Source organism: Demequina sp. NBRC 110056 (genome assembly GCF_002090155.1).
In the GTDB taxonomy this organism is placed as follows: domain Bacteria; phylum Actinomycetota; class Actinomycetes; order Actinomycetales; family Demequinaceae; genus Demequina.
In genome coordinates, this window is the sequence record NZ_BBRM01000005.1 from 57,266 (window position 1) to 111,185 (window position 53,920).

The window sequence follows — 53,920 nt, forward strand, 5'->3', positions numbered from 1 at the left end:
TGGTCGCGCCCTCGCTGGGCTCCTTCGGCACGCGCGCCTGGCTCCAGGACTAGCCCGACCGCCGTGGCGCCCCTACGGCGCCGTGATGAAGATGTCGAGCAGCTCCGGGTGGTGAGCGTGCACGAGCACCGCGAAGACCACGGCATCGAACAGCAGGTGCACCGCGACGACGTACGGCAGCGACTTGAAACGCGAGAAGATCCACGCCTGCACCAGCGCGAACGGGATCGTGAGCAGCGGACCCCACTCGCGGTAGCCCAGCTCCCACAGGAAGCTCACGAAGACCGTCGCCTGCAAGACGTTGGCTAGCCACATCGGGAAGTGCCGCATGAGCAGGGCGAACACGGTGCAGATGAAGAACAGCTCGTCCCAGATTCCCACCGCGTTGACGCCCACGAACAGGCGGGCGATGTCGCCGTCACCGTCGAGTGTGGGCCAGTTCTGATACGCACCCGAGCCGATGAAGTAGAACGGCAGGATCAAGTAACCCGCGACGATCACGACGCCCAGGTAGATCCACTGCGCGCGCGACCACCTCTTGCCCGTGAACATCGGGAAGCGCACCGCGCCGTGCCCAAGCCAGTACTTGGCCAGCGCCCAGGGCACCAGCACCGCCAGGGACAGCGCGACGGTGAAGCGCAGCATGCCTCCGTCCGACAGGTCGGCCTTCAACGAGATCGCGGAGATGATGAGCTGGCCGACCGCGATGAGGGTCAGGTCCTTCGCGAGCGCACGATCGACCGCGAACGCGAGGGCGACGCCAGCGAGCAGCGGCAGGTAGCCCCAGGGCCGCACGTGCACGGCGAACAGCAGCACCGCGGCGCCGCACACGAGGGCCGCGGCGAGGATGCGCGCGACGGTGTGGGCGTCCGGTCGCAGCGCCGGCGGGTGGTTCGAAGCACGCCGCGCCGATGCGCTCTGGGCTGTCGCTCCGCTGGCACCGGTCATGGGGTTGAGTCTGTCACGACCGCCGTCGGCGGACTCTCGTCCTCCAGGGCGCGCCGCGCGGGCGAAGCGCGCAGAAGACACTCCTCCAGGAGTGGTGTGGGGCGAGTGCCGGCAGACGCGACGAGGGCCCGGGAGCAGTCGCTCCCGGGCCCTCGTGGGACGTGTGGGGTCAGGAGACCGGGCGCGCCGCCTCGATCTCGACCTTGGGCTCGGTCTTGGCCGGCAGGGTCTTGGGACGCCACGACGCGCGAGTCTGCTCGAACGCGGTGATGTCCTCCTCGTTCTGGAGGGTCAGGCCGATGTCATCGAGGCCCTCCATGAGGCGCCAGCGCACGTAGTCGTCGATCTCGAACGGCACGGTGAGCTCGCCGCACGTGACGGTCCGGTCCTCGAGCGAGACGGTGATCTGCTTGCCGGGCTCGGTCTCGATGAGCTTCCACAGCAGCTCGATGTTCTCCTGGCTGACCACGGCGGCGAGCAGGCCCTGCTTGCCGGAGTTGCCGCGGAAGATGTCCGCGAAGCGGCTCGCGATGACGACCTTGAACCCGTAGTCCTTGAGCGCCCAGACGGCGTGCTCACGCGACGAGCCAGTGCCGAAGTCGGGGCCGGCGACGAGGACGGAGCCGGCCGAGTAGGCCGGCTGGTTGAGGATGAACGACTCGTCGCCGCGCCAAGCGGCGAACAGGGCGTCGTCGAAGCCCGTCTTGGTGACCCGCTTGAGGTAGACGGCGGGGATGATCTGGTCGGTGTCGACGTTCGAGCGACGCAGCGGGACGCCGATGCCGGTGTGGGTGGTGAACTTCTCCATGGCTTGGCTCCTTACGCGGGAGCGCCGACGAGCACGTCGGCACCCTCAAGGTCGGCGGGGCTCGACAGGGTGCCGCGCACCGCGGTGGCGGCGGCGACGAGCGGCGACACCAGGTGGGTGCGGCCGCCCTTGCCCTGACGTCCCTCGAAGTTGCGGTTCGACGTCGACGCGCTGCGCTCCTGCGGGGCGAGCTGGTCGGGGTTCATGCCCAGGCACATCGAGCAGCCGGCGTTGCGCCACTCGGCGCCGAAGTCCTTGAAGATCTGGTCGATCCCCTCAGCCTCGGCCTGCAGGCGCACGCGGGCCGAGCCGGGGACGACCAGCATGCGCAGTCCGTCGGCCTTGGTGCGGCCCTGGATGATCTCCGCGGCGGCGCGCAGGTCCTCGATGCGGCCGTTGGTGCACGACCCCAGGAAGACGGTGTCGATGCGGATCTCGCGCAGCGGGGTGCCGGGCTCGAGCCCCATGTACTTCAGCGCGTTGACGGCTGCCTCGCGCTGGTCCGCGTCCGCGATCTCGTCCGGGTTGGGCACGGCGGCCGACAGCGGCAGGCCCTGGCCGGGGTTGGTGCCCCAGGTCACGAAAGGCTCGAGGTCCGCAGCGGCGAGGTTGACCTCGGCGTCGAACACGGCGTCCTCGTCGGTGACGAGCGTCTTCCAGTACTCGACCGCGTCGTCCCAGTCGGCGCCCTCGGGGGCGTGCGGGCGGCCTTCGACGTAGTCGAAGGTGGTCTGGTCAGGGGCGATGAGGCCCGCGCGAGCGCCCGCCTCGATCGACATGTTGCAGATGGTCATCCGCGCCTCCATCGAGAGGTTGCGGATCGCATCGCCGCGGTACTCGAGCACGTAGCCCTGGCCGCCGCCGGTGCCGATCTTCGCGATGACCGCGAGGATGATGTCCTTGGCGCTGGTGCCCTCCGGCAGCTCGCCGTCGACGTTGATCGCCATGGTCTTGAACGGCTTGAGCGGCAGCGTCTGGGTCGCGAGCACGTGCTCGACCTCGGAGGTGCCGATGCCGAACGCGAGGGCGCCGAACGCGCCGTGCGTCGAGGTGTGCGAGTCGCCGCAGACGACGGTCATGCCGGGCATGGTGAGCCCCAGCTGCGGTCCGACGACGTGCACGACGCCCTGGTCCGCGTCGCCCAGCGAGTGGATGCGCACGCCGAACTCCTTGGCGTTGGCGCGCAGGGTGTCGATCTGGGTGCGCGACGTGGTGTCCGCGATCGGCAGGTCGATGTCGAGGGTCGGGGTGTTGTGGTCCTCGGTCGCGATCGTGAGGTCGGGGCGGCGCACGGGACGCCCGGCGAGCCGGAGGCCCTCGAACGCCTGCGGGCTCGTGACCTCGTGGCACATGTGCAGATCGATGTAGATGAGGTCGGGCGCGCCGTCCTCACCCTTGCGGACCAGATGGCTGGCCCACAGCTTCTCCGCGAGCGTGGTTCCCATGGCTACCTCCGAAATGCTTGTCGTCTCATAATTTGAGACGCTAGTATCGCTCTATGGACAATCATAGCGGCGTCGGGGTCATTGACAAGACGGCAGCCATCCTCGGCGCGCTCGAGAAGGGCCCGGCCACGTTGGCCGAGCTCGTCTCCACCACCCATCTTGCGCGCCCCACCGTGCACCGGCTAGCGCTCGCCCTCGAGCACCACCATCTCGTAGGCCGCGACACCACCGGGGCGTTCGTCCTCGGGCGGCGGTTCTCCGAGCTCGCCGCCACCGTCGGAGAGGACCGCCTCGTGTCCGCCGCGCTGCCCGTGCTGACCACGCTGCGCGACCGCACGGGCGAATCCAGCCAGCTCTACCGCCCGCACGGCGACCAGCGCATCTGCATCGCCTCCGTCGACCGACCGGTGGGCCTTCGCGACTCCATCCCCGTCGGCACGACGATGACGATGGCGGCGGGCTCGGCGGCGAAGGTGCTGCTCGCCTGGGAGGACCCCGAGCGCATGCACGGCGCCCTGGTCCACGCGAACTTCACCGCGGCCGACCTCGCCCAGGTCCGGGAGCGCGGCTACGCCGAGTCCGCCGGGGAGCGGGAGGCGGGCGTCAGCTCCGTGTCGGCACCTGTGTGGGGCACCGCGGGCACCGTGATCGCCGCGGTGTCGATCTCAGGGCCGATCGAGCGCCTGACGTCCTCCCCCGCGACCGCGCACTCGGCCGCGGTCATCGACGCCGCTCGTCAGCTCAGCGACGTGCTGCGGCGCACTGAACACTGACGCCACCGAACACTGACACCACCGCGCACAGACACCACCGCGCGCGTCCGCCAGCGCCGGGACTGCGCCGGCGGACGCGCGCCGCCGCACGGAGCGAGCGCGCGCATCGGCTCGGGGCCGGAAGGCGCCCTAGAAGCCCACCATCAGGAACAGCAGCATGCCGGCAACGAAGAACCACCCGATCGTCGCGGTCATCGCGGCGGCCGGCGCGCCGGGAGACCCACGGCGGGCCCGAACCATCGCGACGATGTCGACGACGAGCACGATGAGCGCCGCCGCGTAGCCGAGCACGATGATGTCGGCGAGGCCGAGGGCCCCCGACTGGAGTCCGCCGGGCCCGGGCTGGATCGCCGTCGCTATCCAACTGAACGCCACGGCACCCACCACGAACGCGATCAGCGACCACAAGGGCGCACGGGTGGACCGTGTGGCGACACCGGCGGCGCCAGAGCTCTCTGTCATGAGAGCACTCTGGCGCACGCATGCCCATGGGCGCAACGCCCCGCCGTCTGACGGAACCGCAGGTGTCTTGATCGCTAGGCGGGCGGCGGCTCGCCTGTGAGCGCGAGCGATCGCAGGAACGCCGCGAACTCCGGCTTGCCCTCGGAGGTGAGATGGAGACCGTCCTCGAGCCAGGCGTCGTGCCCGGCGACGTACGCCTTCCAGTCGGCGAAGACCACGTTCGGGTAGTCGTCCGCGACGGCGCGCATGGTCTCGTTCGACGGCTGGACGTAGGCGAAGCGAGCCGTCGAATCGACGAGCACGACGCGGGCACGATCGGCGAGGCTGTCGAGCGTCTCGCGCAGGGCGGACTCCTTCACAGGCCCGGCCGTGCCCATGTGCATGATCACGACGGGGCGCAGGCTTCCGGCCTCGTGGGCGCGGAGGACAGCTCCCATGATGTTGCCAGGCGACCGGTTGATCGCCGCGTCGACCGTCGACCCGGCGATGTCCGCCTTCAGCACGTCCGCCGCCCACAAGGACACCGAGTCCCCGTAGATCGCGACGTCCTCCGTCGTCACCTCCGGCGCGGGCTCCTCAGCGGCCGCCGCGTCGACCTCCTGGGACGCTCCGTCGGACTCGCCGTTCGAGGCCTCGGGGTCCAGCTCGGCAGCCTCGGGCGCGACCGGCTCCGCCGTGATCGCCACGGTCGAGCCGAGCGCGCTGTCGGACGCCTTCGGCACGCCGATCGAGAATGACAGCCCGACGATCAGAGCGAAGGCCGCGGCACCGCCGAGCGCGCCGTAGAACGGGCGCCGGTGAGCGGCGATGCCTTCATCGCGCAGTCGCGCCCAACCGCGGCCGATCGCTCCGGAGCGCACGGGCTGCTCGACCCAACGGTACGACGCTGCGGCGACGGCGAGCACGAGTCCGATGCGAGAGACCTCGACCCACCAGCCGTGCCACGGGATGTCGAGTCCCGGCCGCGTGACGAGGAAGATCGGCCAATGCCACAGGTAGATGCCGTAGGAGCGCTCGCCGACCCAGCGCAGCGGCGCCCAGTCCAGCATCGCGCCGAAGGGAGAGGCCGGGTGCGTCGCCAGCACGATCACGACCGCCACTAGCGCGGCCACCACCAGGAACCCGCCACGGTAGATCCACGGGCTGTACTCGCTCGCGGCGACCATGACCCACACCAGCAGGGACAGCATGGTGAGCCCGCTCACGAGCAGGGCGACGCGAGCACCGCCGGGGACTCGCTCCGACGCACGCCCCGGGCGCCACAACGCCGCGAGCACGGCGCCCATGAGCACGGACATGGCGTGCGTGTCGGTCCCGAAGTACACGCGCGTGGGGTCGGCGTCCAGCGGGTACCCGTTTGCGATGGACATCACCGCCATCTCGGCGGTCGATGCCACCGCGAGAGTCCCGGCCACCACCAGCAGCGTCATGCGTACCGAGCTGCGACGGGCGCGCGCGAATCCCCAGATGAGCGCGACGACCGCGGGCCACACGAGGTAGAACTGCTCCTCCACTGCGAGCGACCAGAGGTGCGCGAGCATGTTGCCACGACCGATGAGCTCGAAGTAGGACTCGTCTTGAGCGATGTACCACCAGTTCGACACGTACAGCAGGGCGGCCGCGACGTTGCCGCGGAAGCCCTCGATCGCGTCGCGCGCGACCGTGGCGACGAGCAGCGCGGTGCCGGCGAGCGTCACGAGCAGCGCGGGCATCAGGCGACGCGCACGCCGCAGGTAGAACTGGCCGAAGCTGATCGAGCCTCGACGGGATCGCTCCGCCATGAGCAGGGTCGTGATCAGGAAGCCCGACACGACGAAGAACACGTCGACGCCAAGGAAGCCGCCCGGCAGGGCGCCCGTCCCGAGGTGGTAGACGACCACCGCAGCGACGGCGATCGCGCGCAGGCCGTCGAGGCCCCGGATGCGGCGAGGGGTGGAGCGATAGTCGTCATCGGGGCCGCGTCGATGACGCAGCACGGGTGCGGCGGCGACGGCCATGAGCCCTCCCCTTCCCCGAGCGATGACGGGGCCAGGCTAGAGCGTGCGGGGCGCGACGTGCGGGAGCCCACGCCTGGAGCTCGGCACCTCCGCTCACGGCCCTACTCGGCGAGCAGCAGCACGATCAGCACTCCCGCGAGCACGAGCCACACGATCGACGTCGTGAGCGCGATGGCGGGTGCAGCGCCCGAGCCCGCCCGGCCCCGCGCGAGCGCGACGAGCACGACCGCGAGCGCGACGCCCGCGGTGCCGAGCCCCAGCACCAGGACGGTGACGAGCCCCAGCGTGCCCGAGCCGCCGCTGGGCGCGAGCACCGGCGCAAGCCAGACGAACACGGCCGCTCCGGCCACGAGCAGGACGAGCGCCCACAGCGGAGCCCGCGACGGGCGCTCCGCCGGCATCACGGGCTGCTCGCCAGCGCTCATAGGTCAACTCTGGCCCACCGTGCCAGGGACGGCAACGGATCGGGACCTAGGTCCCTTCAGCCAAGCGGCGCGGGAGGTGTAGACCGGGAGACATGGACGCCGTCGTCGTGTACGAGTCGCTCTGGGGCAACACCGCCGCCATCGCCCGCGCGATCGCGGCCGGGCTCGGGCCGCAGACGCCCGTCCTGACGACCGATGAGGCCACGCCCGACAGGCTCGCGCACGCCAGACTCCTCGTGGCGGGCGCGCCGGTGCACGCCATGGGCCTGCCCTCCGACACGACCCGCGCATCGGCGACCGCCAAGGTCTACGGCGCACACCCTGGCCTTCACGCAGACGTCAGTCACCCCGCGATGCGGGCGTGGCTCGACACCCTTCCTCCCGCCGAGCGGCTGTGCGCCGCCTTCGAGACCGGCATCCGCGGCCCTCTCGGGAGAGGCGCCGCCCGCGCCATCGTCGCCCGACTGACAGCCCTGGGCCACGAGGCGATCGACGAGCCGCAGACCTTCACCGTCGCGCTCGTCACCGGTTCCTCGGAGCCGGCAGCGCTGCTGCTCGGCGGGCAGGAGCAGAAGGCGCGGGCGTGGGGCGCTCACCTCGCTGCCGCGTCACAAGCACGCCTTCCCGCCCCCTAGCTCAGCGAGCGCGCACCGGTGCGGCCTCGAGCTCGGCGGCCGCGCGCCGCACCGAGCGATACACGCCGGTGCCGGGCTCACCGGCGAGCGCGAGCACGACCAGCAGGACGTCGCCGCCCACGCTGCGGGTGATGACCTGTCGCTCGCGGCCGTAGATGACCGATCCCTGCGAGTCGTCCACGCCGAGCGCGGCGGCGGCCAGGTCGACGATGCCCGCGAGGGCCGCGGCGGAGGCGGCGGCGCGTTCGCGATCCTCGAGCACCGCGTCGTCGACGATCGGCACGCCGTCGGCACCGGCGATGATCACGCGCAGCACGCCAGGATGCTCCCGCAGCCCGCGCGCCACGATCTCGCAACGATCTCGAGCGATCACACCGCGACCCGGGTGGTGCCCGACAGGACTCGGAGCCTCTCGGCCTGCACCCTCACTGCCGCAGCGACGGCCGCCTCGTCCACCCCGTCGGGCCCCGGGTCGACGACCGCCGCGAGCAGGTGCGCCGCGTCCACGGGCGCGACGACGAGCAGCCCGTGCTCTCCGCGGACGGTCGCTGACTCGGCGGCGCCCATGCCGAACCCGCGCGTGACCGTCGCGGCGAGCCCGACGAGGGCGGCAGTCAGCGCCGCGCCGCCGTCGCGCGCGGCGAGGGAGACATCGTCATAGAGAGCGATGCCGTCGGTGCGCGCGATGATGACGCGAGTGATCTGAGGCACCGCCCGCTTGAGCTGGGCGCCCGCCAGCAGTCCGTGCTTGGGGACGATCATCGGTCCTCCTCCGTCACTGCCGGCGCAGGCGCCGGGGATGCTGCGGCACGACTGTGAGCTCGCTCGACGAGTGCCGCGAGCACCGCGCGCGCCTGATCTCCATCGCGGGGATCGACCGCGTGCAGGGCTGACACCGCGACGCCGAGGAAGCCGGCGATCTCGGTCGCGGCTTGCGCATCGCGATCCCACCGGTTGACCGCGACCACGAAAGGCGCGGCCGGATCGATCGCCGCGAACCGGCGCAGGATTCCCTTCGCCTGAGCGAGGGACTGCAGACGGCTCGCGTCGACGAGCACGACGTACCCCGCCATGCCTTGCGCGAGCAGGGGCCACATGAAGCTGAAGCGCTCCTGGCCGGGCGTCCCGAACAGCGTCACCACACGCTCGCTCCCAGCGGCGCCGACCCTCGTCGTGCCATGATCCATGGCCACGGTGGTCTGCTCCTTGAGGCGCGAGGTGCCGTCCGACACTGATCGCTCAGCGCCCACGGCGTCGGGGCACGCGCTTCTCACGAAGGTCGTCTTGCCGGCGCCGAACGGGCCGGCGACGACGACCTTCACGACCGCGTGCGCCACGCCGAGCTCGGCGACGGCCCCGGAGCCGGCCGGGGCCGCTGCCGCCTCCATCAGATCTCGAGCGCCTTCTCGATCCCCTGCAGCTGGCGGCGGGCCATCGCGAGGTTGGAGCGCGAGCGGTCCAGCGCGACGTAGATGAACAGGCCGTGCCCGTTCGGCGCCGTCACGAGGCGGATGAGGTGGATCTGCGCGCCCAGGGTGATGAGGATGTCCTCGATGGAGTCGTCGAGACCCAGCGAGTCCATGACGCGCAGCTTCGCCCGGACCACCTCGGTGTTGCCGGCGGCGGCGAGCTCGAGGTCGATGCCGTTGCCGGCGGTCGCCAGCGTCATGCCGCTGTCGTAGTCGACGAGTGCGGCGCCGATCGCGCCGTCGATGGTCATCACGCTGTTCATGGACTCGACAGGGTTTGCCATTGGTGTTTCCTCCCAGGATTGCGGGCGCGCTTCGCCCGCGATGATGTTCGCTTGCGAACGCGGAGTGGATTGCCCCGGGCTCGCTGCCGCGCCAGATTCGTCACTGAGCGCGGGAGCCCGCTCTGACTGGAGAGCAGGACGGCGTAACGTTACGAGGTGCGACGCAGGGCGTCCAGGGGTCTGGAGTGTGGCGTTCATCACGGAATGCGTCGCAGGGTGGCGGCGTTGAGCGCCGTCGCGCGCCCGTTATACGCGTATTGTCCTAAATGCGCGGGGCATTCACCCTGAATTGTCGGAATCTGCGCACCGCATCGGCGGCAATCGCTCAGGATCGCTCGAAATGCTACCAATGTTGGGAATGCACGTCGCATGCCGTCGGCAGCCGCTCTCCACGTAGGGTTCGAGAGTGCCGCACTCCTCTCGCCCCATCGTGATCTTCGACGGCGACTGCGGCCTGTGCAACGGCTTCGTCGCGTGGCTGATCCGCCACGACCCCGGGGCGCGCTTTCTCATCGCAGGCAGCGCCGGAGAGGTCGGGCAGGCGACGCTCGACGCGATGGGACTCGACCGCGCCGTGGCGGAGTCGACCCTCGTGGTCGCCACCGCCGACGGCCCCTTGGCGAGGTCCGATGCGGTCGCCGGGGTCCTCGGCGAGCTGGGGTGGCCGTGGCGCGCCGGAGCGGCGATGCGGGCGGTTCCGCGCGCGGCGCGCGACCGGGTCTACGACGCGATCGCGCGGCGCAGGCCGCGCCGGCCGGCGGAGGACCCGGCGTGCGGAACGCCGCCGCCCGAGCTGGTCAGGGCCTGGCGCGCGCAGCTCGCCAGCGTCGAGGACGTCGCGGCCCTGACCGCCCTCGGAAACGAAAGAACTCCCCACCGCAAGCGGTGAGGAGTCGTTCCGTAGCCCCGACGGGATTCGAACCCGCGCTACCGCCTTGAGAGGGCGGCGTGCTAGGCCGCTACACAACGGGGCCCTAGCCTCCAGCCACCCTCCGGGGTGTCTGGCGCGAGATAAGACTCTACAGCATCCACGGCCCTCGACGCCAATCCGTGCACTGCTCCCCCGTCGCACGATCCCCTTGCCGTCGCGCAACGCATTATGTAAACTTGAGCGCGTGCGACTCAACTCCGAGTTGCACACCAGATCTACCAGGAGGCTCACATGACCGCCACGCCGCAGGCTCCTGACACGCAGGAGCAGCAGTCCGCCCTCGAGCAGTTCGGCCAGGACTTCACCGCCCTCGCCGAAACCGGCTCCCTCGACCCCGTCATTGGACGCGACGAGGAGATCCGCCGTGTCATGCAGGTCCTGACGCGACGCACCAAGAACAACGCCGTCCTCATCGGCGAGCCCGGCGTGGGCAAGACCGCCATCGTCGAAGGCCTCGCCCAACGCATCGTCGCCGGCGACGTCCCCTCCTCCCTCAAGGACCGCCGCGTCATCGAGATCGCCATGAGCTCCGTCGTGGCGGGCGCCGCGTTCCGCGGCCAGTTCGAGGAGCGCCTCAAGGCGATCCTGGCCGAGGTCGAGGCCGCAGAGGGCCGCATCATCCTCTTCGTCGACGAGCTCCACACCATCGTGGGCGCCGGCAAGGCCGACGGCTCCGTCGACGCGGGCAACATCCTCAAGCCCATGCTCGCGCGCGGCAAGCTGCGCATGATCGGGGCGACGACCCTGAACGAGTACCGCGAGCATGTCGAGTCCGACAGCGCCCTGGAGCGCCGGTTCCAGCCGGTCTACGTGGGCGAGCCCTCCATCGAGGACACGATCGCCATCCTGCGCGGCCTCCAGGAGAAGTACGAGGTCCACCACGGCGTCAAGATCACCGACGAGGCGATCGTGGCGTCGGCGCGGCTGTCCGACCGCTACATCGCGGACAGGTTCCTGCCCGACAAGGCCGTCGACCTGATCGACGAGGCCACCAGCGCGCTCAAGATGCAGCTCGACTCCATGCCGATCGAGCTCGACCGCGCCCGCCGTCGCATCATGCAGCTCGAGATCGAGCGCACCCAGGTGGCGAAGGACAAGGCCGCGCGTGAGCGCCGCGAGCAGATCGACGCGGACATCGCGCGCCTCAAGACGGACTCCGAGTCGCTGAACATGCACTGGGCGCGCGAGAAGGACCTCATCATCCGCGTCAGCGGCGCGACCGAACGCCTCGAGGCGCTGCGCGGCGAGCTCGAGCGTGCTGAGCGCTACGGGGAGCTCGAGCGCGCAGGCCGCATCCGCTACGGCGACATCCCCGCGGCGGAGGACGAGATGGCCGCCGCGCGAGCCGAGCTCGACGCGATCCCTCCCGCCGAGCGCATGCTGCGCGAGGAGGTCACCGGCGAGGACATCGCAGGTGTGGTCGCGAAGTGGACCGGCGTGCCGGTGGAGAAGCTGCTGACGGACGAGTCCGCCAAGCTGGGCCACCTCGAGGACCGGCTCCACGAGCGCGTCGTCGGCCAGCACCGCGCCATCGCGTCGGTGTCGGATGCGATCCGCCGCGCCCGCGCGGGCATCGCGGACGAGCACCGCCCCATCGGCTCGTTCCTGTTCCTCGGCCCGACGGGCGTCGGCAAGACCGAGCTCGCCCGCGCGCTGGCGGAGCAGCTGTTCGACGACGAGCGCGCGATGGTGCGAATCGACATGTCCGAGTACATGGAGTCGCACGCCGTCGCACGCCTCATCGGCGCTCCCCCGGGCTACGTCGGCTACGACCAGGGAGGCCAGCTCACGGAGGCCGTGCGTCGGCGCCCCTACTCGATCGTCCTCTTCGACGAGGTCGAGAAGGCCCACCCGGACGTATGGAACGTGCTGCTGCAGGTGCTCGAGGACGGCCGCCTCACCGATGGCCGAGGCCGCACGGTGAACTTCACCAACACGATCCTCATCATGACGTCGAACCTGGGCTCCGACCTGGTGCTCGCGTGGGACGGGGAGGATCGCGACACGCTCGAGGCGGGCCTGCACGGTGTGCTCAAGCAGGCGTTCCGGCCCGAGTTCCTCAACCGGCTCGACGACGTGGTGATCTTCGACCGGATCGATGCGTCCGCGATGAAGGGCATCGTCGATTCCGAGATCGCGAGGACGGCCGCGCGCCTCGCCGCACAGAAGGACATCGCGCTCACCGTCACGCCCAAGTTGCGCGAGGCGCTGGCGCGCGACGGCTTCGACCCCGCCTTCGGCGCCCGGCCCCTCAAGCGCCTCATCCAGACGCGTCTGCTCAACGCACTGGCGAAGGCGATCGTCGACGGATCGCTCGGCGAGGGCGATTGCGTCACGGCCGGCTGGGACGGCGAACACCTGTCGTTGTCGACCGACGACGAGTCCTAGGCCCGCTCGGTCACACCCCGCCCGCCCGACAGTTTCGAACATCTCAACGGCGGCTCGCCGCGCCGAGCGCCCTCCAACGCGCCACGCGCCGGCGTGTCGGAACGGCGACGTTCGGAACTGTCGGGGCGGGTTGCGGGGCCGGAACCGGCGGAGGGCCGATGCGGTCGCCGGGGAGGGCCGATGCGCGGGCTGGGAAAGCGAAAAGACCCGCCGGAGCGGGTCTTTCGCTGTTGGCTGGCCTACCTGGACTCGAACCAAGACTAAAGGAACCAGAAACCTTCGTGCTGCCAATTACACCATAGGCCAACGGGCCGGAGCAGAACCCCGACCGGCGCACTACTCTACCGTGCTCGCGGCCTCCCGCAAAACCAGCCCCGGTCCCGCGCACGGGCCGTTCGCGATGGCCGTCGCTGCCTGCTGCGCGACCGCCTCGGCGTCAGACGTGGCGGGCCACGCCGCGACCTGCACCGTCACGTCGCCGCACACCACGGGGCCGGCGAGGGCGACCTGTGAGGCCTCCAACGGCGCCGCGCCCTCGGCGCGTGCCCGCACCACCAGCACGCCGCCGTCGGCGGTCAGGCCCGCGAGATCGACGCGCCCCGGCCCCCGCACCGGAGCGTCCGGCACCCAGGTGAGCGCCGTGCCGACCGCTGCGGACAGGTCGGCGGCCGCGCCCTCCCACACGCCCGCCGCGTCGTCACCGTCCACCACGACCGCCGCCTGCTTGGCGAGCGCATCGGCCGTGCCCACGAGCGCTGCCGCTCGGGCCCACGCCACGGGGTGGTCCGCGAGCCACAGCTCGGACGCGAGGTAGCGCTGGAAGCCCTCGTCCGCGCGTGCCGCTCGCACCGCCCACGCGACGTCGCCCTCGTCCTCGATGTAGAGCAGGTGATGCGGCGGCGCGCAGCCATCCTGCTCGGCCTTGGAGGTGAGCACCCGGTCCCACTCGGCCCCCGTGGCCTCGGTCATGCCGGCGCGCGTGTGCAGGTTGAGCAGCGTCGGCGACGCCAGCGGGTCAGCAGGCGCGGCCGCCTCGACGCCGAGCTCCGCGGCGACCGCGTCGCGATGCTGGCGGTCCTCGCGCGGATCCGGGGCATAGGAGAAGCCCCGCGCTGCCATGCACTCGGCCACCGCCTGCTGCGCGAGCCAGGTGTGGTGCATGATCTGCACGCGCTGCTCGCCGCTGAGCACCGGCCCGCTGAATTGACCGATCTCGCTCGGCCGGGCATCGGTCTCGTCGGCGGACCGTGACGCGTCCACGGCGAGCAGCGCCGCGGCGAGGACGCCCACCGCCAGCGCCCAGCGCCACGGCAGCGATCTCCACCTCGGCGGTCGCGGGCGCCATCGCGCGTGCGCAGGTCGCGACGAGCGCTCGCCGACGTCGTCGACGTCGATCGTCTCGAGCTCGGCCATCGCGCTCCCTCAGGAGGCGCGCTCCGGGCGCGCCCTCTCTCGCACGCTACGCCTCAGCCCGAGCGGGGGCCAGCGAGTGGCGGCGCCGAATGGGTCAAGCCAGGTCGAGCAGCGCTCCGACCACCTCGTGCAGCGACTCGACGCGCACCACCCGCGGGTCCAGCTGTCCGGACTCCGCGTCCCAGCCGCGCCGCGTCCCCGGTCGGTCGATCCAGACCCCGGTGAGGCCCGCATCGGCGGCCCCGACGGCGTCCAGGTCGGGCTCGTCCCCCACGTACGCCACCTCGGAAGGGTCGAGGTTCAATCGGCGGCATCCCTCGACGAACACCCGCGGATCGGGCTTGCCGAAGCCGAAGGTGTCGACCCCCACGAACATCTCGACCCGCTCCAGCCCGCAGGTGGCCAGCTTGAGCTCCTGGTACGCGAGGTCGACGTTCGAGACCGAGCCGAAGACCAGCCCCGCGCCGTCGAGCGCATCGAGCAACGGCAGGGCATCGTCGAACGCACGCCATCCCTCGCGGAAGTGGCGCTCGAAGCCGGCGTCCCAGATGTCGTACGCCGCGTCGTCCATGGCTGGGCCGCCGAACGCCGCGTGAAGCTCGTTCGCGCGCCGCTGGCGCTGCTCGCGGTGCGTCATCTCGCCGCGCGTGTGGGCCCGGTACCAGCCGGAGCGGTCCTCACGCCAGAACCTCACCACGTCGTCGGGATCGAGCCCGTCGCGCAGGTACTCGTCCGCGACCCGCAGCAGCGCATGCCGGAACGCGCCGCGGGTGTCGACGAGGGTGTCGTCGACGTCCAGCAGCACTCCCCTGATCACGCGGTCACCTCGCGGGAGCGCCCACGCGCGGGCTGGGTGCGCACGCGACCGGGGTTAGAGGGTGGCCCGGAGGCGCTTGAGGCGCGCGATCGCGTGCTCGCGGCCCAGGATGTCCATGGACTCGAACAGCGGCGGCGACACGAGCCGTCCGGTGACCGCGACGCGCAGCGGCCCGTAGGCGAAGCGCGGCTTGATGCCCATCTGGTCGACGAGCACCGCCTGCAGCACCTGCTGCTGCGCCTCGGGCGAGAAGTCCTCGATGCCCTGCAGCGCGTGGATGGCGGCGTCGAGCACCTCGGCGGCGTTGTCCGGCAGCTTCGCGAGCGCGGCCTCCTCGTAGGGCAGCTCCTCGTCGCCCACGAACAGGAAGCCGAGCATGCCCGGCGCCTCGCCCAGCAGGTTCATGCGCGTCTGCACGAGCGGCGCGGCTTCGGCCAGCACCTGCTCCTCGTGCGGCGTGAGCTCGCGGGTGTCGGGCGTCGACAGGTGGCCGCTCGCGTGGAGGTACGGCACCATGCGGTTCACGAACTCGCCCACGGGCAGGGCGCGCAGGTGGTCCGCGTTGATCGCCTCGGCCTTCTTGAGGTCGAAGCGCGCGGGGTTGGGGTTCACGTCGGAGACGTCGAACGCAGCGACGAGCTCCTCGGGGGTGAACACGTCGCGGTCGGGGCCGATGGACCAGCCCAGCAGCGACAGGTAGTTCAGCAGGCCCTCACGGATGAAGCCGCGCTCGCGGTGGAGGAACAGGTTCGACTCGGGCGCGCGCTTGGACAGCTTCTTGTTGCCCTCGCCGGTGACCATCGGCAGGTGGCCGAACTCCGGCACCCGCTCGGCGATGCCGAGCTCGACCATCGCGCGATACAGCGCGATCTGCCGCGGCGTCGACGACAGCAGGTCCTCGCCGCGCAGCACGTGGGTGATGCGCATGAGCGCGTCGTCGACCGGGTTGACGAGCGTGTACAGCGGGATGCCGTTGCCGCGCACGATGACGAAGTCGGGGATCGATCCGGCCGGGAAGGTGACCTCGCCGCGGACGAGGTCCGTGAACGTGATGTCCTCGTCGGGCATCCGCACGCGGATGACGGGCTGGCGGCCCTCGGCGCGGAACGCGGCCTTCTGCTCCTCGGTGAGGTCGCGGTCGAAGCCGTCGTAGCCGAGCTTGGGGTCGCGGCCGGCAGCCTTGTGGCGGGCCTCGACCTCCTCGGGCGACGAGAAGGACTCGTAGGCGTAGCCGCCCTCGAGGAGCCTGCGCGCGACGTCCATGTGCAGCTCGTGGCGCTCCGACTGACGATACGGCGCGTACGGGCCGCCAACCTCGGGGCCCTCGTCCCAGTCGAGGCCCAGCCACCGCAGGGCGTCGAGCAGCTGCTCGTAGGACTCCTGCGAGTCGCGCTCGGCGTCGGTGTCCTCGATGCGGAACACGAAGGTGCCGCCGTGGTGGCGGGCGTGCGCCCAGTTGAACAGCGCCGTGCGGATGAGGCCCACGTGAGGCGTTCCGGTGGGCGAGGGACAGAAGCGCACCCGGACGGCGGGGGCGGAAGTCTCGGTCACAGTGTCAGGGTCTCCTGGAGGTACGGAGGGCCGATGCGTCGGCCGGGTGGGTGGGGCTGCGGTGCGTCAGCGTCGGATCACCGGGTTGCGCAAGGTGCCCAACCCTTCGATCTCGATCTCGACGATGTCCGCGTGGTTGAGCCGGGTGACGCCCGAGGGGGTGCCGGTGAGGATGACGTCGCCGGGCAGCAGGGTCGTCACCTCGGACGCCATCGCCACGGCCTCGGTCACGTCACGGATCATGTCGCGGGTGTTGCCTGATTGCGCGACCTCGCCGTTGATGCGCGACGTGATCTGAGCGTCGTCGGCGGCCAGGTCGGTCTCGATCCACGGCCCGAGCGGCAGCGAGGTGTCGAAGGCCTTCGCGCGGAACCACTGGTCCTCGGCGCGCTGCAGGTCGCGCGCCGTCACGTCGTTGGCGCACGTGTAGCCATAGATGTACTGCTCGGCGTGCTCGGGCGCGACGTCCTTGCACAGGCGGCCGATGACGACGGCGAGCTCCGCCTCGAGCTGCACGTCGTCCGAGTAGGACGGCAGCACGATGGGGTCGTCGGGGCCGATGACGGCGGTGTTGGGCTTGAGGAAGATGATGGGCACCTCGGACGCGGGTCCGCGGTGCGGGATCTCCTTGGCGTGGGCCTCGTAGTTCTTGCCCAGGCAGATGGCCTTCGAGCGCGGGATCACCGGCGCCAGCAGCCGGACGTCGTCCGTGAGCGGGATCCGCTCGCCGGTCACCTCCCCCGGCGTGTACATCGGATCGCCGGTGAGCACCACCAGCTCCTCCTGGCCTGGCTCCCCGTCGACGACCGCATACCGCGGCTCGTCACCGGTCGTGAATCTCGCGATGCGCATGGCCTCCAGCCTAGTCGGGACTTCCTCGCCGCGAGCACGTCTGCCTACGATGCGAGGCATGACGCCCACCACGGCCGACGCGCTCATCGCCGACGCCGACGAGCAGCTCGCCGCGCTGCTCCACCACGCCGACGCGTTGCCGGACCACGCGGTGGCTCCCGAGTGGACCGGCGAGCGCGTCGCGGACGTGCTTGTCCACCTGCACGGGTGGCACGAGCTGCTACTGTCCTGGATCGCCGACGAGGCGGCGGGCGTCGAGCCCGCGTTCCCCGCGCCGGGCTACACATGGGACCGCCTCGCCGAGCTGAACGCGGACATCCTGAGTCAGCACGCGCATCGGCCGTATGCCGAGGTGCGGGCGCTCCTGACAGCCAGCCACGCCCGCGCGGTCGCAGCCGTCCGCGACCTCGACGACGGCACGCTGTTCGACGCGTCCGCGCACGCGTGGGCTGGGGAGCAGTCGCTCGGCGACGTCGCGCACGAGTGCCTGGGAGCGCACTACCGGTGGGGCGAGTCCGTGCTTGCCGCGTGCGCGGCGCCATGACCCCGGTGGACCCGCCCGCCCCGGCACGCGCCGCCGCGCCGACGCGCATCGACGGACTCGACGTCGCCCGCGCGGTGGCAGTGCTCGGCATGGTCGCGGCACACGTGGGCGACGACGGCACCCGCGGGCCCGAGACGGACGGCTGGGGCTGGCTGTGGGTGTCCCACGGCTTCCCGTCCGCGCTGTTCGCGGTGCTCGCGGGCGTGTCGATGTCGCTCATGCTCACGCGGCGCAGCACCGTGCCGATCGCTGACGTCACCGCGCATCACCTGCGGGCGACCCGGATCCGCATCGCGACGCGCGGGGCGATCCTCATCCCGCTGGGTCTCGTGCTCGCGGCGCTCGAGACGCGCATCTACGTCGTGCTCACCGGGCTCGGCGTGATGTTCCTGCTCGCGCTGCCGCTGCTCGCGGTGCGCACCCGCTGGCTGCTGTCCATCGCTGCCGTGCTCGTGGTCGGCGGCGGCTGGGTCGCGAGCGTGCTCGACGACGCGACCGATGGCGACATCCTGGGCATGACGCCCTTCGACGCGCTGTGGGCGCACCGCTACCCGGCGCTCGTGTGGATGGCGTACATCCTCGTGGGACTCGCGCTGGGCCGGCTGCGCCTGAGGGCCGATGCGGTCGCGGGCTCGCTCGTCGCCGGCGGGGCCGCCCTGGCGGTCGCGGTGACGCTCGCCGCCGACGCCCTCGGCGACGGGTCGTGGTGGTGGTCGCTCGAACCCCACGGCTACGCGCCCGCGGAAGTCGCCCGCAACATGGGCGTCGCGTGCCTGGTCCTGGGGGCGTGCCTGTGGCTCGCGCGCGTGGCGCCACGACTGCTGTGGCCGCTGCGCGCGGCGGGGTCGATGGCCCTCACGCTCTACGTGCTGCAGATCCTCGTGATCTGGGCCGCGGGCGACGCGATCGTGCTCCGCCCGTCGAACGTCTCCTTGGTGGCGCTGCTGCTGGGGCTCGTGGCCTTCGCGTGCGTGTGGCGCGCCACGCTCGGCCAGGGGCCGCTCGAGCGCGTCATGTCGAACGTTGCCGCGGCGGCCGCCGACACGTGGGCGCCGCGCGCACCCTCCCCTCGCTAGCGAACCGATGCCGTGCGGGACAATGGGCGCATGCCCTCCGCCTCCGCGACCCTGACCGCGCTCACGCGCGACGCGTGGCAGTCGCTCGAGGCCGCGCACCTCGAGCGCGCCGATGCGCTCACCTCGGGCCACCGGGCGCGTTCCTCGCGCGGCGAGCGCCACGCGATCGAGGACTTCCTGTTCGAGTACTACAACGCGAAGCCGCGACACCTGCGTCGCTGGCACCCGGGGGCTGGTGTCGGGCTGGTCGACGCCCGCGAGCGAAGCACGCAGCGCTGGCACGGCGAGCGCGACGGTGTGACTGCGCTCGATGTCGAGGCGTTTCGCGCCGCGCGCGGCGACACCGTGGACTACGTGCGGCGGCTGCTCGCGGCGACCGCGGGCCGGCGACCGCTTCTCGGGTGCTTCGGGATGCACGAGTGGGCGATGGTCTACCGCTCCGACGACGCCGAACGCCGGCACGGGCTCCCGCTGCGCCTCGGCGGCGCGGGGACCGACGCCGCGGTCGAGGCGAACCCGCTGGTGTGCACGCACTTCGACGCGTTCCGGTTCTTCACGGCCGACGCGGTCCCGCGCAACGCGCACGCCCTCACCCGCGACGGTCAGGTCGGCATGGACCAGCCCGGCTGCCTGCACGCGACGATGGACCTGTACAAGTGGTGCCTCAAGCTCGGGCCCGCCGTGCCAGGAGACCTCCTGCTGGACTGCTTCGAGCTCGCGCTGGACGTGCGCCGCGTCGACATGCAGGCCTCCCCCTACGACGTGTCGTCCTATGGCCTCGCCGCGATCCCCGTGGAGACGCCCGAGGGCAAGTCCGAGTACGCGGCCCGCCAGCGCGCCTTCACCCGCCGCGCCGCGCCGCTGCGCGAGCGGCTGATCGAGGTGTGCGACGCGGTCCTCGCCTGACGCGAGCGACCCGCCCTCCCCTGGGTTCGTGTCGACCGCGCCCACATGCGCGCTTCGCGATCCTCCAGCGTGTGACTGAGGGATCAGCGGCTCAGGAATCGCCAGATCTGGGGAGGAGCGCTCAGGGCATCAGCTCGGCCGCGACGGTCTGCGCCGCCGCTGCACGCTCGTCGGCGGTGCCGCCCAGGTCGCTGTCGGGCTTGTTGGCGATCAGCACGACCATCACCGCCATCCGCACGCGGAGCTTGTCCTCGAGCGACGCGTCGGCCGGCAGCGCCGCGTTCCACAGTCGCTGCTTGATCTGATGCACCAGCTCGGTGGTGGCGCCCAGGTTCGACAGCGCGGCCTCGTTCTGCTGCACGCACTGCATCACGCCGCCGCCGGCGCCGCGAGTCACCACGGCCAACCGCGCCATCATCTCGAGGCGACGCTCGCGCGTCGACGGGCCGTCCTCCATCCACGCGACGAGGTCGTCGACCTCCGACGAGACCTTGCGCAGGAGGGAGTCGAGGATCTCCTCCTTGGTCTTGAAGTGGTAATACAGCGCCGCCTTCGTGACGCCCAGCTCCTCGGCGATCTCGCGCAGCGACGTCTGGTCGTAGCCGAAGTCGGTGAAGCGCTCGAGCGCCACGGCCTGGATGCGCTGCCGAGTGTCCCCTCGTCGCTTGGTGGTGGCCTCCGCCATCGCGGGTCTCTCCTTCGTGGATCCAGAAAACTTCGGCAAACTAACTTGACGACCGGCTAGTTGAGGGCTAGCGTCACGCTCGTAACTTACCGGACGGCTAGGAAGTTCCGCAACGACCTTCCCCGCCCTTCCGGCGCCGGCCGAGCCGGCACCCCGCCCACGTCGGGCATCCCCGGACAGCGCCGCCCGCAACGGCCTCGCGCCGTCGCGGGCTCACCACCGAAAGGTCCCCCATGGACTCCACTCCCGATCCCCGCCGCTGGTGGGGCCTGGCCGCGATCGGCCTCGCGCAGCTGATGGTCGTGCTCGACATGACCATCGTCAATATCGCGCTCCCCACGGCGCAGGCGGACCTCGGCATCTCGGATGCCGACCGCCAGTGGGTCATCACCGCGTACACGCTCGCGTTCGGCGGCCTGCTGCTGCTCGGCGGCCGCCTCGGCGACGTCATGGGACGCAAGCGCACGCTCATGATCGGCCTCGGCGGCTTTGCGGTGGCCTCCGCGCTCGGAGGCTTCGCACAGAGCTTCGAGATGCTCATCACCGCTCGTGCGCTCCAGGGCGTTTTCGCGGCCCTGCTCGCCCCCGCGGCGCTGTCGATGCTCAACGTCACCTTCACCGAGGCCAAGGAGCGTGCCCGCGCCCTGGGCGTCTACGGCGCGATCGCCGGCGGCGGCGCCGCGATCGGGCTCATCCTGGGCGGCGCGCTGACCCAGTACGTCGACTGGCGCTGGACCCTCATGGTCAACGTGCCCATCGCCATCGTCGCGATCATCGGCGCCGCGCTGTTCCTCCACGACCCGCGCTCCGGCGGCGTCCGCGTCCGGCTCGACATCCCCGGCGCGCTGCTCGCGACGGGCGGCCTGCTTGCCATCGTGTTCGGCCTGAGCGAGGCCGAGCAGGACGGCTGGACCTCGGGCATCGTGCTGGGCTCACTCGCCGCTGGCGTCGCCCTCATGGTCGCGTTCGTCCTCGTCGAGCGGCGCACGCCTCACGCCCTGCTGCCGCTGCACCTCATGCGCGACCGCAACCGCGCCGGAGCTCTCGCGGCCGTGGGCCTGAGCCAGATCGGCATGTTCGGCGTCTTCCTGTTCCTCACGTACTACATGCAGGGCATCCAGGGCTTCTCGCCGCTGATGACCGGAGTGGCGTTCCTGCCCATGGTGGTCGGCATGATGACGGGCGCGGTCGCGCTGTCGGCGCGCCTGCTCCCCCGCGTCGGCCCGCGACGCCTGATGATCCCGGGCCTGCTCACCGCGGCAGGCGCGCTGGCCTACCTCACGCAGATCGACGTCGGCTCGTCGTACTGGGTGCACGTGTTCCCCGGACTCATCTTCCTGGGCCTGGGCATGGGCCTGACGTTCATGCCGTCGATGGCGACCGCGACCGGCGGCGTGCGCGGCACGGACGCTGGCGTGGTGTCCGCCACCCTCAACACGACGCAGCAGGTGGGCGGGTCGATCGGCATCGCCCTGCTCAACACCATCGCCGCCACAGCGACCACGAATTGGTTCACCTCCAACGGCGGGGCGTCCGCCGACCCCGCGCTCGCCGCCGTGCACGGCTTCACCACGGCCATGTGGGTGTCCGTGGGCGCCGTCCTGCTCGCGGCGCTGCTCGCCGCGATCCTGGTCACGGCCCGTCCGAGCGCCGAAGCCCCGGCGCTCGCCGCTGGGGACGCGACCGACGCGGAGCTGGCCGACGCGGAGCTCGCCGGCGCGCCCCTGTCGGGCGCCGAGGTGCCCGTGGCCGTGCGCAGCGCCGATGCGGTGGCCGCCGACAGTACGTCCGGCGAGGGTCGCTCGCGGTGACGCGCCGATAGCCCTCGCCCGTCGCGGGAGCGGGCACGCTGGGAAGCGTCCCCTCGCCCCGACCCGTGCAGCGCCCCTGGACTCCGGTCCGGGGGCGCTGTCGCGTCCGGACGGGGAACGTCAGGTCGGCAGCTGGATCCAGACGGTCTTCTCGCGGGTCCACTGGTGGAACGCGGCGAGCGACTTCTCCGCGCCCCCGAAGCCCGACTGCTTCCAACCGCCGAACGGGACGGTGAGGTCGCCCTCGCTGTACGCGCCCACCGACACCACCCCGGCCTCGATCGCGCGGGCCATGACGAGCGCATCGGCCATGTTGAGCGTCCAGACCGTGGCCTGGAGGCCGTAGTCGACGGCGTTCGCCATCGCGATCGCCTCGTCGCGGGTCGCGAAGGTCTGGACCGTCGTGACCGGCCCGAAGACCTCCGTGGTCAGGATCGGGTCGTCGGCGTCGAGGTTGGTGAGGATGGTCGGCGCGATGTAGCGGCCACCATCGAGGACGCGCACCTCGGCTCCGCCCGCGACCGCGCGCGCTCCGCGCTCGATCGAGGCACCGATCGCCGCGAGGATGCGGTCCGCCGCCGCGTCGTTGACGACGGGGCCGACCTGCGTCGTCGGGTCGCGCGGGTCCCCGACGACGAGCGCCTGCGCGGCGGCGGCCAGGCGTGCGACGACCTCGTCGAGGATCGACTCGTGCACGAGGACCCGCGAGCCCGCGGTGCAGTTCTGGCCAGCGGTGAGGAAGGCCGCCTCGACGATGCCGTCGATCAGCGCGTCGCCGTAACCGAGCGCGTCGGCCATCACGACCTGCGGGCTCTTGCCGCCCATCTCGAGGCTGACGCGCTTGAAGTTCGAGGCCGCCGCGGCGGTGAGGATCGAGCGCCCCGTCGCCGTCGAGCCCGTGAACGACAGCGCGCCGATCAGCGGGTCCGCGGCCAGTGCGGCGCCGGTGGTCGGGCCGTCGCCGGTCACGACGCGCAGGACGCCCTCGGGGATTCCAGCCTCGAGCGCGAGGGCGGCCACGTGCTGCACCGAGCGCGGAGTCGCGTCGGCGGGCTTGAGGATGAGGCAGTTGCCCGCCGCGAGCGCGGGACCGATCTTCCACGCCGCCATGGCGAGCGGGTAGTTCCACGGCAGGATCGCGGCGACCACACCGAAAGGCTCGCGCTCGGTGAACGCGACGACGTCCGCCGGCGTCGCGCCCGTGGCTCCCAGGATCTTGTCGGCCGCCTCCGCGAACCACCGGATCGACTCGATCGCCCCGGGGACGTCACCGTCGCGGCACTCCGTGATGGGCTTGCCGGCGTCCTCACAGTCGAGCCGCGCCAGGGTCTCGGCGTCGCGCTCCATGAGCGTCGCCAGCCTTACCAAGGCGGCGGCGCGCTCGCGCGGCGCGAGCCCGGACCACACGCCCGAGCGGAAGACGGCCAGCGCATCGGCCGTGTGCTCCCCCACCTCGTCGGCAGAGGTGACGGGCACGGTCGTGATGAGCGTCCCGTCGGCGGGATTGACGATGTCCAGTGCCACGCTCGCACTGTAGCGCGGGCTCTCGCTGCCGCTACGGAGCGTCGTCGGCCGACGCCGCCTCGATGACAGCCTCCTCCGTCGCCGGCACCGCGCGCCGGCCAGCGGTGATGACCGCCCCGACCCCTGCGATCGTGACGAGGCCGATGCCGACCGCCACGACCCACGTGAGGCGTTGGTCGAGGAGCACCAGGCCGGCGAGCGCCGCGATGGCCGGGGCCAGCGCGAGGAGGATCGCGAACGTCTCCGCCTTCATGCGGCGCAGCGCGCTGAGCTCGATCCCGTACGGGATCGCCGAGCTCAGCACGGCGACGACGAAGGCGAGCGCGAGCGCTGCGGGATTCAGCAGCGCCGAGCCGACGACGACCACGGCCACCGGCACCGTGAGGACGGCGCCGACGGCCGTCGCCAGCGCCAGTCCCACCACGCCGGGCATGCTGGCACCCGCCGCGCGCGCGGTGAGGATGTACGCCGCCCACATGACGGCCGCACCGGCGGCGAACAGCATGCCGACCGGGTCGAGGTCGGCCGCGCCGCCGCCCAGCAGGATCACGCCGGTGGCCGCGATGGCCGCCCACAGGAACCCGCGCCAGCTGCGACTGGCCACCACGCTCAGCACGAGCGGCCCCATGACCTCGATCGTCACCGTGACGCCCAGCGGGATGCGTGCGAGCGCGAGGTAGAAGAAGGCGTTCATCGCCGCGAGCGAGATGCCGAAGGCGAGCACCGTCCACCACTGGATGGGCGCGCCTCGGCGCAGGCTCACCGCCGCGAACGGGATCAGCACCACGGCCGAGAACAGCAGGCGCGTCGCGATCACGCCCCACGCGCCGATGTCCGGGATGATCGTCACCGCGACGGCGGCACCCGCCTCTTGGCACGCCAGGCCCAGCAGCACCATCAGCGGCATGCCGGCGGTGCGGGCGAAGGACGTCATGGCGCCATCGTGCCGCATCGCGGGCCGGTGCCGGCACCATCGCGCGGCGCCGCGGGTCAGCGCGGCCGGTCGACCACCCGCGTCTCGCCGTCGACGGGCATCACGGCGCCACCAGTCAGGGCTGCCACGTCGGCATGAAGCGTCGCGACGAGCTCGGGCGGCACCTGGAGGCTCATCCGCGCGCTCGCACCGTACTCGGGCTCGTCGAGCACTGCGTGGTGGTTGTCCGCCCACTGGTGCAGGTAGGCCACGAGGCGACCCGCCTCCGCGTGGGGAGCGTCCACGGCGACGCTGGTGAGGTGCACGCGGTCGACGAGCGTGGCCGCGTCGAGGCCACCCGCGACGGCGGAGCCGTAGGCCCGCACCAGTCCGCCTGCGCCCAGCAGCGTGCCACCGAACCAGCGAGTGACGACGGCCACGAGGTCGGTCACGTCGCGATGGCGCAGCACCTCGAGCATCGGCGCTCCTGCGGTGCCTGCGGGCTCGCCGTCGTCGTTGGATCGCTGCCGCTCCGCCTGCGGGCCCACGACGAGCGCCGTGCAGTGGTGGCGTGCGTCCCAATGCTCCTTGCGGATCGCGGCGACCACCGCATCGGCGTCCTCCACGGACGCCACGGGCGCGAGGTGCGCGAGGAAGACCGAGCGCTTGACCTCGAGCCGGTGCTGCACGGGCGCGGCGATGGTCGAGGGCAGGGTCACGCTGGCCACGCTACCCGCCGCCCGATCCCGAGCCTCCTTGGTCTCCTGTAGGAATGCCTTCTGCGCGCTTCGCTCTCGTGGTGCGTCCTGGAGGACCGAGATCCGTCAGGAACGTCGCACGGCGTCGACGCCCTTGTTCGCGAGCTCGTCCGCGCGCTCGTTGCCCGGGTCGCCGGCGTGGCCCTTGACCCACACCCACTCGACCTGGTGGCGTGCGACCTGCTCGTCGAGCGCGATCCACAGCTCCTGGTTCTTGACGGGCTTCTTGTCGCGCGTCTTCCAGCCGTTGCGCTTCCAGCCCTTCATCCAGCTCGTGACGCCGTTCATCACGTACTGCGAGTCGACGTGCAGCGTGACCGCGCAGGGCCGGTTCAGCGCCTTGAGGCCCTCGATGACCGCGGTGAGCTCCATGCGGTTGTTGGTGGTGTCCTTGTCTCCTCCGAACAGCTCGCGCTCCTTGCCGCCGGCGCGCATCCATGCGCCCCAACCGCCGATGCCCGGGTTGCCCTTGCAGGCGCCGTCGGTCCACATGTCCACCTGGGTCAGGCCATCGCTGCTCACCGCAGAGACTGTACAGCGCGGATTCTCGTCCGCCAGGACGCGCACTGACGACGAAGCGCGCAGCGATCGTTCCTCCAGGGAGTGGGGGTGGGATCGGGAGCGGCGCGGAGCGTGCGGCACACTGGTCGCCATGGGACGCAAGACCGACGCCGCGAGCACGCCCGCGATCGCCGCGCTCGTCACTGCCGGCGTCGACCACGGCGTGCACCCGTACGAGCACGACCCGAGCTCCGACCTGTCCTACGGGCTCGAGGCGGCAGACGCGCTCGGCGTCGACGCGTCCGCGGTCTTCAAGACCCTGTGCGTCCATGCGGACGGAGCGCTGTCGATGGCGATCGTGCCCGTCACCGGAACCCTCGACCTCAAGGCCGCGGCCAAGGCCCTGGGCGCCAAGCGCGCCGTCATGGCGCCTCCTGCTGAGGCGGAGCGCGCCACCGGATACGTCGTGGGCGGCATCTCCCCTCTGGGCGGCCGCAAGCGCCTACCGACAGCTCTCGACGACTCCGCGCTGACGTTAGAAACGATCTACGTCAGCGGCGGCCGCCGCGGCCTCGACGTGTCGCTCGCTCCCGCCGACCTTGTGCGCCTCACGGGCGCCTCGACCGCACCCCTCCGGAAGGACTCATGACCGACCTCGCCTCGCCGCCCGCCGACTGGGATCCCGCCTCACGGCTGGCCGAGGTGCGTGCACGCGTCCACGTCGCCGAGGCTCAGTGCGGCCGCGCGGGCGCCGGCGTCCAGATCCTGGTCGCCACCAAGACGTGGGACGCCGATGCGGCCGCCGGCGTGGTCCGCGCCGGCGGCACCCTGGTGGGCGAGTCCCGCATGCAGGAGCTCGCTGTCAAGGGACCGGCCCTTCGGGCGACTGGCGCCCGCGTCCACGTGATCGGCCAGCTGCAGCGCAACAAGGCCGCGATCGCCGTCGAGCACGCGACGTGCGTCCAGACGGTCGACTCCCTCCGCCTGGCCGAGCGGCTCTCCCGCCTGGCGCTCGAGGCCGAGCGCGACCTCGAGGTCATGGTCCAGGTCAACGTGTCCGGTGAGGACTCGAAGGCCGGTGTCGAGCCGGAGGAGGCGCTGGGCCTCGCCGCAGCCACGGCCGCACTGCCGGGGCTCACCGTCACCGGATTCATGACCATCGGGCTCAACTCCCCCGATGAGCAGGCGGTGCGCGCGGGCTACCGTCGCCTGCGCGCGATCCGCGACGAGGCGCTCATCCTGTCCGAGCGCGGCGAGCTCGACCTGCGCGAGGCGTGGCACCTGTCGATGGGGATGTCCGCCGACCTCGAGTGGGCGATCGCCGAGGGCGCGACCATCGTGCGCGTCGGCTCCGCCGTGATGGGCCCCCGCCCCGGCGCCTGACGCGCGCCCGGGAGGCACGACTGCTGCCCTCGCCGCACCCAAGCCGCACGTTGGAACGCCTCGTGAGAGCGCATCGGCCCTCCGCACGCGACGAACACGGAACAATGGACGCGATGTCCACCTCACCTGCCCCTCTCCTCGACCGCCTGCCATCGACGCCGGACGGCGCCTCCCCCGACCCCGACGCGCTGTACGAGGCGTTCGGCACCTGGGCGGCGGAGATGGGCCTCGCGCTGTACCCGCACCAGGACGAGGCGCTCATGGAGATCGTCTCCGGCGCGCACGTGATCCTCGCGACGCCCACCGGCTCCGGCAAGTCCCTGGTCGCGGCCGGCGCACACTTCGCCGCCCTCGCCGCGCACCGAGCCGGCACCGGCGGCCGCACGTTCTACACCGCGCCGCTGAAGGCCCTGGTCAGCGAGAAGTTCTTCGCGCTCATCGAGCTGTTCGGATCCGAGAACGTCGGGCTCATGACCGGCGACTCGGCGGTCAACCCGGACGCGCCCATCATCTGCTGCACCGCAGAGATCCTCGCCAACCTCGCCCTGCGCGACGGCGCCGCGACCGACGCGTCCGTGGTCGTCATGGACGAGTTCCACTTCTACGCCGACCCGCAGCGGGGATGGGCCTGGCAGGTGCCGCTCATCGAGCTGCCGCACGCGCAGTTCGTGCTCATGTCCGCCACGCTCGGCGACACCGCGTGGCTGGTCGAGGATCTCGAGGACCGCACCGAGCGCAGCGTCGCGGAGGTCACCACGCTCGAGCGCCCCGTGCCGCTCACGTTCGAGTACTGCCTCGAGCCACTGCCCGACACGGTCGAGCGGCTGGTCGAGACCGGCCGGGCGCCGGTCTACGTGGTCCACTTCACGCAGAAGGACGCCGTCGACCGCGCGCAGTCGCTGCTGAGCATGAAGGTCGCCTCCAAGGAGGAGAAGGCTCGCATCGCCGATGCGCTCGACGGGGTGAGGTTCGGCACGGGCTTCGGCAAGACGCTGTCGCGCTTCCTCAGGGCTGGCATCGGCGTGCACCACGCGGGGATGCTGCCCAAGTACCGGCGGATCGTCGAGCGCCTCACCCAGCAGGGCCTGCTCAAGGTCGTGTGCGGCACCGACACCCTCGGCGTGGGGATCAACGTCCCGATCCGCACCGTGCTGCTCACGTCGCTGGTGAAGTACGACGGGGAGCGCATGCGCCACCTCACCGCCCGCGAGTTCCACCAGATCGCTGGCCGCGCCGGGCGGGCCGGCTTCGACACCGAGGGCGAGGTCCTCGTGATGGCGCCCGAGCACGTCATCGAGAACCGCAAGGCCCTCGCCAAGGCCGGCGACGATCCGAAGAAGCAGCGCAAGATCGTCCGCAAGAAGGCCCCCGCCGGTTCGGTGAACTGGACCGACGCGACGTTCGAGCGGCTGCGCGACGCTCCCCCGGAGCCGCTGACGTCGAACTTCGCGGTGACCCACGCGATGGTGCTGAACGTCCTCGCGCGCGGTACCGAGAACACGGCCCTGGGCCGCCCTGCCGAGGACCCGGTCGCCGCGATGGGCTCCCTGCTCGAAGCGCTCCACGAGACCGATGCCCAGCGCTCGGCCCACGTGCGCCAGGCGCTGCGGATCTACCGCTCGCTCAGGGTCGCCGGGGTCGTCGAGCCGGTGCGGGTGCCGGACGCGACGCGACCGCGCGGGTACCGGACGTCGGTGCGCCTCACGGTCGACGTCCCCCGCCACTTCGCGCTCAACCAGCCGCTGTCGCCGTTCGCGCTCGCGGCCATGGACCTGCTGAACGTCGACTCCCCGGACCACGCCGTCGACGTCGTCTCGGTCATCGAGGCGACGCTGTCCGACCCGCGCCAGGTGCTGCTCGCGCAGCAGCACGCCGCGCGCGGCGAGGCCGTCGCCGCCATGAAGGCGGACGGCATCGAGTACGAGGAGCGCGTCGAGCTGCTCGAGGAGGTCACGTGGCCCAAGCCGCTCGCGGACCTGCTCGAGCCTGCGTTCGTCATGTACCGGCAGTCGAACCCGTGGATCCTCGATGCCGAGCTCTCGCCCAAGTCCGTCGTGCGCGACATGCTCGACAAGGCGATGTCGTTCGGCGACCTGGTGTCCGCCTACGGCCTCGAGCGCACCGAGGGCGTGGTGCTGCGCTACCTCGCCGAGGCGTATCGCGCGCTGCGTCAGACCGTGCCCGCCGAGCACCGCACGGACGACGTGGTCGCCATCACGGAGTGGCTGGGCGCGCTGGTGCGTGCGACCGACTCGTCGCTGCTGGACGAGTGGGAGCGCCTCATGAATCCCGATGCCGTGGTCGCGGATGACGCCGACCCGGCGGCCGCATCGGCGCCCCTCGTCGGCCCCGCGCGCCCGATGACGGGCAACCCGCGCGTGCTGCGGCGCCTGGTCCGCAACGCGATGTTCCAGCGCGTCGAGCTCGCGGCGCGCGAGGACTACGCGGCGCTGGGCGCTCTCGACGGTGGCGCGGGCTGGGGCGCCGACGCGTGGCGAGACGCGCTCGACCCGCTGTTCGTGGCGCAGGGCGACGGCGCGATCGGCATCGGCCCGGATGCCCGTTCGGCGGCGCTGGTGGCGTTCGTGGAGCCAGGCGGCGACCACTCCGGCGGCGTCGCCCGCGCGGCGCTTGCGGCGACCCCGGATGCCGCGCTGCCCGAGGGCACGTGGGTGGTGCGCCAGGTCCTGGACGACCGCGACGGGGACCACGACTGGGCGATCATCGCGGCTGTCGATCTCGACGCCTCCGATGAGGCGGGCGCGCCCGTGCTCGAGCTGCTGCACGTGGGCCCGCAATAGCCGGATCGCGACCCGCACCGGCGCGCATCGGCCCTCCAACGGACCGATCGACTGCGCCCCTTACCAGGGATTTCGGTCCTCCGAACACAGGTAAGCCTTGCTAGCGCGAGCCGCCGCACGCTCCTACCCTGGTGCCATGTTCCGTCGCCGCGAACCCGAGCACATCGACGAGGAGGCCGTCTCCGGCCGCCTCAACGCGCTGCGCGCCGGCGTGCTCGGCGCCAACGACGGCATCGTGTCGATCGCCGGACTCGTCATCGGCGTCGCGGCGGCCGCGCCCACCAACCATGGCGCGATCCTCGCCGCCGGCGTCGCGGGCCTCACCGCAGGGGCGCTGTCGATGGGCGTCGGCGAGTACGTGTCGGTGTCCTCCCAACGCGACGCCGAGCGCGCGCAGCTGCGTCGCGAGAAGGGCTGGCACCGGACCCGCCCCGACTGGGAGCTCGAGCAGCTGGTGCAGCTCAACATGGACACTGGCATGTCCGAGGAGACCGCGCGCGCCGCCGCGATCGAGCAGACCGCGCACGACCCGGTGGCGATCCACGCGCTCATGCACCTGGGCATCGACCCGGACGAGCTCACCAATCCGTGGCACGCGGGCATCGCCTCGCTGCTCGCGTTCACGCTCGGCGGGATCCTGCCGCTGGGCCTCATCCTGCTGGCGACGCCCGCGCTGCAGGTGCCGGTGACGTTCGTCGCGGTCGTGCTCGCGCTGGCGCTCACCGGGTTCGTCTCCGCGAGGATCGTGCACGCCTCGGTCCGGCGCGCCGTCGTGCGCAACGTCGTCGGCGGGTCGCTGGCGATGGCGATCACCTACGGCGTGGGCCACCTCGTGGGCGTCGCCGTCTAAGGAGCAGCGACCGACCTACGGCACCAGGCCGATCCACTCGGGCGTCGCGAACTTCGAAGCGACCAGGGCCTGAGCCTCCGCGAACTCGTCGGGCGAGACGGAGCCGGCGACCGTCGAGTACCGCGACGTGAAGTGTGCGAGGAACGCGTCGATGATCGCCTCCCGCGCCATACCCGTCTGGCTACGTAGCGGGTCCACTCGCTTGTTCGCGCTCTTCGTGCCCTTGTCGCTCATCTTCTCGCGCCCGATGCGCAGGGTCTCCATCATCGCGTCGGCGTCGATGTCGTACGCCATGGTGACGTGATGCAGCACCGCGCCCGAGGCGTAGCGCTTCTGCGCCGCGCCCGCGATCTTGCCCGCGTCCGAGGCGATGTCGTTGAGCGGCACGTACCGCGCACGGATCCCGACGTCCGCCAGAGCACCGAGCACCCAGTCGTCGAGGAACGCGTACGACTGCTCGAAGCTCAGTCCCTCGACGAGCGACGGCGGCACGGAGAGCGAGTAGGTGATGGTGTTGCCGGGCTGAATGAACATGGCGCCGCCGCCCGAGACGCGACGCGTCACGGTGATGTCATGGCGCTGCGCCCCCTCGGGGTCGACCTCGTTGCGCAGCGACTGGAACGACCCGATCACCACGGCGGAGGACGCCCACTCCCAGATGCGGAGCGTCGGGCCGCGGCGCCCCTCAGCCACAGCGCGCGACAGGACGTCGTCCAGGGCCATCTGCAGGTGCGGCTCGCGCGGCTCGTCGTGCAGCACCTCGAAGGTGTGGTCGTGCCAGCCCGTGGCGTGCCCCAGGGCGCGGCGCACGGCGATCGCGACGGCCTCCGGGCTGAAGCCGACGAAGTGCGCGTCCGGCCCCGCCGCACGTTGGACGGCCGCGGCCAGCTCGGCGACCGAGGCTCCCTCGGGCATGCCCACGAGCGCCGCGCGGATGTCGAGGATCGCCTCCGCCGGCTCGAGGAAGAAGTCGCCCGAGACGACGGCCTCGGTCAGGGTGCCGTCGGCGGCCTCGATGTCTGCGACGACGAGCTTGCCGCCAGGAACCTTGTACTCACCGTGCATGGTCACCATTGTCTCGCCCTGGAGGAGCGCCGATGCGCGGGCCGGGAGGTCAGCGCGGCTCGACGCCCTCCTTGAGCAGCCCGTAGACCAGCGAGTCCGACAGCGCCTCCCAGGCAGCCTCGATGACGTTGGGGCCCACGCCGACGGTGCGCCACATCTCGCCAGACTCGCGGTGCACGGTGGTGATGAGCACGCGGGTCACGGCGTCGGTGCCGTGCGAGGCCTCCATGATCCGGACCTTGAAGTCGGTGAGCTCGAACTCCTCGATCTCGGGGTACGCGCTCGTGAGAGCGGAGCGCAGCGCGTGGTCGAGCGCGTTGACCGGGCCGTTGCCCTCGCCGACGGCGACGATGCGCTCGCCGCCCGCGTGGAGCTTGATGACGGACTCGGCGTCGGCGTCGGTGGGGTCGCCCGGCTTGGACGACACGCGCACGCGCCAGGTCTCGACGTCCCAGAAGGCGGGGCTCTCCCCCATCTCGGAACGCAGAAGCAGCTCGAATGACGCGTCCGCCGCATCGAACGTGTAGCCGGCCGCCTCGGCGTGCTTCACACGGTCGGTGACGCGGCCGAGCAGCTCGTTCTGGCCCGCGAGGTCGAAGCCCAGCTCCTTGCCCTTGAGCTCGATCGACGCGCGGCCAGCCATGTCGGACACGAGCATGCGCAGCCCGTTGCCCACCTTCTCGGGCTGCGTGTGCTGGTAGAGGTCGGCGTCGACGCGGATGGCCGAGGCGTGCAGTCCGGCCTTGTGGGCGAAGGCGCTCGCGCCCACGTAGGGCTGGCGGGCGAACGGCGCAATGTTGGTGATCTCGGAGATCGCGTGCGCGATGCGGGTCGACTCCGCGAGCCCATCGCCCGCGAGGACCTTCAGACCCTTCTTGATCTCGAGGTTCGCGACGACGGCGATGAGGTCGGCGTTGCCGGTGCGCTCGCCGTACCCGTTGACGCAGCCCTGGACGTGCGTCGCACCGGCGGCCACCGCGGCCATCGAGTTCGCGACCGCGCAGCCGGAGTCGTTGTGCGCGTGCATGCCGAGCGGGGTCGACACCTTGCCGGCGACGGCGCCGACGATGGCGGTGACGTCCTCGGGCAGCATGCCGCCGTTGGTGTCACACAGGCACAGGGTGTCCGCGCCTCCCGCGACCGCGGCCTCGAGCGCGCGCACCGAGTAGTCGGCGTCGTAGCGGTAGCCATCGAAGAAGTGCTCGGCGTCCATGATGACGCGGCGGCCCTCGCCCGTGAGGAAGGCGAACGTCTCCTCGATCATGCGCAGGTTCTCGTCCGGCGACACGCGCAGCGCGCGCTCAGCGTGCCGGATGTCCGCCTTGCACACGAGCGTGATGATGGGCGCCTCCGAGTCGAGCAGCGCGCGCACCTGCGGGTCCGCGGCGGCGGTGGAGCCAGCCCGCCGGGTCATGCCGAACGCGGCGAGCTGCGCGTTCTTGAGCGTGGACTCCTTGGCCAGCAGCGAGAAGAACTCCGTGTCCTTGGGCACCGCGCCGGGCCAGCCGCCCTCGATGACGCCGACTCCCAGCTCGTCCAGCAGCGGCGCGATGGCCATCTTGTCCGCGACGGACAGGTTCATGCCCTCCTGCTGCGCGCCATCGCGCAGGGTGGTGTCGTAGACCTCGACCGTGAGATCCGTCATCGTGTGCTCCTCGTGTCTGGGCATCGCCCGCGGCTCCGGCTCGCCGTCCCAACAAAAAAGCCTCCCAGGGTGCGGGAGGCTGCGCGTCGGGAGGGTCTCGCCGACGCGCTACGGAATGATGATCGCCGTGTGCATCGGAGTCAGTATGGCACACGCGTCAAGGGCCACCAGGGACGATGCGCTCGTCGCCTCGAGGGCGAACCGCACCTAAAGGCGAGGCTCGGTCCGCAGCCGCGCCGCGATCGCGTCGACGTCGCGGAGGGAGCCATCGGCGACGGCCATCGTGAGCTCGAACGCCTCATCGTGCGTCAATGCCACGTCGAGCCCATTGATCGCAAGGAAGACAGTGAGCGAGTGCCACCCCAACCGCTTGTTGCCGTCTCCGAGCGGATGGTTCGCGACCACCGAATGGAGCAGTGCCGCAGCCTTCTGCTCGACCGCGGGGTACGCGTCGACTCCCATCAGAGTCGTCTGTGGCCGTTGCGCGCAAGCATCCAGTTGGCCAACGTCGCGCACCGGGCCCACGCCCAGGTCGCGGCACAGGTCGAGCAGGTGCTCGAGGGTGAGGAACCGGGTCGTCATACCGTCCCGAGCCGGTCCAGCACCGGCCCCCAGCGGTCCAGCATCTCGCGCGAGACAGCGCTCACGTCTGGCTCCGCCTCGGTGGACTCGGCGCGACTCGCCTCTTCGACGGCACGCGCGATCGCCTCGTTCTTGGAGACGCCCCACCGCTGCGCGAGCTCCGTCAAGCGCGCGTCCTGCTCCTCGGTCATCCGCACCGTCATCGCCATTCCTTCACGGTATCACCGTGGTATCACGCGCTACAGGGGCCCGAGCCTGGCCTTGCGCTCGCGCCAGTCGGGCAGGTGGCGGTCCATGAGCGCGTAGAAGCGCGGCCCATGGTTGAGCTCGAAGAGATGGGCGAGCTCGTGGACCAGCACGTACTCCGTCATCTCGTAGCCTCGGCGCGCGAGCTCGAGGTTGAGCGAGATCCGGCGCGTGGCGGCTCGGCAGCTGCCCCACCGCGAGCGCATGATGCGCAGGCTCACGTGCGGCGGCACCACGTCGAACTCCGCGCACCACAGCGGCATCAGGATGTCGAGCCACTCCTCGAGGGTCGCCCGCGCCCGCTCGGCCTCGGGTCCGTGCTCGAGGGGCTCAGGCACCGCCGCGAGCGCTGCGATCCGGTCCGTGATCCACTCGCTGCGCGAGGCCACGAACGCGTCGATGCGCCACTGCGGCATCGTCATCGGGGCAGAGACGCGCACCTCGAACGTGCGCGAGTCGACGCGCATCCGGATGCTCCGCATGCGTTTGCGCGTCAGCACATAGGCGGGCACGGAAGCCGGGGCGAGCTCGGCGCTGTCGTGGTTCGTCATGTCGCACGACAGTATGCGTCACTCACCCCGTGCGCCCCCAACGAGCCGCACGGCGGAGGACACCCGGCCGGCGCATCGGCCCTGGGGACGCTTCTCAGCTCTCGAGCGTGATGGGCGCGTCGGGGAAAGCGAGGAAGGCCGCTGCCGCCGCGAGGGCCGAGTTCCAGTTCACCGTGATCTCGTTGGTGGCCCACGACTGGATGTCGTCCACGTACGCGGCCTGAGGCGGGCAGTCGCCGTCGGGGTGGAGCCCGCGGATGACGGGGTCCCACGTCTCCGTCAGCGCGTTGGGCCCTCCCGCGACCGAACCGCGCGGCGGGTGCGGCAGCGACGGGTCCTCCTGGTGGTCGAACCAGCGCGAGTGCTGATTGCGGACGAAGTCGGTGCCGTAGCCGGTGATGTACGACAGCCCGAGGACGTTGCGTCCCAGCAGGTAGTCCATCGACTCCTGGGCGGCCGAGAGCAGGGCCGGGTCTCCGCTGAGGTCGTAGCCCGCACCGAGCACCTGGATGTTGTTGAGGAGCTGGCTGTTCGAGCCCCAGATGAAGCCGTCGTCGGGCAGCGCCATGCCCCACGGTTGCGCACCCTGGACAGCGGCAAGTCGCCGAGCTCCCGCGACGACCTGCTCGGCCACGAGCGCGCGCGACGGGTGCGCGTTGCCGACCGTCGCGAGGTTCATCTTCGCGATCGCGCCCAACGCGTCCCAACGGAACCCGCCCGCCGGGAACGAGTCCGCGTCGTGCACAGGAGACGAGGCGATGAACTCTGCGAACGTGGATTCCCCGGTCGTCACGAACAGCTCGACGGCCGCCCAGTAGAACTCGTCGCTGACGTCCTCGTCGTCGTAGGGACCGCCGCCGTACGATCCGTCCGCGACGGGCGCGTAGAGGTCGGGGTGAGCGAGCGCGGCCTGCCACGCGGTGCGCGCGTCCGTGAGGAGCCGATGCGCGTACGGCTCGTCGTACGGGCGCCACAGGCGCGCGCCCTGGGCGGCGGTGGCGGCGAGGTTCAGCGTCGCCGCGGTCGAGGGCCGGTGCAGGTACCGGGGCCTCGGGTCCTCCGCGGGCAGCATCGGCAGCCCGGTCCACCCGTGGTCGTGGACCTTGTGGTGCACCATGCCCGCGAGCGCGTCGCCGTCGGGCACGATCATCGACATCATGAAGTCCAACTCCCAGCGCGCCTCGTTCAGCACGTCCGGGACGCCATCTCCGTGCTCGGGCAGGCGCAGCGAGCCGTCGCCAAGGGCCGCCGCGGCAGTGCCGCCGGCGCGCAGGGCGCGCTCCCAAACCCCCAGCAGCTGGGCCACCGCGATGCCACCGTTGACCACGTACTTGCCGTGATCACCCGCGTCGTACCAGCCGCCGACGACGTCGAGCCGGTAGTCGGCGGCCCACGGGGTCCCGTAGATCGCCTCGGTCTCCTCGACCGGCTGGCATGCGACCGACAGGTCTCCCTGGTTCACGTCCGCGCCTCCGGCAGCGCTCACGTGCCCCGCCTCCCGCGCGTACTCGTCGCCCACGATCTCAGCGGAGATCGGCGTGCCCGAGCGCGCCAGGTAGAAGTAGTTCAGACCGTCGATCAGCAGCGGCTCGTAGAGCGACTCCCCCACGGAGAACGGACGGCTCCGCGAGCCGTCCACGACCAGGACGTAGCCCGAGCCGGGCGCAAGCCCCGACAGGTCCGCCACGTGCACGCTCTCCGCCGACGTGACCTCCGCCCCCACGGGCGTGGTCGCCCCCGCGGCGACCACCGCATCGGCGCCGTCGCACACCTCCCAGGCGAGCGCATCGGCGCTGTCCGAGATCACGGTCGCGCGCATCGGCCCTCCGAGGAGGTAGCCGTGCTGGTTGACCAGCACGCGCGGGCGGGCAGGAACGTCGTCGTTCACAGGAACACCAGGCGGGTCAGACGACCCGCTGCATCCAGCCGTGGGCGTCGGGCGCGCGGCCGTACTGGATGTCGGTGAGCCGGCCGCGGATGTTCTGCGTGAGGGCACCCGCGCCGCCATCGCCCACGACGAGGTCCATCTCAGGAGCGACGAGTCGGCCGATCGGCGTGACCACCGCCGCGGTTCCGCACGCGAAGAGCTCGGTGACCGCGCCGGACTCGATCCCGTCGCGCAGCTCGGCGAGCGGGATGTCGCGCTCGATGACGTCGCGACCGTCGCCGCGCAGCAGCTCGAGCACGGAGTCGCGCGTCACGCCCTCGAGGATGGTGCCGGTCACGCGCGGCGTCCACACCGATCCGTCGCGGCGCACCGCGAACACGTTCATGCCGCCCAGCTCCTCGACGTAGGCGTCGTGGATCGCGTCCAGGAACAGCACCTGGTCGCAGCCGTGATCGGCGGCCTGCTGCTGCGGCAGCATCGACGCGGCGTAGTTGCCCGCGGTCTTGGCCTGGCCGGTCCCGCCGGCTCCGGCGCGGTGGAAGCCCTGCGCCACCCAGATCGACACCGGCTTCACGCCGTGCGGGAAGTACGCGCCCACGGGCGAGGCCATGAGCAGGTACTCGACGGTCTGCGACGGCCGCACGCCCAGGCACGCCTCGGTGCCGATGAGCAGCGGGCGCAGGTACAGCGACGTCTCGTCCTCGGCGGGCACCCAGGCAGCATCGACGCTCAGCAGCGCCTCGATCGACGCGAGGAAGTCCTCCTGGGGCAGCGGCGGCAGCGCCATCCTGGTCGCCGACGCAGCCAGGCGGGCGGCGTTGGCCTCGGGGCGGAACAGGTGGATGCCGCCGTCGGCCCAGCGGTAGGCCTTCAGGCCCTCGAACACCTGCTGGCCGTAGTGGAGGACCGTCGCGCCGGGGTGCAGCACGAGGTCCGCGAACGGCTCGATGCGCCGGTCGCCCCAGCCGTCCTCGGCGGTCCAGGTCGCCTTCGCCAGGTGGTCCGACCACACCGTGCCGAACGGCTGGGAGTCCATGCGTCGAGCGCGCTCGGCGTCGGACGCCGGCGCGGGGTTGCGCGTCACGGCGTAGGACAGCGGGGCTCCGGGCGAGGACTGCTCCATCCCGCCACTGTACCTGCGCGGACAGCAGCGCCGATGCGCGAGCTGGGTCGGTCTGGAGACCTCACCGCCGGGTTCGCGCGGCGCTCTCGCGGCGCTCAAGAGGCGCGCCGAGCGCGCCGGGCTTACGGTCGAGGGAGGGCGGCAGTGATCAGCGATGGAGGTGGTCGCCATGGCAGTGACGTATCTCAACCCCGAGTCGATGCACGGGTCGCCAGCGTTCGCGGCGGGTGCCCTCGCGAGCGGCACCCGTACGCTCTACGTCGGAGGCCAGAACGGCACCGACGCGCACGGCGCCATCACGGGCGACGTGGTGGAGCAGACGGAGCAGGCGCTGCGCAACGTGCTGACCGTGCTTGCCGAAGGCGGCGCGTATCAGGAGGACGTGGTGCGCCTAGCGGTCTACCTCAAGGACGGCGCCGACGTTCAGGAGGGGTTCGCGGCCTCGCAGGAGGTGTGGGGCAACCACGCCGTGCCCATCACGGTGCTCATGGTCGCCGGTCTCGCGCGGCCAGAGGCACTGGTCGAGATCGAGGCGATCGCGGTCCTGCCCTAGCCGGCCCGGCGGTCGGCCCGCGCGGCTCGCTCAGGCCTGCGGCGCGGAGCGCGCGAGCTGGCGACGATCGACCAGGCCGTTGAGGCGCTCTGCCATCACGAGCCCCAGCACAGCGAGCACCGCGAGGAAGAACGGCAGCGTCCACATGCCGAGCCAGGTGGCGAGCACGCCGAAGACGGGCGGCGCGACGGTCGAGCCCGTGTAGGCCGCGGCCATCTGGATGCCGATGATCGCCTGCGAGTTGCGGCGCCCGAAGTTCACCGGGGTCGAGTGGATGATCGCCGGGTAGATGGGCGCGCAGCCCAGACCGGCGATCACCAGTCCGGCGAGCGCGACCACGTCCGTCCCGAGCGGCAGCGCGAGCATCACCGCGCCGATGCCGACCGTCACGAAGCCGCCGCGAATGAGCGCGCGGTCGCCGACCTTGTCCGCGAAGAACCCGGCGAGGAACCGGCCGCCGGTGATGCCCAACAGGAACAGCGACGCGAACGCCGCGGCTGTCGCCGCCGCGACGCCTCGGTCGTCGACGAGGTAGGTCGAGGCCCACAGGATCGACGTCGACTCGAGCGCGCAGTAGGCGAAGAAGGCGATGAGGATGAGGATCACGCCGGGGATCCGGAGCGCCTGTGCGAGCGGGACGTGCGTGGCGCCCTTGCCCGCCTCGGGGGCCTCGACGTCTTCTCCGTCGTGGTCGTCGGGCACCACCGCGTTCACGCGAGCCCACAGTGGGATGCTCGCGAACAGGGCGACCACGAGGACCACCTGGATGATCCCGACGATGCCATAGGCGGCGGACCATCCGAGGTTCGACGTCAGCGCGTAGCTCATGATGAACGGGCTGATCGAGGCACCGACTCCCCAGAAGCTGTGCAGCCAGTTCATGTGCTTCGCTGCGTAGTGCAGGGCGACGTAGTTGTTGAGCGCGGCGTCCACGGCCCCGGCTCCCAGACCGTACGGGATCGCCCACAGGCACAGCAGCCAGAACGAGTCCGCGAACGCGAACCCGCCCAGCGCCGCTGCCGTCATGGCCACGCTCACGGCGGTCACGAGCCCCGCTCCGAACCGACGGGTGAGGCGCTCCGACGCGAGGCTCGACACGATGGTGCCGCCCGCGATGATCATCGTCACGATGCCGGCGAACGCCACCGGGACGCCCAGGTCCTCGTGCATCGCCGGCCAGCCGGCGCCGATCAACGAGTCGGGCAGGCCAAGGCTCACGAAAGCGACGTAGATGATCGCGAGGAGGAGGGCGTACATGACGGTGCCGTCAGCCTTTCACCAGGGGATGGGTCGGGGCGCGCGCGGCGCCGTATGCGTACGATCGTACACAGTATGTGGACGTTCGTACACAGATGCGACTAGCCTTGACCCATGAGCGACAGTACGCCCCTTGACGACTCGCGCACTGCGCGCGAACGCATGCTCGCCGGCGACTGGTACGTCGCGGACGACCCGGAGCTGGGCGAGATGCATCGCCGTGGCGTCCAGCTCGCCGAGGCCTACCACCGGGCGGAGGTCGCAGGCGAGCCCGGGGCGCGAGGCCTCCTCGAGAGCCTCCTGGGCGAGCTCGGCGACGGCGCCTACGTCCAGCCCCCGCTGGTGGTCGACTACGGCGACAACATCCGCATCGGCGCCCGGACCTTCGTCAACTACCACCTCACGGCGCTCGACGTGGCGGCCATCACCATCGGCGAGGACTGCCAGATCGGCCCCAACGTCCAGCTCCTCACGCCCACGCACCCGATCGACCCCGAGCCTCGGCGCGCGAAGGTCGAGGCCGCGCGGCCCATCGTGATCGAGGACAACGTGTGGCTCGGCGGAGGCGTGATCGTGTGCCCCGGCGTGACCATCGGCAAGGATTCCGTCGTCGGCGCCGGCTCCGTCGTCACCAAGGACATCCCGCCGCGCGTGGTCGCCGCCGGCAATCCCGCCCGCGTCCTGCGCGAGATCCCCTAACGCGATGGCCGACCAGCAGCATCGAGGAGGCACTCGCCTGGGTCGTCGCAACGACCCCGACCGGCGCGACCGCATCATCGACGCGTGCCTCGACGTCATCTCGCGCCACGGAGTGTCCGGAACGACGCACCGCAAGGTCGCGGCGCAGGCAGACGTCCCGCTGGGCGCGATGACCTACTACTTCGACGGCATGGATGAGCTCCTGCGCGAGGCGTTCACGCGCTTCGCCACGGGGGTGAGCGACGTGTTCGCCCGGCGCATGGAGGCGGCGTCCGACGCCCAGGAGGCGCGCCAGGCCGTCGTCACGCTCATCCTCGAGGACGTGTTCGGCGACGACCGTGCGCTGGTGCTGTCGCACGAGCTCTACACGCTCGCCGCCCGTGAGCCCGCCTACCGGGCCCTCACCACCGCATGGATGGCCCGCAGCCGCGACGCGCTGGAGCGCCACTTCGACCCCGAGACTGCGCGGATGCTCGACGCGCTGATCGAGGGCCTCAGCATCCATCGGGCGCTCGACGACCAGGCTCGCGACCCGCGCGAGGTCGAGATCGCCGTGGAGCGGATCACGCGCGCGTGACGCCTGGCGACGGGGTCAGCCGCACCAGTCGCAGATGCCCGACAGCGGCAGACCGGTGAAGCACGTGGGGCACGGCTTCACGGCGGGCTCGACCAGCTTCGACTTCGCGGGCTTGACGCGCGCCGGCGCCGGCGCCGCCGCGGCCGCTACGGCCGGCGTGGCGATCTCGATGAACTCACTGGCTCCCTCACGGGGGTGCAGCGCGACGAAGGTCGGCGTGATGTAGCCCACCGGCGTGGTCTCCCCCGGCAGCTCGAGCGTGATGTGCTCTCGCGAGCTCGGGATCGAGACGTGCTCGTAGTCGACCTTCACGACGGCGGCGCGGACCTTGTCGACCGCTCCGAGCGGCAGTCCGAGGTCCGCGAGCGCGGCGTCGAGGGTGCGGAAGTAGGTGCGGTCGTCGAGGTCTGCGGCAAAGGTCACCGGAAGATTCTTCCCTGTCCGAGCGCGCCCCCAGACCACCCCGTGCTCACGGTGAGAGAAGACTCACGTCGACGTGTCGTCGGGAACTCGCCGTTGCCTCTGCGCTACCGCGGGTCAGCGCTTATCGGGGATCCCTGTACTTCCACATCGTCAGCGACCCGAAGACGGCCACAAGTCCGGCCGACCACAGCAGCGTCGTGACGAGCTCGGAGCCCAGCTCCGTGCCGTTCATCAGCGCGCGCACCGCCGTCACCAGGTCGGACACCGGATTGACGTTGACCCACGCCTGCAGCCATCCCGGCATCGTCGAGGGGTCCACGAAGATGTTGGAGCCGAACAGCAGCGGCATGAGCACGAAGGACGCGACGCCCATGATCGCGCCGGGCGTACGCAGGATCAGCGACAGGAACGTCCAGATCCAGCCCAGCGAGAACGCGAAGACCAGCAGCAGCAGCGTGCCGAGCACCACGCCGATGAACCCGCCCTCGGGCCGCCACCCGATGAGCAGGCACACCAGCGACGTCATGATCGCGGCGACCACGAAGCGCACGGCGTCGCCCAGCAGCATGCCGACCAGGGGCGACGGGCGCCAGATGGGCAGCGACCGGAAGCGATCGAAGACGCCCTTGTCGATGTCGGTGCGCAGCGTCGTGCCGGTGTACATGGTGATGAAGAGGACCGACTGCACGAGCACGCCGGGCGCGATGTACGCGATGTACTCGTTCACGGAGCCCGCGATCGCGCCGCCGAAGAGGTACGTGAACAGCAGCGTCATGATGATCGGGAACAGCGTGACGTCGAACAGCTGCTCCGGCACGTGCTTGATCTTGAGCAGCGCACGCCAGCCGAAGGTCATCGAGGTGCTCACGGCGCTCGGCGGCTTGGGCTTGGTGGCACTGGCGAGGGCCGAGGCGATCGCCTGGGCCTGCGGCGCGCTCGCCGCGCCGGAGGATGCCCCGGTCGGCGACGCCGCCGAGGGCGGAGTCTGGGTGGTCACGTCGGTGGTGGCGTCGTCGGTCATGCCGCGGCCTCCTCGTTGTCGGCGGCCTCCGCCGCGTGCCCGGTGAGGGCAAGGAACACCTCGTCGAGGCTGGGCTGGCCCAGCGAGAACTGCGCGAGCTCGAGGCCCGACTCCTCGAGAGCGGTGAGCGCCCGCGTCACGCGTGCGCGGTCGTCGATCGCCGCGGTGAGCGCCTGCGGGTCGTTCGTGGTGGTCACGTCGACGCCGAGCTCGCGGGTCAGCAGGTCGCGGGCGGCGTCGCGGTCGTCGCGGCGCATCACGCGCACCTGCAGCGAGGCGGCGCCCACGGACGCCTTGAGCTCGCTCGAGGTCCCCTCGGCGATGATCTTGCCGGTGTCGATCACGGAGATCCGGTCAGCGAGCTGATCGGCCTCGTCGAGGTACTGCGTCGTGAGCATGACGGTGGTGCCGAAGCTGACCATCGCCCGGATGATGTCCCAGACCTCGTTGCGGGCGCGGGGGTCGAGGCCCGTGGTCGGCTCGTCGAGGAACAGGAGCTCGGGCGTGACCACGATGGACGCCGCGATGTCGATGCGTCGGCGCATGCCGCCGGAGTACTTCTTCACCTGGCGGTCACCCGCCTCGGCCAGCCCGAAGGCCTCCAGGAGCTCGTCGGCGCGCTTGCTCGCGCCCGGTCCGGTGTAGCCGTAGAGCTTGCCGAGCAGTCGCAGGTTCTCCTTGCCGGTGAGGTCCTCGTCGACCGACGCGAACTGGCCGGTCAGGCTCACGCGCGAGCGGACCTCGTCGGCGTGCTTCGCGATGTCGTACCCGAGCACGGTGGCGGAGCCGGCGTCCGGGCGGATCAGGGTCGCGAGCATGCGGATCGCCGTCGTCTTGCCCGCGCCGTTGGGGCCAAGGAAGCCGTGCACTCCCCCGCGCGTGATGCTCAGGTCGATCCCGTCGACCGCGCGCGTGTCGCCGTAGACCTTCGTCAGCCCATGCGTCTCGATGGCCAGCTCAGCCATGAATCCTCCCCAGATCCTGCGATGCACGTGATGGCACCCACGGTGGCGCCGATGCTCGGTTCCGCGATATGTTCACAGTGTTCACATCGACTTCGACAACTGTAGGCGCGGACCGCAGGAGGCGCAAGAGATGCCGCAGACCACCCGCAGCTATCACCACGGCGACCTGCGCGTCGCGCTCGTGGACGCAGGGCTCGAGCTCGCCCGTGTGGGCGGCGTCGACGCGGTGGGCGTGCGAGAGGTCACGCGCCAGGCGGGAGTCTCCCCCGCCTCCGTGTACCGGCACTTCGACGACCACCGCGCCCTGGTGGTCGCCGTCGCCCTCGCGGCGCAGGACCGCCTCGCTGAGGCCATGGTCGAGCGCATCGGCACCCTTGTCGACGAGGCGTCCGCTCTGGTGGACGACGCAGCCTCGCTGGTCGACGAGATCGGCTCTCTCCTCGAGGAGGAGGGCACGTCGCCCGACGGAGCCACCAGTAGCGCCGATGCGCTCACCAGCGAGCTCGCGGTGGCACGTCTGCGCGGGGTCGGGTTGGGCTACATCGACTTCGCGCTCGCGGAGCCGGGGTGGTTCGAGCTCGCCCTGCTCACCTTTGACCCCCGTCCCGGCGGCGGGCCGGCCGTGATGGTCGACAGCGAGGTTCCGGCACCCTTCCTGCTGCTCCTGGACGCGCTCGACGGGTGCGTGGCCGCCGGCGTGCTGACGCCGCAGCAGCGCGAGCACGCCGAGTGGCCGTGCTGGTCCGCCGTGCACGGCTTCGCGGACATCGCGACGCGCGGCCCGCTGGTCGGTCAGGATCCCGCGGCCCTCGCAGCGCTGGGCCGCCGGGTCGTGGAGGCGATCATCGCGGGGCTGCGCGCGTAGAGCCGGTTCCCGTCGCGGCCGCCTCCCCCGCCGCCCGCGCGAGCACCACGGCGGCCCGCTCGAGCATCGTCGTGAAGCCGCAGCGTGCGGCGAGCACGCGGAGGTCGTCGGCGCGCTCCGCGGCGACGGTCAGGTCGCCCCAGCCGAGCGCGAGCTCGGCGTGCGCCAGCGCGACGTCGGCGCGCACCCAGTCGTAGGCATCGGTCTCGCGCGAGCACGCGACGGCTGCGGTGACGATCCACTCCCGGGCACCGTCGCTCTCGCCCGTCGCCTCGTGCGCGAGCGCCATCGCCTTCGCGGACATGCCCTGCCAGCACGCGTCGTTGAGCTCGCATGCGAGGGCGAAGGTGGACTCGAGCCGTTCGATCACCTCGCTCGGGTCCGCCCCCAGCGCGAGGTCGACGTGCGCTCCCCACGCCTCGACCCACGGGCGGAATGCGGACCACCGCTCGCGAGCGATGATCGCGAGCGAGCGGTCCACCCAGCTGCGCGCCTCGGCCATGTCGCCCAGCCAGTACAAGGTCCGCGCTCCCACGCCGAGCGCCCACGCCTCGCGGCGCGCCTCCCCCGCCCGCTGAGAGTCGGCGATGGCGGCCAGGTAGCGCTCGCGCGCCTCGTGAAGCAGACCGCGGTCGTGCAGGTCGGTCGCCTCGATCGAGGCGACGTGGGCCAGCAGCACGGGGTCCTCGCCGGCGAGTTCGCGGGACCACTCGAGATGGATGGACGCGGTCACCCGGCGGCCCGACAGGACGTCGACGTACGCGAGCTCGGACAGCGCCTGAGACGCGACGGAGTCGAGCCCTGCGTCGGACGCCGCGGCGATGGCGCTGCCGAGCACCACGGAGCCCTCGTCGTCGTGGTTGTGGTCGGCGTGCACGAGCGCGGTGCCCAGATCGAGCAGGCACTCCGCCATGAGCGCCTGATCGCCGGCCTGCTCGGCCGCGGCCGCGGCGGCGCGCAGACGCGAGGCGCCTTCGGCGGCGACTCCGGCGGACACGGCGTCGAGCCCGGACGCGCGCAGCGCCTTCGCGGTGGCGAGCGGCGACACGCCCGCCCGGCCGGGCGCCGGTCGCGGCGCCGCAGCGTCGCGGATGGCGGAGCTCGGGGTCATGCCGAGCTCGCGTCGCAGCATCGCGATGCTCGACTCGGCCTGGCGCGCTGCGGCATCCGCCCGGCCCGCCGCCGCGAGCGCGGACACGAGCAGCACGTGTGGCCCCTCGACCAGCGGGTCCCGCGCGACCATCACGCGGGCCAGGTCGATCGCTGCGTCGGGCTCACCGCGGGCGAGGGAGCGCAGCGTCGCCTCACGGATGCCGGACAGGATCTCCGCGTCGACGCGCTCGCGCTCGACCAGCAGCCAGGTCTCGAAGGTGGCGCTGTCGCGGACCTCGACGCGCTCGAGGAATCGCCCGTCCGGCGGCGGCCCTGAGAAGCGCCCGAGCGCCGCGACGGTGACGTCGACCTCGATGCCGGGCCCGAGGTCGCCGGTCAACGGGTCGCCCTGGAATGCCTCGGGCGCGCCCAGCCTGCGCCGGAGCTCCGCGAGCGTCCACCGCAGCGCGGCCATGGGGTCGTCGGCCTGGGAGAAGAGCTCGTCGACGAGCGTCTGCCGCGAGACCGGATCAGGCGAGCGGACGAGCCGCGCGAGGAGCGCCCACGCCTTGTGCCCGCGCGGGCCCGCGACGGGCACCCCCTCACGCTCCAGGCGTGGGCGGCCAAGCAGTCGAACGGTCAGCATCGGCGCACCTCCCCTGGGCGAGCGCGACCGGACTCAGTGGAACAAGGCTACGCCTCGTGCCGCGGACGCGGCCTGGGTGGCGTGGAGCTGCTCCAGAGCCTCGGCACGCAGTTGCTCGTTCCGGATGACGGCGAACGCGCGCTCGCGGGCGATCTCCTCACCCTCCCAGTCGGTGAGCGCCTCGGCGGCTCCGGGCTGAGCGGGGCGAACCCGGGCGGCGAGCGCTTCGAGCTCGTCGCGGACCGCAGCGGTGCCGCGGGAGATGATGACGTCTGCCAGGTGGTCGAAGGTGAGCTTGAGTTCCATGATCGTGTCCCTTTCTGTGGTGACACGGCCAGACTCGGCCCCCTGCGTGTGACGGCCCGTGTGAGAGGGCGTGTGATGTTTCGTGTGACGCCGACAGGCTGAACTGCAACTTTCGTGTTGCACCACTGGCCGTGAAGTGCAACACTGCGATTGCAGATCCACCGTTCAGGAGGCAGTGATGAGCACCACGCACAATCCACCCGCGGTCATCGACGAGGAGGCCTTCAGCGTCTCGCGCACGATCGAGATCGCCGCGCCCGTCGAGAAGGTCTGGGCAGCGGTCACCGAACCCCAACACATCGAGCGCTGGCACACGTCAGCTGCGACCCTCAGCGCACTCGAGCCCGGCGGGACCGGCACGTGGACGTTCGAGGGCTACGGCACCGCGCCCATCCTCATCGAGGCGGTCGACCCGATGCGCTCGGTCACCTACCGCTGGGGCAGCGATGGGGAGACGGAGATCTCTCCCTCCACGTCGACGGTCTTCACGTTCACGCTGGAGCCGACGGACTCCGGCACGCGGCTGACCGTCGTCGAGACAGGATTCGAGGTGCTGGCCAACCCGTCGCAGGGCCTCAAGAACAACCAGGAGGGCTGGACCGGTCAGCTCGACAAGCTCGTCGCCTACCTCGAGGGCGGCGCATGAGCGCCGCCCTCGTGCCCACGTTCGCCGCCCTGGGAGACCCCACCCGGTGGGAGATCCTGGTGACGCTGGGCGAGGAGCCAGCGAGCGCATCGGCGCTCTCCGAGAGGTTGCCGGTGTCGCGGCAGGCGATCGCCCGGCACCTCGCGGTGCTCCACGAGGTGGGGCTCGTCGAGCCGGTGCGCGTGGGCCGCGAGGTCCGGTATCGGGCGCTGGGGTCGCGGCTGTCCCAGACGGCCGATGCGCTGGCCGCCGTGGGCGCCGCGTGGGAGCGCCGCCTGGCGACGATCAGGGAGATCGCCGAGGGGCTCTGAGGGACTAGTCGGAGAGCTCGACCGCTCGATCGAACGCGACGTACTGAGACACGTCCCTGCCCACCCGCTCCTTGGCCTGGTCGGACATCTCGGGGTAGGACCACGCGACGTCCTGCTGCGAGCCGTCGTTGGTCTGGTAGTACTGCGCATCGCCGCGCCACGAGCAGTGGTACTGGGTGTCGCTGCGCTCGATCTCCTGCGCGTGCACCGCCTCCGGCGGGAAGTACCAGGCGCCGTCAATGAACACCATGTCGTCCTTGCTCGCCTCGGCGAGCACCTTGCCGTTGAGAATCGCCTTCATGGGGGTATCTCCTTCTCGGTGTCTCAGTGCGGAGTGGATCAGGCCTGCTGCACGCGCTCGACGTCGGCGGTGAGCTCCTTGAGCTCGTCAAGCGTGGTCCGCTTGACGTAGGACGGGGTGTCACGCTCGACCTTCCACGACTCGGACAGGTCGCCCAGGTCGAGGGCGTCGTAGCCGAGGGTGTCGAGGAACTCGGCCACGCGGACCTTGGCGGCGTGGTCGTTGCCGGCGATCGGCAGGGCGCGTCGGTCGTCGTCGCCGGACGGCTGCCCGTCGCGCGGGATGTCCTTGGCGGGGATGTTGTTGAACGCCTTCACGACGTGACTGTGCGGCAGGTGCTCCTGCAGCAGCTCGGACGTCGTCGACGCATTGGTGTCGAGCGCGGGGATGCGCCCGTCGCGCTGCGGGTAGTAATTGTTGGCGTCCATGACGACCTTGTCCTCGAACGGCGCGACGGGCAGGTCACCGATCGCCTTCAGCGGGATGGCCACGAGCACCAGCTCGCCGGCATGCACCGCCTCGTCCACGGTGCCGGCGGACGCTGCGTCGCCGAGCTCCTTGACGAGGTCCGAGAGGCTCTCGGGTCCACGCGAGTTGGCGATCACCACCTCGTATTCGTGGGCGATGGCCGCGCGGGCCACGTTCGAGCCGATGTTGCCGGAGCCGATGATGCCGATGGTGGTCATGTTCGGCGGAACGTAGGGGTCCGGGTGGGTATTCCGGGTCGCGCAAAGCCAAACGCACCGATGTCACACGGACCTGGTGAGATCTCACCATGCACACCCACCTCGCGCTCAAGAACAACTCCACAGCACGCGCGCGCGATCGAACCAAGAAGGCGCCGCGATCAACTAAGCTGTGCGATATGCCTTCGAGCGCTCCAGGTCCATTCGGCTACATCGACTTGTTCGCAGGCATCGGCGGATTCCACGCGATGCTCGATCATGCAGGCGGCGAGTGCCGATTCGTCTCTGAGATCGATCGCGAAGCGCGCGACACCTACGTTCGCAACTGGGTCGACACGCTCCCCGTCGAGGAACGCCCTCAGATCAACGAGGACATCACGACTGCGACGCCGGAGTTCGGCGACGTGGATGTCCCCAGTCACGACGTGCTCGCTGCGGGCTTCCCGTGCCAGCCGTTCTCGAAGTCTGGCCTTCAACGAGGGATGGATGAAGCGCGCGGGACGCTCTTCTGGAACATCGCACGGATCCTGGAGGCGCGCCGACCCGCAGTCGTGCTGCTCGAGAACGTGCGCAACATCGCGGGTCCACGCCACCGCAATGAGTGGGACGTCATCATCCGCACGCTTCGCGAGCTGGGATACAGGGTCTCCGACAAGCCAACGGTCTTCTCGCCGCACCTGCTGCCGCCATCGAGAGGCGGAACGCCGCAGATCCGCGATCGGGTGTTCATCCTCGGGACCTACATCGGCGCGGAGCGTGTCGAAGCCGAGCTCGCACGGGGCGAAGACCCGGGCCCCGTCGTGCGGCGCTCAGCAGTCGATGACTGGACACCCGACATGTGGAGAGCAGAGTGGATTCTCGACGACGACGAGAAGATCCCCAACCTCGAGCAGTATTCGCTGTCTCCGACGGAGGTGTCCTGGGTCGATGCCTGGGACGATCTCGTGCGCAGGTTCCGCGCCAACGTCGGTACCAAGCTGCCCGGCTTCCCACTGTGGGCCGACGAGTGGCGCCGGGAGTCGGAGATGGACGAACGAGCGCTCGATGGCCTTCCAGCGTGGAAGCTAGAGCTGGTCGTGAAGAACGTGAAGTTCTTCGAGCATCATCACGCGCTGATCGATGGGTGGCTGCGCGACCACCCGGAGTTCGCGAGCTTCCCGGCATCGCGCCGCAAGCTTGAGTGGCAAGCGCGGGAGCTGGAGTCGCTCTGGGACACCGTGATGCACTTCCGCCCCTCCGGGATCCGCGCCAAGGCTCCGACCTACCTGCCCGCACTCGTTGCCATCACACAGACCTCGATCCACGGACCGCGCCGGCGGAGACTCACACCGCACGAGGCGGCTCGACTCCAAGGCCTACCCAAGAGCTTCAGCTTTGGCGATCAGAGAGACGCGGCGTCCTACAAGCAGGTCGGCAATGGTGTCGCGGTGGGCGCCGCGTGGCACGTCTTCCGTGAGCACGTGCTTCGCGACCGCTCGGACCTTCCGTCGTCACTGGTCAACGCTGTGCTCGCCGCTCCCCAGACTCCTCCTGTCGCCGTGGACTCTCCCACGGCGCTCCTCCATCAGTGACCCGCATACCGAGCGCGGACCAAGAGACGATCGACACTCGGAGCGAGCCCCACCGAGGGGTTCACATCTCCATCGATCCGTGACGGGAGCAGGACTCGGAACGCAAGCGAGTCCTTGACGAGGTGCTCGTGCGCAGCGAAGTCCTCCGTCCCAGGCAGCTTGATCGCAGGGTCGCTCATGTCGTACAGCCGAACGAACGTGATCGAGAACGGCCTCTCGAAGTGCGGCGAGGAACGAAGTCCATTGTCAGCGGCCGAGGCGGAGCCGTAGGACTCCACTGCTTCGGCGAACTCAGCGCGAGAAGGTTCTGCGAGGATCGCCGAGATCTGGTCCACGAGGCCTGCGACCGATTCCCCATACGTGAGACCGACATCCAACCACTGAACGCCAGCGCTGAACAGGAAGAGATCCGTCTCGGGCTCGCCGTCGACAGATTGTCCGAGCTCGATCTGAGCCAGCCCGTGGATGTGGTGCTCCGACGCGGATCCCGTCGTCGTCTTGACCTCCACTCCGACTGGGCCCAGCTGGAAGTCTCGAGTCGTGCGCCCAGCCCCCTTCCAGGACTGGAGGATGTCGGGCCTCTGACTCGGTTGGGCACTGCCGAGCAAAGCCCTGAGCAGCAACAGCTCCCCCGCTAGGCCCAGCGTGAACGAGTCTCCCTGGCGGGCGCGCCGGAACGCGAGGGCGATGATCGACTCGGTCCGGCTGAATGCGGCCGCGTGATCGTCAACGACGCCGTTGCGCAAGAGCTCTGCGCAGATGAATGCGGCCACCTGGTCGAAGTACGGGGCGCCGGGGAGCCGCAGTCGCGTGGCGGACACCGTCATGCCAGACGCGTCGGACCAGTTCCCGTGATCCATGGCAGCGCGCACCTCGGCCTTGGACGCGACGACTTCCGGCCCGGTGATGAACAGCTCCACCCGGCCCGTCTCGTCCCGCGCGGCTCCGAGCACTCGCCCCTCCCCAAGCCAGTCGACGGCGCGGGCCTCGCCATGGCCTCCGGCCCGGAGAGAGCCGATGCGCTCTCGAAGCCACTCGTACTCCCCTCCGAGGTTGTACCCCTCAAGCGTCGTCATGCCGTACCCCTCGGGTCGCCTGGACAAAGTCTGGACCGCCCCGAGGTATCGCGTATGCGACCGCGACCGTCGGCGATTGCCCCTCACGATGGACGAGGTGGAAGAGGATCATGCCGTCCTCGCCGGGAGGTCGAGTGCGGTCGTCTGTGGCCTTGGGTTCTAGTCCGCGTGCCTCATAGTCGAAGAAGTCATCCCCCCGCGTGGGGCCGTTCTGCGAACCCCAGATACCGTCGATCCTGTGCATGTCTCGGATCGTCCGTTGCATCGGGCGAACGCGGAACGGAGAACTGGCCAGGGGACCGTCAGAGACTGGCGGCCCCGACCCGAAGCGGACGCCGACCGAGAAGCTCGGTCGGCGGATCGACCGGGCGGTGGCGTCGAGCAGCCTCCAGGGTCGCGGCCTCACATCGGTCGTGTAGAGGCCCGGAACGCTTCGGTTGAGGCAGGCGGCCCAAAAGCGCAGATACGCCGCGACAGAGTACGGAGAGCTGTGGAGGTCGACGAAGCCATCGGACACCTCAGGCGCACGATAGAGCGGCGTCGCAGCGTCGCCCTCAGTCAAGTTCGCCGCGGTCTCGGCTGAGCGCCAGCGGCTGACAAGGAAGCCGTCGGGATCCGATCCGTGATTCGCGTAGACGAGCTCATCTAGGAGCCCGGCAGACTCCTCGAGAGACAGCTGCCGATCGAGGAGCACACCTCTCGGATCGTCCCGGTCGCCCACGATGACGTGTGGCTCGGTGAGCAGCCGGCCTAGAAGCTCCCGGTTCGCTACGTCGTCCGCAGGACCGTTCATGTGGCCGAAGAAAGGCCGGTGCCCGGGGGCCAAGCTGATGCCCGATACGTTCGAGAACTTGCCGGTTGCGACGAAGTTCCGGCCCTGCAGGATTGCGGGGCTGGGGAGCTCAGCACCGTCCATGGCGGCCAAGATGTCGCCTCGCAGCAGCTCATCGTTCTCGTGGTAGTGCGTGAAGAGCTCGATCTGCTCCTCCCGCATGAACACTCGACAAAGGTCGATGTAGGAACCGCGGTAGCCGAACCACCGTTGCATCTGCATCTGCGTGTCAGCCAGCGGGTTGGACGCGGCGCGCGTGAACACGGTCGTGACCAAGCCTTCAAGGGTCAGACCGCGCGACATGACGTTGCCGGACACGAAGATCGTGGACAAGTTCGCGGGTGCGACCCAGCCCGCGCTCCGGGCGACAGGTGCGAACTCGGGTCGCTCGTCGGCGTTGAGATCACTGTTGATCACTGCGACAGAAGTGCCCGGAACGATCTCGCCGAGGATCACCGACCGTAGGTCGTCCCACTCATCGACACTTGGGACTGGGCGCGGGGGCCCTCCCATCTGTGATGGGACCATGACTGCGGACCTCTGGTAGCTCTCGAGCCAGTGAAGCCACCGATCAGACTGGCTATCCATGTCCTGCGCAACCCCATCGGCACGTAGCCACCGGTCGCTCAGGCTCTCGAAAGGCGCGTGCGGCTGCCCCTGGGCATGTCCAGCCGCCCAGTCATAGATCTGGCCCGCGACTTCGAAGTGATCGCCGAGCGCCGCCGATGGATTCACCAACATCGACGTGATCGGCGGCAGCTGCTCCAGCGCCTCGGCCTTGGTTCTGAACTCGGCCCCGCGCGCGGCAGCAGGGGCAAGGCGTCCCGGCTTGCGCAAGCGCCTGATCGCAGCGGCCACCAGGTGAGCGCGCACGGAGTCGATCAGGTCGTCGTCACGCGCGCCGTTGGGGACGCAAAGCGGGACGTTGGAAAGGGCCCGGTAGTAGACGTCCCCTCCGGTGTACCAACCGGCGAGACCTTCCGGGACGCGGTAGCTGCTGCTCCGAGGTTCGATCGAGCCCGTCTCTCCTGGCGATCGCAGCCCGACGATGAAGTCTCTCGGCGCCAGTGGGTTCCCAGCGTCCTGGAGGAAGTTGGCCTGTGGTGTGGCTGTATACGCCATGTAGGTCGCGTGGAAGTGCTGGTTGAAGGTGCCAGGAGAGCCGTGACGCGGCTCCCACAGATCAAGGATCCGGCGTGGCACCTGCTTGACGTCGAGCGTCGCCTCATCGGCACCCGGCACCTGCACGACGTTGTCGATCGACGAGTCGTCAGCCTCATCATCGATCACCAGAAGGTGAAACGGCCGGCCAAGCGCAAGGACCTCCGGCGCGATCGTCGTGCGCATGAGCCGGCCCACTTGCTCGAGGTGCGCAGGATTCTTCATCGCCACGACGACGAGGGGCCTCTTCGCCTTCAACATCGATCGCGCGCCGGGTCGCGTCAACGAGTAGAGCCCCGCAGGGCTCGGAAGGTCTTGGTCGCTTCCGAGCACTCCCGGGTTGGGCAGCAGAGTCCGACGCTTGAGTCTGTGCGGGAGCGCATCGACCTGCGCGATGAATCGCTCGAGGGTCTGGAGCCAGAGTGATCGACGGGTGCCAGCCAAGATCACGACGGCATCAACTTGCTGGTCGAGCGAGAGAGCCGTCACCGCCATCATCGAGGCAGTCTTGCCGGATTGGACGGCACCCATGACGACACCAGTTCGTTGGCGCGAGCCAGCCCAGTCGTCAGAGCCTGCAGCGCCCGCGCCAAGGACGCATCTCTCCACGATGAATCGAGCATCAGCCTCGATGACGACGCGGCTCGTCTCACCGATGCCAGACTCTGCCAAGCGCTCCGAGTACGCCGCCCACCACGTCGAGTGCGGCAGCGGCTTGATGATCTCCGTCGGCGCACCCGATGCGCGCGGATCGGTCACGATGGCTCGTCGGCCTCCGCCATGCGCACGAGACGCGCGATGCCGGAGGATCCGAACCGCGCCTTGATCGCTCGATCCGCGTGCTCGGGTTCGACATCGAGTATTCGGAGGAACGACGCGACG

57 protein-coding genes and 2 tRNA genes (2 of these 59 cut by a window edge) are annotated in these 53,920 nt (G+C 70.8%); 20 read left to right on the top strand and 39 right to left on the bottom strand.

Annotated elements, in window-relative coordinates:
- Nucleotides 1-53, top strand: the end of a protein-coding gene (locus B7K25_RS08405) for a PfkB family carbohydrate kinase (RefSeq protein WP_084105389.1). Its footprint begins 835 nt before the window's first position; 53 of the gene's 888 nt are visible here — the last part of the coding sequence; the start codon falls outside the window, past its left edge; it ends in the stop codon at nt 51-53.
- A 19-nt stretch (nt 54-72) separates the two neighbouring features.
- Here the strand turns inward: B7K25_RS08405 and B7K25_RS08410 are convergent, their stop codons facing one another.
- The 3 genes from B7K25_RS08410 to leuC form a co-directional block, all read right to left on the bottom strand.
- A complete protein-coding gene (locus tag B7K25_RS08410; protein WP_234988141.1) occupies nt 73-948 on the bottom strand; it encodes a type II CAAX prenyl endopeptidase Rce1 family protein in 876 nt (291 codons plus the stop codon).
- A 169-nt stretch (nt 949-1,117) separates the two neighbouring features.
- A complete protein-coding gene (gene leuD / locus B7K25_RS08415; RefSeq protein WP_084105391.1) occupies nt 1,118-1,756 on the bottom strand; it encodes a 3-isopropylmalate dehydratase small subunit in 639 nt (212 codons plus the stop codon).
- 11 nt (nt 1,757-1,767) lie between these two features.
- Entirely contained in the window at nt 1,768-3,201 is a 1,434-nt protein-coding gene (gene leuC / locus B7K25_RS08420) for a 3-isopropylmalate dehydratase large subunit (protein ID WP_084105393.1), read from the bottom strand.
- A gap of 53 nt (nt 3,202-3,254) precedes the next feature.
- Between leuC and B7K25_RS08425 the strand changes: the two genes are divergently transcribed.
- Entirely contained in the window at nt 3,255-3,974 is a 720-nt protein-coding gene (locus tag B7K25_RS08425; RefSeq protein ID WP_084105395.1) for an IclR family transcriptional regulator, read from the top strand.
- 129 nt (nt 3,975-4,103) lie between these two features.
- Here B7K25_RS08425 and B7K25_RS08430 read toward each other — a convergent pair whose 3' ends face one another.
- From B7K25_RS08430 to B7K25_RS08440, 3 genes are all read right to left on the bottom strand, one after another.
- Nucleotides 4,104-4,436, bottom strand: coding sequence for a hypothetical protein (locus B7K25_RS08430; protein WP_144018935.1), 333 nt, complete (start codon nt 4,434-4,436; stop codon nt 4,104-4,106).
- A 74-nt stretch (nt 4,437-4,510) separates the two neighbouring features.
- Nucleotides 4,511-6,433, bottom strand: coding sequence for an acyltransferase family protein (locus B7K25_RS08435; RefSeq protein WP_084105399.1), 1,923 nt, complete (start codon nt 6,431-6,433; stop codon nt 4,511-4,513).
- 101 nt (nt 6,434-6,534) lie between these two features.
- Nucleotides 6,535-6,858 (bottom strand): hypothetical protein, encoded by a 324-nt coding sequence (locus B7K25_RS08440; protein ID WP_084105401.1) that lies wholly within the window; start codon nt 6,856-6,858, stop codon nt 6,535-6,537.
- 92 nt (nt 6,859-6,950) lie between these two features.
- On the opposite strand from B7K25_RS08440, the gene B7K25_RS08445 reads away from it, so the two are divergent.
- Nucleotides 6,951-7,493 (top strand): hypothetical protein, encoded by a 543-nt coding sequence (locus tag B7K25_RS08445; RefSeq protein ID WP_084105402.1) that lies wholly within the window; start codon nt 6,951-6,953, stop codon nt 7,491-7,493.
- Nucleotide 7,494: 1 nt separating this feature from the next.
- Here the strand turns inward: B7K25_RS08445 and B7K25_RS08450 are convergent, their stop codons facing one another.
- Genes B7K25_RS08450 through B7K25_RS08465 form a run of 4 tightly spaced genes read right to left on the bottom strand, consistent with a single transcriptional unit; the run spans nt 7,495 to nt 9,246 of the window.
- The gene (locus B7K25_RS08450) at nt 7,495-7,866 is read right to left on the bottom strand and encodes a roadblock/LC7 domain-containing protein (protein WP_084105403.1); all 372 of its coding nucleotides are present in this window, start codon (nt 7,864-7,866) and stop codon (nt 7,495-7,497) included.
- Nucleotides 7,863-8,255, bottom strand: a complete 393-nt coding sequence (locus B7K25_RS08455; RefSeq protein WP_084105405.1) for a roadblock/LC7 domain-containing protein — start codon at nt 8,253-8,255, stop codon at nt 7,863-7,865. The genes B7K25_RS08450 and B7K25_RS08455 overlap by 4 nt, the downstream gene beginning before the upstream one ends.
- Nucleotides 8,252-8,881 carry an ATP/GTP-binding protein gene (locus tag B7K25_RS08460; RefSeq protein ID WP_084105407.1) on the bottom strand — a complete coding sequence of 210 codons (630 nt, stop codon included), beginning with the start codon at nt 8,879-8,881 and terminating at the stop codon, nt 8,252-8,254. The genes B7K25_RS08455 and B7K25_RS08460 overlap by 4 nt, the downstream gene beginning before the upstream one ends.
- Nucleotides 8,881-9,246 carry a hypothetical protein gene (locus B7K25_RS08465; protein WP_084105409.1) on the bottom strand — a complete coding sequence of 122 codons (366 nt, stop codon included), beginning with the start codon at nt 9,244-9,246 and terminating at the stop codon, nt 8,881-8,883. The genes B7K25_RS08460 and B7K25_RS08465 overlap by 1 nt, the downstream gene beginning before the upstream one ends.
- A gap of 406 nt (nt 9,247-9,652) precedes the next feature.
- On the opposite strand from B7K25_RS08465, the gene B7K25_RS08470 reads away from it, so the two are divergent.
- The gene (locus B7K25_RS08470) at nt 9,653-10,135 is read left to right on the top strand and encodes a thiol-disulfide oxidoreductase DCC family protein (protein WP_084105411.1); all 483 of its coding nucleotides are present in this window, start codon (nt 9,653-9,655) and stop codon (nt 10,133-10,135) included.
- A gap of 12 nt (nt 10,136-10,147) precedes the next feature.
- Here the strand turns inward: B7K25_RS08470 and B7K25_RS08475 are convergent.
- Nucleotides 10,148-10,220, bottom strand: a tRNA-Glu gene (locus B7K25_RS08475).
- Between the two features lie 188 nt (nt 10,221-10,408).
- Between B7K25_RS08475 and B7K25_RS08480 the strand changes: the two genes are divergently transcribed.
- A complete protein-coding gene (locus B7K25_RS08480) occupies nt 10,409-12,565 on the top strand; it encodes an ATP-dependent Clp protease ATP-binding subunit (RefSeq protein ID WP_084105413.1) in 2,157 nt (718 codons plus the stop codon).
- Between the two features lie 231 nt (nt 12,566-12,796).
- Here B7K25_RS08480 and B7K25_RS08485 read toward each other — a convergent pair.
- The 5 genes from B7K25_RS08485 to B7K25_RS08505 form a co-directional block, all read right to left on the bottom strand.
- Nucleotides 12,797-12,871 (bottom strand) — tRNA-Gln (locus tag B7K25_RS08485).
- A 30-nt stretch (nt 12,872-12,901) separates the two neighbouring features.
- The gene (locus B7K25_RS08490; RefSeq protein WP_084105415.1) at nt 12,902-13,978 is read right to left on the bottom strand and encodes a hypothetical protein; all 1,077 of its coding nucleotides are present in this window, start codon (nt 13,976-13,978) and stop codon (nt 12,902-12,904) included.
- Nucleotides 13,979-14,072: 94 nt separating this feature from the next.
- Nucleotides 14,073-14,795, bottom strand: coding sequence for an HAD family hydrolase (locus B7K25_RS08495; protein WP_084105417.1), 723 nt, complete (start codon nt 14,793-14,795; stop codon nt 14,073-14,075).
- A gap of 54 nt (nt 14,796-14,849) precedes the next feature.
- Entirely contained in the window at nt 14,850-16,346 is a 1,497-nt protein-coding gene (gene gltX, locus B7K25_RS08500; RefSeq protein ID WP_084105419.1) for a glutamate--tRNA ligase, read from the bottom strand.
- Nucleotides 16,347-16,412: 66 nt separating this feature from the next.
- Nucleotides 16,413-17,198 carry a fumarylacetoacetate hydrolase family protein gene (locus tag B7K25_RS08505; protein ID WP_084105421.1) on the bottom strand — a complete coding sequence of 262 codons (786 nt, stop codon included), beginning with the start codon at nt 17,196-17,198 and terminating at the stop codon, nt 16,413-16,415.
- 58 nt (nt 17,199-17,256) lie between these two features.
- On the opposite strand from B7K25_RS08505, the gene B7K25_RS08510 reads away from it, so the two are divergent.
- From B7K25_RS08510 to B7K25_RS08520, 3 genes are read left to right on the top strand one after another with little or no spacing between them, the layout of a single operon-like run.
- On the top strand, nt 17,257-17,742 hold the full coding sequence (locus tag B7K25_RS08510; protein ID WP_159450165.1) for a ClbS/DfsB family four-helix bundle protein: 486 nt from the start codon (nt 17,257-17,259) through the stop codon (nt 17,740-17,742).
- Nucleotides 17,739-18,818, top strand: a complete 1,080-nt coding sequence (locus B7K25_RS08515; protein WP_144018936.1) for a heparan-alpha-glucosaminide N-acetyltransferase domain-containing protein — start codon at nt 17,739-17,741, stop codon at nt 18,816-18,818. Before B7K25_RS08510 ends, B7K25_RS08515 begins: the two co-directional genes overlap by 4 nt.
- Nucleotides 18,819-18,848: 30 nt before the next feature.
- The gene (locus B7K25_RS08520) at nt 18,849-19,724 is read left to right on the top strand and encodes a 3-methyladenine DNA glycosylase (RefSeq protein WP_084105427.1); all 876 of its coding nucleotides are present in this window, start codon (nt 18,849-18,851) and stop codon (nt 19,722-19,724) included.
- Between the two features lie 121 nt (nt 19,725-19,845).
- On the opposite strand, the gene B7K25_RS08525 is transcribed toward B7K25_RS08520, so the two are convergent.
- Nucleotides 19,846-20,409 (bottom strand): TetR/AcrR family transcriptional regulator, encoded by a 564-nt coding sequence (locus tag B7K25_RS08525; protein WP_084105429.1) that lies wholly within the window; start codon nt 20,407-20,409, stop codon nt 19,846-19,848.
- Between the two features lie 233 nt (nt 20,410-20,642).
- Here B7K25_RS08525 and B7K25_RS08530 point away from each other — a divergent pair, with 233 nt between their 5' ends.
- Entirely contained in the window at nt 20,643-22,220 is a 1,578-nt protein-coding gene (locus tag B7K25_RS08530; protein WP_084105431.1) for an MFS transporter, read from the top strand.
- Nucleotides 22,221-22,340: 120 nt separating this feature from the next.
- On the opposite strand, the gene B7K25_RS08535 is transcribed toward B7K25_RS08530, so the two are convergent.
- From B7K25_RS08535 to rnhA, 4 genes are all read right to left on the bottom strand, one after another.
- Entirely contained in the window at nt 22,341-23,744 is a 1,404-nt protein-coding gene (locus B7K25_RS08535) for an aldehyde dehydrogenase family protein (protein ID WP_084105433.1), read from the bottom strand.
- A gap of 31 nt (nt 23,745-23,775) precedes the next feature.
- Entirely contained in the window at nt 23,776-24,678 is a 903-nt protein-coding gene (locus B7K25_RS08540; RefSeq protein WP_084105435.1) for a DMT family transporter, read from the bottom strand.
- A gap of 56 nt (nt 24,679-24,734) precedes the next feature.
- A complete protein-coding gene (locus B7K25_RS08545; RefSeq protein WP_084105873.1) occupies nt 24,735-25,376 on the bottom strand; it encodes a YigZ family protein in 642 nt (213 codons plus the stop codon).
- Between the two features lie 105 nt (nt 25,377-25,481).
- Nucleotides 25,482-25,907: a ribonuclease HI gene (gene rnhA / locus B7K25_RS08550; protein WP_084105874.1), complete on the bottom strand. Its 426-nt coding sequence runs from the start codon at nt 25,905-25,907 to the stop codon at nt 25,482-25,484.
- Between the two features lie 160 nt (nt 25,908-26,067).
- On the opposite strand from rnhA, the gene ybaK reads away from it, so the two are divergent.
- The 4 genes from ybaK to B7K25_RS08570 all read left to right on the top strand — a co-directional run bounded on the left by ybaK (nt 26,068) and on the right by B7K25_RS08570 (nt 30,950).
- Nucleotides 26,068-26,565 carry a Cys-tRNA(Pro) deacylase gene (ybaK, locus tag B7K25_RS08555; RefSeq protein WP_084105437.1) on the top strand — a complete coding sequence of 166 codons (498 nt, stop codon included), beginning with the start codon at nt 26,068-26,070 and terminating at the stop codon, nt 26,563-26,565.
- A complete protein-coding gene (locus tag B7K25_RS08560) occupies nt 26,562-27,299 on the top strand; it encodes a YggS family pyridoxal phosphate-dependent enzyme (protein ID WP_084105439.1) in 738 nt (245 codons plus the stop codon). The genes ybaK and B7K25_RS08560 overlap by 4 nt, the downstream gene beginning before the upstream one ends.
- A gap of 113 nt (nt 27,300-27,412) precedes the next feature.
- Nucleotides 27,413-30,100, top strand: a complete 2,688-nt coding sequence (locus B7K25_RS08565) for an RNA helicase (RefSeq protein WP_084105875.1) — start codon at nt 27,413-27,415, stop codon at nt 30,098-30,100.
- Nucleotides 30,101-30,236: 136 nt separating this feature from the next.
- Nucleotides 30,237-30,950 carry a VIT family protein gene (locus B7K25_RS08570; protein ID WP_084105441.1) on the top strand — a complete coding sequence of 238 codons (714 nt, stop codon included), beginning with the start codon at nt 30,237-30,239 and terminating at the stop codon, nt 30,948-30,950.
- 15 nt (nt 30,951-30,965) lie between these two features.
- Here the strand turns inward: B7K25_RS08570 and B7K25_RS08575 are convergent, their stop codons facing one another.
- The 7 genes from B7K25_RS08575 to B7K25_RS08605 form a co-directional block, all read right to left on the bottom strand.
- Nucleotides 30,966-32,015 (bottom strand): biotin/lipoate A/B protein ligase family protein, encoded by a 1,050-nt coding sequence (locus tag B7K25_RS08575; protein ID WP_084105876.1) that lies wholly within the window; start codon nt 32,013-32,015, stop codon nt 30,966-30,968.
- A 49-nt stretch (nt 32,016-32,064) separates the two neighbouring features.
- Entirely contained in the window at nt 32,065-33,660 is a 1,596-nt protein-coding gene (cimA, locus tag B7K25_RS08580; protein ID WP_084105443.1) for a citramalate synthase, read from the bottom strand.
- Nucleotides 33,661-33,867: 207 nt separating this feature from the next.
- Entirely contained in the window at nt 33,868-34,242 is a 375-nt protein-coding gene (locus B7K25_RS08585) for a type II toxin-antitoxin system death-on-curing family toxin (protein WP_084105445.1), read from the bottom strand.
- Nucleotides 34,239-34,445: a ribbon-helix-helix protein, CopG family gene (locus B7K25_RS08590; RefSeq protein WP_200807908.1), complete on the bottom strand. Its 207-nt coding sequence runs from the start codon at nt 34,443-34,445 to the stop codon at nt 34,239-34,241. Before B7K25_RS08590 ends, B7K25_RS08585 begins: the two co-directional genes overlap by 4 nt.
- Before the next feature lie 36 nt (nt 34,446-34,481).
- Nucleotides 34,482-35,039 (bottom strand): M48 family metallopeptidase, encoded by a 558-nt coding sequence (locus B7K25_RS08595; RefSeq protein WP_234988142.1) that lies wholly within the window; start codon nt 35,037-35,039, stop codon nt 34,482-34,484.
- 94 nt (nt 35,040-35,133) lie between these two features.
- Nucleotides 35,134-36,927, bottom strand: a complete 1,794-nt coding sequence (locus B7K25_RS08600; protein ID WP_159450166.1) for a glycoside hydrolase family 9 protein — start codon at nt 36,925-36,927, stop codon at nt 35,134-35,136.
- Between the two features lie 16 nt (nt 36,928-36,943).
- Nucleotides 36,944-38,050 carry a branched-chain amino acid aminotransferase gene (locus B7K25_RS08605; RefSeq protein ID WP_084105451.1) on the bottom strand — a complete coding sequence of 369 codons (1,107 nt, stop codon included), beginning with the start codon at nt 38,048-38,050 and terminating at the stop codon, nt 36,944-36,946.
- Nucleotides 38,051-38,219: 169 nt separating this feature from the next.
- On the opposite strand from B7K25_RS08605, the gene B7K25_RS08610 reads away from it, so the two are divergent.
- Nucleotides 38,220-38,603, top strand: coding sequence for a RidA family protein (locus B7K25_RS08610; protein WP_084105878.1), 384 nt, complete (start codon nt 38,220-38,222; stop codon nt 38,601-38,603).
- 30 nt (nt 38,604-38,633) lie between these two features.
- Here the strand turns inward: B7K25_RS08610 and B7K25_RS08615 are convergent, their stop codons facing one another.
- Nucleotides 38,634-39,860 (bottom strand): sugar MFS transporter, encoded by a 1,227-nt coding sequence (locus B7K25_RS08615; RefSeq protein ID WP_084105453.1) that lies wholly within the window; start codon nt 39,858-39,860, stop codon nt 38,634-38,636.
- A gap of 114 nt (nt 39,861-39,974) precedes the next feature.
- Here B7K25_RS08615 and B7K25_RS08620 point away from each other — a divergent pair, with 114 nt between their 5' ends.
- Nucleotides 39,975-40,559 (top strand): sugar O-acetyltransferase, encoded by a 585-nt coding sequence (locus tag B7K25_RS08620; RefSeq protein ID WP_084105455.1) that lies wholly within the window; start codon nt 39,975-39,977, stop codon nt 40,557-40,559.
- 4 nt (nt 40,560-40,563) lie between these two features.
- Nucleotides 40,564-41,136, top strand: a complete 573-nt coding sequence (locus B7K25_RS08625) for a TetR/AcrR family transcriptional regulator (RefSeq protein WP_084105457.1) — start codon at nt 40,564-40,566, stop codon at nt 41,134-41,136.
- 15 nt (nt 41,137-41,151) lie between these two features.
- On the opposite strand, the gene B7K25_RS08630 is transcribed toward B7K25_RS08625, so the two are convergent.
- From B7K25_RS08630 to B7K25_RS08640, 3 genes are all read right to left on the bottom strand, one after another.
- Nucleotides 41,152-41,559, bottom strand: a complete 408-nt coding sequence (locus B7K25_RS08630) for a hypothetical protein (RefSeq protein ID WP_084105459.1) — start codon at nt 41,557-41,559, stop codon at nt 41,152-41,154.
- A 121-nt stretch (nt 41,560-41,680) separates the two neighbouring features.
- A complete protein-coding gene (locus tag B7K25_RS08635; protein WP_084105461.1) occupies nt 41,681-42,580 on the bottom strand; it encodes an ABC transporter permease in 900 nt (299 codons plus the stop codon).
- A complete protein-coding gene (locus B7K25_RS08640) occupies nt 42,577-43,545 on the bottom strand; it encodes an ATP-binding cassette domain-containing protein (protein WP_084105463.1) in 969 nt (322 codons plus the stop codon). Before B7K25_RS08640 ends, B7K25_RS08635 begins: the two co-directional genes overlap by 4 nt.
- A 130-nt stretch (nt 43,546-43,675) precedes the next feature.
- On the opposite strand from B7K25_RS08640, the gene B7K25_RS08645 reads away from it, so the two are divergent.
- On the top strand, nt 43,676-44,410 hold the full coding sequence (locus B7K25_RS08645; protein ID WP_084105465.1) for a TetR/AcrR family transcriptional regulator: 735 nt from the start codon (nt 43,676-43,678) through the stop codon (nt 44,408-44,410).
- Here the strand turns inward: B7K25_RS08645 and B7K25_RS08650 are convergent.
- Together B7K25_RS08650 and B7K25_RS08655 are read right to left on the bottom strand one after the other, a co-directional pair.
- Nucleotides 44,388-46,148, bottom strand: coding sequence for a BTAD domain-containing putative transcriptional regulator (locus tag B7K25_RS08650; RefSeq protein WP_084105467.1), 1,761 nt, complete (start codon nt 46,146-46,148; stop codon nt 44,388-44,390). The genes B7K25_RS08645 and B7K25_RS08650 overlap by 23 nt on opposite strands.
- Nucleotides 46,149-46,181: 33 nt before the next feature.
- Complete coding sequence (locus B7K25_RS08655) at nt 46,182-46,454, bottom strand: hypothetical protein (RefSeq protein WP_084105469.1); 273 nt, start codon at nt 46,452-46,454, stop codon at nt 46,182-46,184.
- Nucleotides 46,455-46,632: 178 nt separating this feature from the next.
- Here B7K25_RS08655 and B7K25_RS08660 point away from each other — a divergent pair, with 178 nt between their 5' ends.
- Complete coding sequence (locus tag B7K25_RS08660) at nt 46,633-47,100, top strand: SRPBCC domain-containing protein (protein WP_084105471.1); 468 nt, start codon at nt 46,633-46,635, stop codon at nt 47,098-47,100.
- Nucleotides 47,097-47,411, top strand: coding sequence for a helix-turn-helix transcriptional regulator (locus tag B7K25_RS08665; protein WP_084105473.1), 315 nt, complete (start codon nt 47,097-47,099; stop codon nt 47,409-47,411). The genes B7K25_RS08660 and B7K25_RS08665 overlap by 4 nt, the downstream gene beginning before the upstream one ends.
- Before the next feature lie 4 nt (nt 47,412-47,415).
- Here B7K25_RS08665 and B7K25_RS08670 read toward each other — a convergent pair whose 3' ends face one another.
- Together B7K25_RS08670 and B7K25_RS08675 are read right to left on the bottom strand one after the other, a co-directional pair.
- On the bottom strand, nt 47,416-47,712 hold the full coding sequence (locus B7K25_RS08670; protein ID WP_084105475.1) for a DUF427 domain-containing protein: 297 nt from the start codon (nt 47,710-47,712) through the stop codon (nt 47,416-47,418).
- A 38-nt stretch (nt 47,713-47,750) separates the two neighbouring features.
- Nucleotides 47,751-48,398: an NADPH-dependent F420 reductase gene (locus tag B7K25_RS08675; RefSeq protein ID WP_084105477.1), complete on the bottom strand. Its 648-nt coding sequence runs from the start codon at nt 48,396-48,398 to the stop codon at nt 47,751-47,753.
- Nucleotides 48,399-48,487: 89 nt separating this feature from the next.
- Between B7K25_RS08675 and dcm the strand changes: the two genes are divergently transcribed.
- Complete coding sequence (gene dcm, locus B7K25_RS08680; RefSeq protein WP_234988143.1) at nt 48,488-49,969, top strand: DNA (cytosine-5-)-methyltransferase; 1,482 nt, start codon at nt 48,488-48,490, stop codon at nt 49,967-49,969.
- Here the strand turns inward: dcm and B7K25_RS08685 are convergent.
- The 3 genes in view from B7K25_RS08685 to B7K25_RS08695 are tightly spaced (each overlapping or abutting the next) and all read right to left on the bottom strand, a layout consistent with a single transcriptional unit that may run on beyond the window.
- Complete coding sequence (locus tag B7K25_RS08685) at nt 49,963-51,045, bottom strand: PD-(D/E)XK motif protein (protein ID WP_084105481.1); 1,083 nt, start codon at nt 51,043-51,045, stop codon at nt 49,963-49,965. The genes dcm and B7K25_RS08685 overlap by 7 nt on opposite strands.
- Nucleotides 51,032-53,797, bottom strand: coding sequence for a Z1 domain-containing protein (locus tag B7K25_RS08690; RefSeq protein WP_159450167.1), 2,766 nt, complete (start codon nt 53,795-53,797; stop codon nt 51,032-51,034). Before B7K25_RS08690 ends, B7K25_RS08685 begins: the two co-directional genes overlap by 14 nt.
- A protein-coding gene (locus B7K25_RS08695) for a DUF262 domain-containing protein (RefSeq protein WP_234988168.1) crosses the window boundary here: on the bottom strand, nt 53,794-53,920 show its 3' portion. It continues 2,108 nt past the right edge of the window; the window shows 127 of its 2,235 coding nt (coding positions 2,109-2,235); its start codon lies off the right edge, out of view; the stop codon is at nt 53,794-53,796. Before B7K25_RS08695 ends, B7K25_RS08690 begins: the two co-directional genes overlap by 4 nt.

What these genes read in the sequence shown, in the direction of transcription:
- B7K25_RS08445 (WP_084105402.1), top strand. Translation starts at nt 6,951, where the DNA reads ATGGACGCCGTCGTCGTGTACGAGTCGCTCTGGGGCAACACCGCCGCC.
- B7K25_RS08530 (WP_084105431.1), top strand. Translation starts at nt 20,643, where the DNA reads ATGGACTCCACTCCCGATCCCCGCCGCTGGTGGGGCCTGGCCGCGATC.
- dcm (WP_234988143.1), top strand. Translation starts at nt 48,488, where the DNA reads ATGCACACCCACCTCGCGCTCAAGAACAACTCCACAGCACGCGCGCGC.
- B7K25_RS08560 (WP_084105439.1), top strand. Translation starts at nt 26,562, where the DNA reads ATGACCGACCTCGCCTCGCCGCCCGCCGACTGGGATCCCGCCTCACGG.
- rnhA (WP_084105874.1), bottom strand. Translation starts at nt 25,907, where the DNA reads ATGTGGACCGACGGCGCCTGCAAGGGCAACCCGGGCATCGGCGGTTGG.
- B7K25_RS08585 (WP_084105445.1), bottom strand. Translation starts at nt 34,242, where the DNA reads ATGACGACCCGGTTCCTCACCCTCGAGCACCTGCTCGACCTGTGCCGC.
- B7K25_RS08510 (WP_159450165.1), top strand. Translation starts at nt 17,257, where the DNA reads ATGACGCCCACCACGGCCGACGCGCTCATCGCCGACGCCGACGAGCAG.
- B7K25_RS08590 (WP_200807908.1), bottom strand. Translation starts at nt 34,445, where the DNA reads ATGACGGTGCGGATGACCGAGGAGCAGGACGCGCGCTTGACGGAGCTC.
- B7K25_RS08570 (WP_084105441.1), top strand. Translation starts at nt 30,237, where the DNA reads ATGTTCCGTCGCCGCGAACCCGAGCACATCGACGAGGAGGCCGTCTCC.
- B7K25_RS08640 (WP_084105463.1), bottom strand. Translation starts at nt 43,545, where the DNA reads ATGGCTGAGCTGGCCATCGAGACGCATGGGCTGACGAAGGTCTACGGC.
- B7K25_RS08605 (WP_084105451.1), bottom strand. Translation starts at nt 38,050, where the DNA reads ATGGAGCAGTCCTCGCCCGGAGCCCCGCTGTCCTACGCCGTGACGCGC.
- B7K25_RS08460 (WP_084105407.1), bottom strand. Translation starts at nt 8,881, where the DNA reads ATGGAGGCGGCAGCGGCCCCGGCCGGCTCCGGGGCCGTCGCCGAGCTC.
- B7K25_RS08685 (WP_084105481.1), bottom strand. Translation starts at nt 51,045, where the DNA reads ATGACGACGCTTGAGGGGTACAACCTCGGAGGGGAGTACGAGTGGCTT.
- B7K25_RS08675 (WP_084105477.1), bottom strand. Translation starts at nt 48,398, where the DNA reads ATGACCACCATCGGCATCATCGGCTCCGGCAACATCGGCTCGAACGTG.
- leuC (WP_084105393.1), bottom strand. Translation starts at nt 3,201, where the DNA reads ATGGGAACCACGCTCGCGGAGAAGCTGTGGGCCAGCCATCTGGTCCGC.
- B7K25_RS08515 (WP_144018936.1), top strand. Translation starts at nt 17,739, where the DNA reads ATGACCCCGGTGGACCCGCCCGCCCCGGCACGCGCCGCCGCGCCGACG.
- B7K25_RS08505 (WP_084105421.1), bottom strand. Translation starts at nt 17,198, where the DNA reads ATGCGCATCGCGAGATTCACGACCGGTGACGAGCCGCGGTATGCGGTC.
- ybaK (WP_084105437.1), top strand. Translation starts at nt 26,068, where the DNA reads ATGGGACGCAAGACCGACGCCGCGAGCACGCCCGCGATCGCCGCGCTC.
- B7K25_RS08490 (WP_084105415.1), bottom strand. Translation starts at nt 13,978, where the DNA reads ATGGCCGAGCTCGAGACGATCGACGTCGACGACGTCGGCGAGCGCTCG.
- B7K25_RS08435 (WP_084105399.1), bottom strand. Translation starts at nt 6,433, where the DNA reads ATGGCCGTCGCCGCCGCACCCGTGCTGCGTCATCGACGCGGCCCCGAT.
- B7K25_RS08430 (WP_144018935.1), bottom strand. Translation starts at nt 4,436, where the DNA reads ATGACAGAGAGCTCTGGCGCCGCCGGTGTCGCCACACGGTCCACCCGT.
- B7K25_RS08625 (WP_084105457.1), top strand. Translation starts at nt 40,564, where the DNA reads ATGGCCGACCAGCAGCATCGAGGAGGCACTCGCCTGGGTCGTCGCAAC.
- B7K25_RS08465 (WP_084105409.1), bottom strand. Translation starts at nt 9,246, where the DNA reads ATGGCAAACCCTGTCGAGTCCATGAACAGCGTGATGACCATCGACGGC.
- B7K25_RS08655 (WP_084105469.1), bottom strand. Translation starts at nt 46,454, where the DNA reads ATGGAACTCAAGCTCACCTTCGACCACCTGGCAGACGTCATCATCTCC.
- B7K25_RS08455 (WP_084105405.1), bottom strand. Translation starts at nt 8,255, where the DNA reads ATGATCGTCCCCAAGCACGGACTGCTGGCGGGCGCCCAGCTCAAGCGG.
- B7K25_RS08660 (WP_084105471.1), top strand. Translation starts at nt 46,633, where the DNA reads ATGAGCACCACGCACAATCCACCCGCGGTCATCGACGAGGAGGCCTTC.
- B7K25_RS08440 (WP_084105401.1), bottom strand. Translation starts at nt 6,858, where the DNA reads ATGAGCGCTGGCGAGCAGCCCGTGATGCCGGCGGAGCGCCCGTCGCGG.
- B7K25_RS08565 (WP_084105875.1), top strand. Translation starts at nt 27,413, where the DNA reads ATGTCCACCTCACCTGCCCCTCTCCTCGACCGCCTGCCATCGACGCCG.
- B7K25_RS08575 (WP_084105876.1), bottom strand. Translation starts at nt 32,015, where the DNA reads ATGCACGGTGAGTACAAGGTTCCTGGCGGCAAGCTCGTCGTCGCAGAC.
- B7K25_RS08410 (WP_234988141.1), bottom strand. Translation starts at nt 948, where the DNA reads ATGACCGGTGCCAGCGGAGCGACAGCCCAGAGCGCATCGGCGCGGCGT.
- B7K25_RS08670 (WP_084105475.1), bottom strand. Translation starts at nt 47,712, where the DNA reads ATGAAGGCGATTCTCAACGGCAAGGTGCTCGCCGAGGCGAGCAAGGAC.
- B7K25_RS08595 (WP_234988142.1), bottom strand. Translation starts at nt 35,039, where the DNA reads ATGACGAACCACGACAGCGCCGAGCTCGCCCCGGCTTCCGTGCCCGCC.
- B7K25_RS08610 (WP_084105878.1), top strand. Translation starts at nt 38,220, where the DNA reads ATGGCAGTGACGTATCTCAACCCCGAGTCGATGCACGGGTCGCCAGCG.
- B7K25_RS08520 (WP_084105427.1), top strand. Translation starts at nt 18,849, where the DNA reads ATGCCCTCCGCCTCCGCGACCCTGACCGCGCTCACGCGCGACGCGTGG.
- B7K25_RS08635 (WP_084105461.1), bottom strand. Translation starts at nt 42,580, where the DNA reads ATGACCGACGACGCCACCACCGACGTGACCACCCAGACTCCGCCCTCG.
- B7K25_RS08665 (WP_084105473.1), top strand. Translation starts at nt 47,097, where the DNA reads ATGAGCGCCGCCCTCGTGCCCACGTTCGCCGCCCTGGGAGACCCCACC.
- leuD (WP_084105391.1), bottom strand. Translation starts at nt 1,756, where the DNA reads ATGGAGAAGTTCACCACCCACACCGGCATCGGCGTCCCGCTGCGTCGC.
- B7K25_RS08615 (WP_084105453.1), bottom strand. Translation starts at nt 39,860, where the DNA reads ATGTACGCCCTCCTCCTCGCGATCATCTACGTCGCTTTCGTGAGCCTT.
- B7K25_RS08425 (WP_084105395.1), top strand. Translation starts at nt 3,255, where the DNA reads ATGGACAATCATAGCGGCGTCGGGGTCATTGACAAGACGGCAGCCATC.
- cimA (WP_084105443.1), bottom strand. Translation starts at nt 33,660, where the DNA reads ATGACGGATCTCACGGTCGAGGTCTACGACACCACCCTGCGCGATGGC.
- B7K25_RS08480 (WP_084105413.1), top strand. Translation starts at nt 10,409, where the DNA reads ATGACCGCCACGCCGCAGGCTCCTGACACGCAGGAGCAGCAGTCCGCC.
- B7K25_RS08540 (WP_084105435.1), bottom strand. Translation starts at nt 24,678, where the DNA reads ATGACGTCCTTCGCCCGCACCGCCGGCATGCCGCTGATGGTGCTGCTG.
- B7K25_RS08650 (WP_084105467.1), bottom strand. Translation starts at nt 46,148, where the DNA reads ATGCTGACCGTTCGACTGCTTGGCCGCCCACGCCTGGAGCGTGAGGGG.
- B7K25_RS08645 (WP_084105465.1), top strand. Translation starts at nt 43,676, where the DNA reads ATGCCGCAGACCACCCGCAGCTATCACCACGGCGACCTGCGCGTCGCG.
- B7K25_RS08620 (WP_084105455.1), top strand. Translation starts at nt 39,975, where the DNA reads ATGAGCGACAGTACGCCCCTTGACGACTCGCGCACTGCGCGCGAACGC.
- B7K25_RS08525 (WP_084105429.1), bottom strand. Translation starts at nt 20,409, where the DNA reads ATGGCGGAGGCCACCACCAAGCGACGAGGGGACACTCGGCAGCGCATC.